This is a genomic window from Lysobacterales bacterium (assembly GCA_019634735.1).
GTDB lineage: Bacteria > Pseudomonadota > Gammaproteobacteria > Xanthomonadales > UBA2363 > Pseudofulvimonas.
The window spans coordinates 1-57,671 of record JAHCAT010000008.1 but is presented as its reverse complement, the minus strand read 5'-3'; the positions used below and the strand labels follow the sequence as shown (position 1 = coordinate 57,671).

At 65.8% G+C, this 57,671-nt stretch carries 45 protein-coding genes, 2 pseudogenes and 1 other annotated feature (1 of these 48 running past the window's edge); of the genes and pseudogenes, 29 read left to right on the top strand and 18 right to left on the bottom strand.

Annotated features, from left to right (window positions below; translation table 11 throughout):
• Positions 1 to 4,549, top strand: the 3' portion of a protein-coding gene (locus KF823_09050; GenBank protein ID MBX3726052.1) for a hypothetical protein. The gene continues 584 nt to the left of window position 1, outside the view; only the last 4,549 of its 5,133 coding nucleotides appear in the window; its start codon lies off the left edge, out of view; the stop codon is at positions 4,547 to 4,549.
• Between the two features lie 110 nt (positions 4,550 to 4,659).
• On the opposite strand, the gene KF823_09045 is transcribed toward KF823_09050, so the two are convergent.
• A complete protein-coding gene (locus KF823_09045) occupies positions 4,660 to 5,118 on the bottom strand; it encodes a hypothetical protein (GenBank protein ID MBX3726051.1) in 459 nt (152 codons plus the stop codon).
• Between the two features lie 209 nt (positions 5,119 to 5,327).
• Entirely contained in the window at positions 5,328 to 6,257 is a 930-nt protein-coding gene (locus tag KF823_09040) for a hypothetical protein (protein ID MBX3726050.1), read from the bottom strand.
• Positions 6,258 to 6,560: 303 nt separating this feature from the next.
• On the opposite strand from KF823_09040, the gene KF823_09035 reads away from it, so the two are divergent.
• Together KF823_09035 and KF823_09030 are read left to right on the top strand one after the other, a co-directional pair.
• Positions 6,561 to 6,764, top strand: a complete 204-nt coding sequence (locus KF823_09035) for a hypothetical protein (GenBank protein ID MBX3726049.1) — start codon at positions 6,561 to 6,563, stop codon at positions 6,762 to 6,764.
• Between the two features lie 283 nt (positions 6,765 to 7,047).
• The gene (locus tag KF823_09030; GenBank protein ID MBX3726048.1) at positions 7,048 to 7,395 is read left to right on the top strand and encodes a hypothetical protein; all 348 of its coding nucleotides are present in this window, start codon (positions 7,048 to 7,050) and stop codon (positions 7,393 to 7,395) included.
• Positions 7,396 to 8,465: 1,070 nt separating this feature from the next.
• Here the strand turns inward: KF823_09030 and merR are convergent.
• The gene (merR, locus tag KF823_09025; protein MBX3726047.1) at positions 8,466 to 8,873 is read right to left on the bottom strand and encodes an Hg(II)-responsive transcriptional regulator; all 408 of its coding nucleotides are present in this window, start codon (positions 8,871 to 8,873) and stop codon (positions 8,466 to 8,468) included.
• 74 nt (positions 8,874 to 8,947) lie between these two features.
• On the opposite strand from merR, the gene merT reads away from it, so the two are divergent.
• Genes merT through merA form a run of 3 tightly spaced genes read left to right on the top strand, consistent with a single transcriptional unit; the run spans position 8,948 to position 11,294 of the window.
• Positions 8,948 to 9,298 (top strand): mercuric ion transporter MerT, encoded by a 351-nt coding sequence (gene merT / locus KF823_09020; GenBank protein ID MBX3726046.1) that lies wholly within the window; start codon positions 8,948 to 8,950, stop codon positions 9,296 to 9,298.
• Between the two features lie 12 nt (positions 9,299 to 9,310).
• Positions 9,311 to 9,589: a mercury resistance system periplasmic binding protein MerP gene (gene merP / locus KF823_09015; protein MBX3726045.1), complete on the top strand. Its 279-nt coding sequence runs from the start codon at positions 9,311 to 9,313 to the stop codon at positions 9,587 to 9,589.
• Between the two features lie 10 nt (positions 9,590 to 9,599).
• Positions 9,600 to 11,294 (top strand): mercury(II) reductase, encoded by a 1,695-nt coding sequence (gene merA, locus KF823_09010; GenBank protein MBX3726044.1) that lies wholly within the window; start codon positions 9,600 to 9,602, stop codon positions 11,292 to 11,294.
• An 82-nt stretch (positions 11,295 to 11,376) separates the two neighbouring features.
• Here merA and KF823_09005 read toward each other — a convergent pair.
• Positions 11,377 to 12,372 (bottom strand): annotated as a pseudogene (locus KF823_09005) (ISL3-like element ISStma11 family transposase).
• 52 nt (positions 12,373 to 12,424) lie between these two features.
• Between KF823_09005 and KF823_09000 the strand changes: the two are divergent.
• The 4 genes and pseudogenes from KF823_09000 (at position 12,425) to KF823_08985 (ending at position 16,401) form a co-directional block, all read left to right on the top strand.
• Positions 12,425 to 13,644 (top strand): annotated as a pseudogene (locus KF823_09000) (IS3 family transposase).
• Positions 12,703 to 12,819 (top strand) — a sequence feature (AL1L pseudoknot). (Overlaps the previous pseudogene by 117 nt.)
• A 344-nt stretch (positions 13,645 to 13,988) precedes the next feature.
• Positions 13,989 to 15,014, top strand: a complete 1,026-nt coding sequence (gene adhP, locus KF823_08995) for an alcohol dehydrogenase AdhP (protein MBX3726043.1) — start codon at positions 13,989 to 13,991, stop codon at positions 15,012 to 15,014.
• 128 nt (positions 15,015 to 15,142) lie between these two features.
• Positions 15,143 to 15,646, top strand: a complete 504-nt coding sequence (locus tag KF823_08990) for a hypothetical protein (GenBank protein ID MBX3726042.1) — start codon at positions 15,143 to 15,145, stop codon at positions 15,644 to 15,646.
• 23 nt (positions 15,647 to 15,669) lie between these two features.
• Positions 15,670 to 16,401, top strand: a complete 732-nt coding sequence (locus KF823_08985; GenBank protein MBX3726041.1) for a hypothetical protein — start codon at positions 15,670 to 15,672, stop codon at positions 16,399 to 16,401.
• A gap of 157 nt (positions 16,402 to 16,558) precedes the next feature.
• On the opposite strand, the gene KF823_08980 is transcribed toward KF823_08985, so the two are convergent.
• Entirely contained in the window at positions 16,559 to 17,971 is a 1,413-nt protein-coding gene (locus KF823_08980) for a Cu(+)/Ag(+) sensor histidine kinase (protein ID MBX3726040.1), read from the bottom strand.
• Positions 17,964 to 18,644: a heavy metal response regulator transcription factor gene (locus tag KF823_08975; protein MBX3726039.1), complete on the bottom strand. Its 681-nt coding sequence runs from the start codon at positions 18,642 to 18,644 to the stop codon at positions 17,964 to 17,966. Before KF823_08975 ends, KF823_08980 begins: the two co-directional genes overlap by 8 nt.
• Positions 18,645 to 18,819: 175 nt before the next feature.
• Here KF823_08975 and KF823_08970 point away from each other — a divergent pair, with 175 nt between their 5' ends.
• From KF823_08970 to KF823_08935, 8 genes are all read left to right on the top strand, one after another.
• On the top strand, positions 18,820 to 19,110 hold the full coding sequence (locus KF823_08970; protein MBX3726038.1) for a DUF2933 domain-containing protein: 291 nt from the start codon (positions 18,820 to 18,822) through the stop codon (positions 19,108 to 19,110).
• Positions 19,100 to 19,765 carry an isoprenylcysteine carboxylmethyltransferase family protein gene (locus tag KF823_08965; GenBank protein MBX3726037.1) on the top strand — a complete coding sequence of 222 codons (666 nt, stop codon included), beginning with the start codon at positions 19,100 to 19,102 and terminating at the stop codon, positions 19,763 to 19,765. The genes KF823_08970 and KF823_08965 overlap by 11 nt, the downstream gene beginning before the upstream one ends.
• On the top strand, positions 19,762 to 21,861 hold the full coding sequence (locus KF823_08960) for a heavy metal translocating P-type ATPase (GenBank protein MBX3726036.1): 2,100 nt from the start codon (positions 19,762 to 19,764) through the stop codon (positions 21,859 to 21,861). Before KF823_08965 ends, KF823_08960 begins: the two co-directional genes overlap by 4 nt.
• Positions 21,858 to 22,877, top strand: coding sequence for a ribose-phosphate pyrophosphokinase (locus KF823_08955; protein ID MBX3726035.1), 1,020 nt, complete (start codon positions 21,858 to 21,860; stop codon positions 22,875 to 22,877). Before KF823_08960 ends, KF823_08955 begins: the two co-directional genes overlap by 4 nt.
• A 50-nt stretch (positions 22,878 to 22,927) precedes the next feature.
• Positions 22,928 to 25,297, top strand: a complete 2,370-nt coding sequence (locus KF823_08950) for a xylulose 5-phosphate 3-epimerase (protein ID MBX3726034.1) — start codon at positions 22,928 to 22,930, stop codon at positions 25,295 to 25,297.
• An 8-nt stretch (positions 25,298 to 25,305) separates the two neighbouring features.
• Positions 25,306 to 26,664 (top strand): MBL fold metallo-hydrolase, encoded by a 1,359-nt coding sequence (locus tag KF823_08945; GenBank protein MBX3726033.1) that lies wholly within the window; start codon positions 25,306 to 25,308, stop codon positions 26,662 to 26,664.
• Positions 26,661 to 28,187 (top strand): thymidine phosphorylase family protein, encoded by a 1,527-nt coding sequence (locus tag KF823_08940; GenBank protein MBX3726032.1) that lies wholly within the window; start codon positions 26,661 to 26,663, stop codon positions 28,185 to 28,187. Before KF823_08945 ends, KF823_08940 begins: the two co-directional genes overlap by 4 nt.
• A gap of 219 nt (positions 28,188 to 28,406) precedes the next feature.
• Positions 28,407 to 30,032, top strand: a complete 1,626-nt coding sequence (locus KF823_08935; protein ID MBX3726031.1) for a DUF3141 domain-containing protein — start codon at positions 28,407 to 28,409, stop codon at positions 30,030 to 30,032.
• A 63-nt stretch (positions 30,033 to 30,095) separates the two neighbouring features.
• Here KF823_08935 and KF823_08930 read toward each other — a convergent pair whose 3' ends face one another.
• The 5 genes from KF823_08930 to KF823_08910 all read right to left on the bottom strand — a co-directional run bounded on the left by KF823_08930 (position 30,096) and on the right by KF823_08910 (position 37,888).
• Entirely contained in the window at positions 30,096 to 31,676 is a 1,581-nt protein-coding gene (locus KF823_08930) for an AarF/ABC1/UbiB kinase family protein (GenBank protein MBX3726030.1), read from the bottom strand.
• 127 nt (positions 31,677 to 31,803) lie between these two features.
• Positions 31,804 to 32,880 carry a copper resistance protein B gene (locus KF823_08925; protein ID MBX3726029.1) on the bottom strand — a complete coding sequence of 359 codons (1,077 nt, stop codon included), beginning with the start codon at positions 32,878 to 32,880 and terminating at the stop codon, positions 31,804 to 31,806.
• Complete coding sequence (locus KF823_08920; GenBank protein ID MBX3726028.1) at positions 32,877 to 34,673, bottom strand: copper resistance system multicopper oxidase; 1,797 nt, start codon at positions 34,671 to 34,673, stop codon at positions 32,877 to 32,879. The genes KF823_08925 and KF823_08920 overlap by 4 nt, the downstream gene beginning before the upstream one ends.
• A 325-nt stretch (positions 34,674 to 34,998) precedes the next feature.
• Complete coding sequence (gene cueR, locus KF823_08915; GenBank protein ID MBX3726027.1) at positions 34,999 to 35,514, bottom strand: Cu(I)-responsive transcriptional regulator; 516 nt, start codon at positions 35,512 to 35,514, stop codon at positions 34,999 to 35,001.
• A 1-nt stretch (position 35,515) separates the two neighbouring features.
• Positions 35,516 to 37,888: a copper-translocating P-type ATPase gene (locus KF823_08910; GenBank protein MBX3726026.1), complete on the bottom strand. Its 2,373-nt coding sequence runs from the start codon at positions 37,886 to 37,888 to the stop codon at positions 35,516 to 35,518.
• A gap of 151 nt (positions 37,889 to 38,039) precedes the next feature.
• On the opposite strand from KF823_08910, the gene KF823_08905 reads away from it, so the two are divergent.
• A complete protein-coding gene (locus KF823_08905; protein ID MBX3726025.1) occupies positions 38,040 to 38,243 on the top strand; it encodes a heavy-metal-associated domain-containing protein in 204 nt (67 codons plus the stop codon).
• A 114-nt stretch (positions 38,244 to 38,357) separates the two neighbouring features.
• On the opposite strand, the gene KF823_08900 is transcribed toward KF823_08905, so the two are convergent.
• From KF823_08900 to KF823_08880, 5 genes are read right to left on the bottom strand one after another with little or no spacing between them, the layout of a single operon-like run.
• The gene (locus tag KF823_08900) at positions 38,358 to 38,741 is read right to left on the bottom strand and encodes a DUF1622 domain-containing protein (GenBank protein ID MBX3726024.1); all 384 of its coding nucleotides are present in this window, start codon (positions 38,739 to 38,741) and stop codon (positions 38,358 to 38,360) included.
• A 12-nt stretch (positions 38,742 to 38,753) separates the two neighbouring features.
• Positions 38,754 to 39,557 (bottom strand): cytochrome C, encoded by an 804-nt coding sequence (locus tag KF823_08895; protein ID MBX3726023.1) that lies wholly within the window; start codon positions 39,555 to 39,557, stop codon positions 38,754 to 38,756.
• Positions 39,554 to 40,243 carry a hypothetical protein gene (locus KF823_08890; protein ID MBX3726022.1) on the bottom strand — a complete coding sequence of 230 codons (690 nt, stop codon included), beginning with the start codon at positions 40,241 to 40,243 and terminating at the stop codon, positions 39,554 to 39,556. The genes KF823_08895 and KF823_08890 overlap by 4 nt, the downstream gene beginning before the upstream one ends.
• Complete coding sequence (locus tag KF823_08885; GenBank protein ID MBX3726021.1) at positions 40,244 to 42,406, bottom strand: 2Fe-2S iron-sulfur cluster binding domain-containing protein; 2,163 nt, start codon at positions 42,404 to 42,406, stop codon at positions 40,244 to 40,246.
• A 12-nt stretch (positions 42,407 to 42,418) separates the two neighbouring features.
• Entirely contained in the window at positions 42,419 to 42,946 is a 528-nt protein-coding gene (locus KF823_08880) for a hypothetical protein (protein MBX3726020.1), read from the bottom strand.
• A gap of 455 nt (positions 42,947 to 43,401) precedes the next feature.
• On the opposite strand from KF823_08880, the gene KF823_08875 reads away from it, so the two are divergent.
• The 6 genes from KF823_08875 (at position 43,402) to KF823_08850 (ending at position 51,664) form a co-directional block, all read left to right on the top strand.
• A complete protein-coding gene (locus KF823_08875; protein ID MBX3726019.1) occupies positions 43,402 to 43,677 on the top strand; it encodes a hypothetical protein in 276 nt (91 codons plus the stop codon).
• A 167-nt stretch (positions 43,678 to 43,844) separates the two neighbouring features.
• On the top strand, positions 43,845 to 44,918 hold the full coding sequence (locus KF823_08870; GenBank protein ID MBX3726018.1) for an NAD(P)-dependent alcohol dehydrogenase: 1,074 nt from the start codon (positions 43,845 to 43,847) through the stop codon (positions 44,916 to 44,918).
• 206 nt (positions 44,919 to 45,124) lie between these two features.
• Complete coding sequence (locus tag KF823_08865; GenBank protein ID MBX3726017.1) at positions 45,125 to 45,526, top strand: hypothetical protein; 402 nt, start codon at positions 45,125 to 45,127, stop codon at positions 45,524 to 45,526.
• Between the two features lie 264 nt (positions 45,527 to 45,790).
• Complete coding sequence (locus KF823_08860; GenBank protein MBX3726016.1) at positions 45,791 to 47,020, top strand: TolC family protein; 1,230 nt, start codon at positions 45,791 to 45,793, stop codon at positions 47,018 to 47,020.
• Entirely contained in the window at positions 47,017 to 48,510 is a 1,494-nt protein-coding gene (locus KF823_08855) for an efflux RND transporter periplasmic adaptor subunit (GenBank protein ID MBX3726015.1), read from the top strand. Before KF823_08860 ends, KF823_08855 begins: the two co-directional genes overlap by 4 nt.
• Before the next feature lies 1 nt (position 48,511).
• A complete protein-coding gene (locus tag KF823_08850; protein MBX3726014.1) occupies positions 48,512 to 51,664 on the top strand; it encodes an efflux RND transporter permease subunit in 3,153 nt (1,050 codons plus the stop codon).
• A gap of 658 nt (positions 51,665 to 52,322) precedes the next feature.
• Here the strand turns inward: KF823_08850 and KF823_08845 are convergent.
• Together KF823_08845 and KF823_08840 are read right to left on the bottom strand one after the other, a co-directional pair.
• Positions 52,323 to 54,137 carry a 2Fe-2S iron-sulfur cluster binding domain-containing protein gene (locus KF823_08845; GenBank protein ID MBX3726013.1) on the bottom strand — a complete coding sequence of 605 codons (1,815 nt, stop codon included), beginning with the start codon at positions 54,135 to 54,137 and terminating at the stop codon, positions 52,323 to 52,325.
• An 8-nt stretch (positions 54,138 to 54,145) separates the two neighbouring features.
• Entirely contained in the window at positions 54,146 to 54,835 is a 690-nt protein-coding gene (locus KF823_08840) for a PepSY domain-containing protein (protein ID MBX3726012.1), read from the bottom strand.
• A 403-nt stretch (positions 54,836 to 55,238) separates the two neighbouring features.
• Between KF823_08840 and KF823_08835 the strand changes: the two genes are divergently transcribed.
• The 4 genes from KF823_08835 to copD all read left to right on the top strand — a co-directional run bounded on the left by KF823_08835 (position 55,239) and on the right by copD (position 57,569).
• Positions 55,239 to 55,715: a DUF411 domain-containing protein gene (locus KF823_08835; GenBank protein ID MBX3726011.1), complete on the top strand. Its 477-nt coding sequence runs from the start codon at positions 55,239 to 55,241 to the stop codon at positions 55,713 to 55,715.
• Between the two features lie 69 nt (positions 55,716 to 55,784).
• The gene (locus KF823_08830) at positions 55,785 to 56,048 is read left to right on the top strand and encodes a heavy-metal-associated domain-containing protein (protein ID MBX3726010.1); all 264 of its coding nucleotides are present in this window, start codon (positions 55,785 to 55,787) and stop codon (positions 56,046 to 56,048) included.
• Between the two features lie 180 nt (positions 56,049 to 56,228).
• A complete protein-coding gene (gene copC / locus KF823_08825) occupies positions 56,229 to 56,612 on the top strand; it encodes a copper homeostasis periplasmic binding protein CopC (protein MBX3726009.1) in 384 nt (127 codons plus the stop codon).
• A 12-nt stretch (positions 56,613 to 56,624) separates the two neighbouring features.
• Entirely contained in the window at positions 56,625 to 57,569 is a 945-nt protein-coding gene (copD, locus tag KF823_08820) for a copper homeostasis membrane protein CopD (GenBank protein MBX3726008.1), read from the top strand.
• Positions 57,570 to 57,671: the final 102 nt, after the last annotated feature.

Sequence of the window (57,671 nt, the reverse complement as noted above, 5' to 3'; positions counted from 1 at the left end):
CGAGCCGGAAGACCAGGTGCTGACCCCGTTGGTCCTCACCGATCCCGAGCCGGCTGGCAGGGAATCGCCGCTGCGGGTCGGCACGGCCAAGGCCTGGGCAAGAGGTCTCATGCGCACCAGCCAGGGCGACCTCAGCGTGCCCCCAGACCATTTGGCGCCCCCCGGACTGGTCCAGGCCCTGGTGACGACGGCGCGATCCCACGCCCAAGAAGCCCTGTCGCGGTCGTCGCCAACGGAGGCGGAACCAGCCATCGCGCTGATGCTGGCCATTGCTACGGGCATCAGAGAGTCGGACCTGGCCCTGATCGAGTGGGGCGGGGCAGCAGAGGGCCGCCTCGCCGCGATCGACCCTGATCGGCCGGTGATGCATCGCGCGGTCGTCCGCCCGCCCAACGCAGTGGCTCCGGGCGCCGAGCTCGCCGAGCTGCTGGTGCCCAGCGTGGCCGAGTTCAGCTGGCCGTTGCCGCCTGGCCTCCACGACCTGCTCAAGGCGCTGCATGCGGGCCAAGGCCCACGGCCGGGCACCGGCGTGCTGCCGCTACTGACTGGTGCGTTCCGTCAGCGCTACCGCCTTTGGGACGTCTCTCGCGCGCTGGCGCCGGCGTTGGGCCTGGCGGCCAGTCAGATCCGTCTGGCCCTGGCCAGCACCCTGGCGGGCCGCTTCGGTCCCGAGGTGGCGCAGGTGCTCCTGGCCGATACCTTCTCGCTGTCCGCAGGTCCTGCCTACTACACCGCCACCGCCGAGTCGGCCGTAGCCGGGGCGGTGGCCCAGCTCCAGTCGGAGTGGTTCGGTGAAGCAGTGCCTGTGGCGGTATCGGACCGGATGTTCGGCTCGCAACTGATCCTCACGCCCGCCGCGGCACGGGACTGGCCTGCACGCCTGCGGCATCGGCGCAGGTCGCTGGCACACAGCCTGTCGGACTCGCTCGGACTGGACCAGTGGCTGGCCCATCGCGATCATCTGGCGGCAGCCCTGCTGGCCGTGACCGGCGCGCGGCCGGGCGACTGGCTGGGGGCATTCGACCTGGACCAGGTCGTTCCCGAGTGCGGGCTGGTCCTGATCTCCGACAAGGTCGCCGACCCCCTGCGCGAAGTGCGCGTGGCGGCAACCGGTCGGCGCTGGCTGGCCGACCTTCGCGACTTCCTGGATCGTCTGGCAGCCATTGCAGAGGGTGAGCTGGGCGCCACCGCCGCCGTACTGGCCAGCGACATCCTGGCTGCGCGGGCACCCCTGTTTGCGGTGGTCACGGCCGCCGGCCGGATCGCGCGCCTGGATGCTGCAACGGTGCGTGCCGGCATGCCGCCTGCGCTGCAGGCCGTTCCCAACCACGCCCGGCACCGACTCAACCAGATCCTCCAGGCCCGCGGTGTGAGCCCCGAGCTGCGCCATGCGCAACTGGGCTGGGTGGTCACCCCCGCGCACACCCTGGCCGACCTCTCGCACTGGAGTGCCCGGACCTTTGGCGATGCCCTGTCCGACACCCTCGACGACATCCTCGTCGACGAGGGCTGGTATCCGCAGTCCCAACGCACCGCCCCATGGAGCTGGCGCGGCGTGCCTGATCGGCCGCTGTCCGACTGGGCTGCCCTGTCCAGGGCGGCCGCGGCCCGGCATGAAGCGAATGTTCGACGGTTGCGGGAGGAACTGCGGTCGCGATGGTCGGAATTGATGCCTGAGGTCATGAGTCGCCTGGCCGAGGCCTTCGCCGAATACTTCCCCACCTTGCGCCTGGACCTCGAGGCGCGGCAGCTCGGGTTCGTGCCCGGCCTGGCCCGGGCCGAGCCACTGCCGGTCAGTGCCGATCACCACGCCTTGCTGTGTGACCGTGCCCGGCAGGGCGACCCGAACCCGGGCGACGCCACTGGTGCGATCGCAACGCGCATCCTGTTGTACCGGTTGATTCGCACCGCGCGGCGTCACGGCGTGGTGAGTGGTCCGTTGCCCACCCGGCCGTTCCTCAGCGTCACCGCCGACCCATCGCCGCTTCTGCCGGGGCTGGGGCTGGCCGTTCGCCACGCGCAGGCCCTCCGGCAGGCGCTGCTCAAGCGCAGTGCGGAGAACCGAGCCCATGACCAGGCGCCCCTTACCGCGTGGCTGGTGCTGGCCAATTCGGCCACCCGGCAGCTCGACCCTGCACTGGCTGCCGTCGATGCCGCTGCCCGTGCCCAGGCACCCTCGGGACGGCCGGACCTGATTCGCGTACCGGCAGTCGTCGCGGGGCGTGCCTGCCCGATGGTGTTCGGCGGCCTGCCGGCCCTCGCCCTGGCCCGGCGGGGCATGATCGCGCCCACGGGCCGGGCACCGGACGAGCCGGCAATGGGTGCATGGGCCGGCCGTGCGCTGTCTTTGCCGTTCGATCTACCCGAACAGCCGTCCGAGCGGGTCGAGAAACTGGTTGCGCTACTCCAGGCCGCCGGGCGCCTGGAGCTGTCCGGGCCGGAGCGACTGGTCATGCACGGCGATGCCCCGCTCGCGGCTGTTCCGGTCGAGCGCAGCCTGGCCCGGGACGACGACTGGCCGGTCTGTAACGCCGCCGCACGGGATGTTTCCGATCCCTTGCCCGAGGTGTGGTACGAGCCGGAAGTGGCAGGAGAAGAAGCTCGGCCCCGTGGGGCCGCACCGCTGACCGCCACGCAAGGCTACGCCGTGCTCACTGCGGCGCTGGACCCGGAGCGTTTCGCACGGATGCGCAAGGGCCCTGGCGACGGGACCCGGGGATGGCGGAGCGCTCTGGCCCGCCATCTCGCGCTGCTGGCCGAAAAGGTCGGTCCCGATACGAACGTGGGCCTGCTTGTGGCATACGTACGGCACCGGCTGCGCTTCGGCGGGCGCGTCAGGAGCCGACTGGCCCACGCCACGCTGGGCAGCGACGTGATGCGCTTCGGCTCGGACCTGCTGGCTGTCGCAGGGGATGCATCGATGCTGGCTTGGGACGCCGGGGAGTTCCATGCGAGCTACCTGGCGACCTTGCTGTGCAAGCCGGTCACGGCCCGGCGCCAGGCATTCGATGCCCTGATGAACTTCCACGAGTACCTGCGGCTGGTTCATCAGGCGCCGGAGATTCCGCGCGCCGAGCTGTCCGCCCTGGTCGGCGGGCGGATCACCCAGGTCGACCCGGGAATGATCAGCCCTCGCGAGGTCGACCAGGTATTCGATGCGCTGCAGTCCGACCTGGACGCCGAACGTGCGCTACCCGATGCCGCGCCCGAAGCACTGCGTCTGCTGGCCCTGCGCACGCTGATCTATGCCCTGCTCGAGGCGTCCGGGATTCGCCCCTCGTCGGCTTACGGGCTGACCCTCGGCGACCTCTTCCTGCAGGCACCTGGCCAGGATTTCGTTCGTGTCCGCTCGGGCGGCGAGTTCGGCCGCACGAAGTCCGAGGCAGCCTCCGGGTTCTTCCGGTTGGAGGGTGCACTGTGGGAGCGAGTCCGAGCGGGTGCAGTGCAGTGGATGGCGCAGGAGCGGATGAGGTTGGCGGGCAAGGACGAATGGAGCCTCCCCGTGTTCGCCCGGGCAGCGGGCGAGCGCCGGCGGTTCAGTCGCGCCCATCTGACCCGCCGGATCGACGAGCTGCTCAAGTGGTCGACCGGCGACCGCCGCGCACACACCTACTGGCTGCGCAAGAACCGGGTCACTGCCCACCATGAGGCCGTGCTTGGAACGGTAGATTCGGCGCGATCGGCCAGCCCCCCAAGCGCCGCCGCCGTCTACGCCGCACTTCGGGCCAGCGGTCACGCCACGATGCTGACCCCGATGACCCACTACCTGTCCGATCCGCGAATTGTCTGCGAGCGTGACGTGCGCGACGGCATGGGCGCGTCCCGGGCCGCCATCCTCGAACTGACTGGGCTATCTCCGGCGCCCCTGGACATGGCCTGGCAGCGCGCTGGTGGCGCAGATAAGCAGGGCCGCCTTCGAGTGGTCCTTGCGCGGCTGAAGGTGAAGGCGCCCAGTCCACCTGCGGGTCGAATCACCGCGCCGCCACCCCTGCGACGCGGATCGATGCTGGTACCCCGGCATCTTGCGGACTATGCCCGGGCCCGGGCACGGGGTGACGGTCGCCATCAGGCCCAGTTGCGCGCGGGACTGACCGACGCCCAGGTCGACCGGCTCGTGCAGGCCGCCGCCGATCTGGTCCCGCAAAAGGGCGTCACCCCCTGGCCGCTTCCTGGTCTGCGTCAGCGCAGCTGCGTGATGTCGATTCCACGGGCATTGAAGGGGACCCACAGACTCTACGCCCTGCTGGACAAGGCGCCGCCCGACCCGCTGGTGAGGCTGGCGAACTCGTGGTTTACGCAGGGTCACACCTGGACGTTTTTCGAGCACAGCGTGATCATCGCGTTGCCCACAGCCCAGGAGCAGGCCGATGCGCGGTGGCTGCTCGATATCACCGGAGTCGAGCTTGAGTTGGGGCGCGCCAGGGGGGTGGAGGTGTTGCGCGGGCCCAAGAGCCAGCCACCGTCGCGCAGTCATGCGGCAGGTGTGCGGTGGGTGCTTGCGCTCGTGTGGATATTTCGCAAAAACAGCGTGAGTGAGCGACTGTCGTAGAGGAGGCCGAGTAGCCTTACCTCAAGTGCGGCGAGGGTGGCAGACGTGGCGCGCACTGCGCGCCACGTTGCCATATGTGCACGGGAATTTGGTGTCAGACCACGGGCTCGCTAGCTAGCTGACGGCAAGCGGACGCCTCGCCCCTCGAGACGCATTGCCGCCAGAATAAGATTGGCTTGCTTATGTGCGCTCAGTATGCGATCGAGTGTGATCATCAGAACTCCCCATGTGATCCCCGTAAGTGCGATACCGAGTGCCCATCCAAGAATGATTGGATCGATGGTAATGCTGGAGCTGTAGCGCATGGGGGTTGGGGACGTACCAACGGTTGCAAGCAATGCAAGGGCCCCAAGGATTGCCACCACAATGGTCAAGACCCCAACATAGGTCGCCACTCCCGCAGGCGCTTTCCCTTGCTCAGAAAGTGTGCAAGCCCCGTGAAGGGCCATGAGTTGCTCCCCCTCTGACTCAGCTTTGGCCAGGGCGAACCGGTACGCCATATATGCATCGGATGGCTTGCCTTGCTGTTCTGCGTTGCGCGCAAGACTCATGCTGTCACTGAACGACATCCTGTTGACCTCCCGTATAGATGTGTGCCGCGGTCGCGGGACACCCCCCCGGGACAAAACATGTCAGACGGTCGACTGCACGTTAACTGGTGTGCAATTCAAATGCCCCCCAGGGTTCGTCAATGAGGTGAGCATTTTTTGGCGCGCAGGAATCCTTAAGCGCAATGTCTGAGTCCCCTTTTGCCTAAGACAATGCCGAGAAATGGCGATCAGGAGCTCGCAACGGCAAGCTGAGGTTGCCGCTCCAGCCGGGACGGTTCCCCCGGCATCCAGGGCGACGACCTGCTTTCGCGCACCAGCGTTCCCACAAGGAACGTGGGCTGCTCGAGGACGTCGTGGATCTGCTCCCATGCCCATCGCGGATCGTTGGCAGGAAGGACCACCGGTAAGGCGTTCTCGCCGACCCACAAGCCATGGGGCTCGCAGCGCCAACCGCGGCGCAGGCCGACCACCTGGAAGGTGTCCGTCCGCTGCACCTGTTCGTCCTGCCTGGCTTCGAGGAAGTGCTCGGGAGCGAGGGTTGGAACCACGAATTCCGAATCCTCCGTCCGGAGGAACAACTGGGTACCGGCCTTGCGGGTGGCGGTCGACACGGCATCCAGCACCTTGGCCGCAGCGGCATCGCTCAGCACCTTGCCGAGCGGCAGTGGTTGCTCCCGGTTGGCATTGCGCTCAAGTTCCTGGGCCGTGCAGATGAAGGATGCGTGGATCGCCTCCGCCGAGCGAGGAGCCAGGTCGGCGCTCGGGCAGAGTCCCAGTCGGATCTCACCGCCCACGAGCAGAGGCGGGCCCAACTGGTCTCCATGCGCTTTGCGCAGGGCGCGATAGATCTGCACCACGCCCGGGAAGCCGGCGATGTCGTCGACGCTCAGTGGCACGGCCTCGCCGTGCGGCGCCACGGTGCTGGAGAGTGGGATTGCGAAGTACTCGGTTGCATGGAGGGAATCGGAGATCACGGTGTTCTCCTTGGCGGAAGTAGGGAGGGGGGTACGAGGAGTCAGCTCTGCCGCCCGGCCCAGCGGCAACAGATATGCGGCTTGGACCGCGAGGAGGCATTGCCGGGCCAGGGCGCAAGCTGTGACCTTGCGGCGCCGAGCGACGCGGGGCATGGGCACAGTCGCCTTGATGCGGGTGAGCATCAGGCAAGCGCCGCCATAGTTCTTGGCACCGACCCGGTCCGCTCTCCGGGCCGTTGCCTGGATGAGCAACGCAGGTCTGGCCTGCGTGTATCGACATCCGGGACGGATGACGGGGGATGAAGGCGGTTGAAAGCCCGCAGTAGATGCCCCTGGGGAACACCTCGTTCCAAAGCCTAGCTGTCGGGTCGGACGGCATGGCGTCCAACTGATCCCGATCCCGGCCCCATCGCTTGCAGACCAACCAGCCCCTGCTAGCCTGATATCAGCGCACCATCCACCGCTCCAAGTCTTCAGGAGGGCAGCATGAACAAGCTACTTGGCCGCGCCTGGCGTCGGTTCATCCGGCTGATAGCCGTGCCCAACTCGCACCGCGTCTACGGCCCCAATGTCATGTACCCCATCCCCAAAGAGTGCAGCTGGGTACCCCAACGGGTCACGCTGCCGCCGCGGTTGTGGGCACCCACGCGCCCCGCACGTCGCGGCCGAACCAAGGACCTTTTGGACTGAGGGCAGCCCGCAGTGCGCCCGGCAAACCATCCGCTTTCGAGCCGGCGGATCAATCGGGTAGCTGGTGCGGGCAGGCCCCACATCCCGGCCCTGGCCTTGCTGGCGGGGCAGGTTAGGTCGAGTTTAGGCACCTTAGCGTCGGAGACTAAACTGGCTAAGGTCGATATAACTCCGATACCTGCTGCCAATGCGGCCCAGCTCGTGGCCCGCCCCATCGCTGGATTTAAGGCGAGAGGACATGGAGAGACAAATGCCCTCTGTGGACCAGGAATGGAGAGCCTTCGTGGCGTCCCTGAAGGACGAGCAGTACGGCACAGGGCTCTCGCCAGCGCGCTTGGCGGAGGCGCTTGACCTTCCACTCGACAGGCTTGCCGCCGTGGCGCGAGTCCACCGCGCCACGATCAGGCACGCCCCCGATACGCCCCGCGTGCAGGACGCGATGGGAGACATCCTGCGGGTACTGGCGGCCGCCCAGTCGCTCAGCGGCAGTCTCGACGCGACCCTGTTCTGGTTCCGGAACCAGCCCATTGCCGACCTCCGGCACCTCACTCCGATGCGGCTGGTGGAGCAGGGCAAGACGGATGCACTGGTCTCCTACGTCGCCTCGGTCAGCGGCGGCGCCGCCGGTTGATCAACTTTGGCCTCGCACTCGTTCGCAGGGCCATGCCTGCCAATAGAGATAGACTCGGACAAGCCCTCACCTCGGCCTAATTCGACTCGGTGCGGCTGGTAATTCCTGGAGAGACCGGCCCTGCTGGCACAGGTCAGTGACGGCGCGGTCTGCTCGCTCGCGCTCTCGATAGCGTCCCGAGTCGGCGCGGACCTGAGCCGCCACTCGCCGGGCACCTTCACAGGCGTGATTCTGATTGATTACGATCCCGTGATCGTTACCAGTGACTCGCCGCTCCCGCATTACGGAGCGCTGCCGCCACTCCACATCTCCGGGGTTCCATCTGACTCCTCGTTCGTCAACAAAGCTCATGGGGGAACCGAGCCCGACCTTCAAGGTACGGCCGGTTCCACGTTCGATTGCGTCCCAGACCCTGCTATCCGCCTCGTATCCATCCTGGATCGTGCTTCGCCCACATCGGTCGCGGGCAAAATACACCCGTCCCCGTGCGTCAGTGCACTGCAAGGCGACGATGCGCCCGCGCTCATACGCACTATCGAAAGGGGTGGCGTCCGGATTGCCGTAGTGCTCGCTACCCTCAACTCGGGAGCCTGACTCATCTGCCACCACTCCAGGTTGCGCTTCCCCGAAGATCCTGGCTCGCTCCTGCGGCGTCAACGTCGGTCCGCGCTGGATTCTTGGCGCGGCCTGCTCACTCTGGTGGTTCCCACACGGCTCCTGTTGATAGCTGCTGGTGCCATCCGCATTTCGGCATTTATGCACGGTCTGGGCCGAAACGGCGAGGGGGAGAATCAAGATGAGCAATACAGTGTGCTGACGCATGGCAAAGTACCCTAATTAATTAGGGTATCCGGATTTTAGTGTGGGAAGACCGCACTAGCCCTTCTTGTCTGACAGCTCTCGTTCGGTAGGTTTCTGGTATCGCAAGGCTTACGCGCTTTTAGCCTTCAGTGTGGGCTTTGTCTGGCGCATGTCGGTGCAAGGAAACAATCAGTGGCAGGTCACCTTGCCCCCGGCTCGAACTGGGGTTTGAGGCGCAGTGGAACGGAAAACCGGGTTAAGCCACGCGCCTAGCTCCCGTGCAGAGAATCGATCAGCGGGCACGACACAGTGCCTCGCTGCGCATGGCACTCGTTGACCAACCGTGACAGCACCGCTTCGATTCGCGTCAGGTCCGCCATCTTGGTGCGCACGTCGGTGAGCTGGAGCGCAGCCAGCTCGGCGGCTTCGCTGCAGTGAGTGCCGTCCTCAAGCTGTAGGAGTTGGCCGACTTCGTCCAGGTTGAACCCCAGCCGCTGGGCGGATTTCACGAAACGCACCCGCGCCACGTCCGCCGATCCGTAGCGGCGAATACTGCCGACGGGCCGACCTGGTTCTGGCAATAACCCCTTGCGCTGATAGAACCGGATGGTCTCCACGTTGACCCCAGCGGCCTTGGCGAAAGCCCCGATGGTCAGTGTTTGCGGATCGTTCACCATCGCGCTTGACTCCGTACTTGACTACGGAAGTAACCTTAGCGCATCACGCAACGTCTCGGAAGGAGATCCCTCACATGGCAGACCCCAGCAACGGCCGCGGTGCACTGGCCGCCGGTGGCCTCGCCGCCATCCTCGCCTCGACCTGCTGCCTCGGTCCGCTGGTGCTGATCACGCTGGGTTTCTCCGGCGCCTGGATCGGCAACTTGACCGCGCTGGAACCGTACCGGCCGATCTTCATTGGCGTGGCGCTCGTGGCGCTGTTCTTCGCGTGGCGTCGCATCTTCCGGCCGGCTCGCGCCTGCGCGCCGGACGACGCATGCGCCGTGCCCCAGGTGCGGACGGCCTACAAGGTGATCTTCTGGATCGTCACCGCCCTGGTGCTGATCGCGCTCGTGTTCCCCTACCTCATGCCCCTGTTCTACTGACCGGAGATCGTCATGAAGAAGCTCGCCGCACTGCTCGCTCTGGCCGTTGCCCTGAGCGCTCCCGCCTCGGCCGCCACCAAAACCGTCACGCTGTCGGTACCGAGCATGACCTGCGCCACCTGTCCGATCACGGTCAAGATGGCGCTGTCCAGGGTCGAAGGCGTCATCGAGGCCAAGGTGACCTGGGAGCCCAGGGAGGCGGTGGTGACCTACGACGATGCCAAGACTACGCCGGCCGCCTTGACCCAGGCCACCGAGAACGCCGGCTACCCATCCACCCTCAAGGAGTGAGCGCGCGCTCATGACCGAGGCGATCACACTGCACATCGACGGCATGACCTGCGGGTCGTGCGCCGCGCACGTCAAGCAGGCGTTGGAAAAGGTGCCCGGTGTGCGTTCGGCCTCCGTGTCCTACCCACAGCGCAAGGCCGAGATCGAGGCCAATGCGGGTACCGCCGCGGACCTGACCTCGCTGGTCGCGGCGGTATCCGGACTTGGCTACCGAGCGCAGTTTGCCGACGCGCCGGGGCAGCCCAGCGACCTGCTGAACAATGCACAAGAGCGGCTGGGCGGCGAACCAAAGCGCGAGGACGATGAGGCTGCACTGCACGTGGCCGTGATCGGCAGCGGCGGCGCGGCGATGGCGGCGGCGTTGAAGGCCGTCGAGCAAGGGGCGCGTGTGACGCTGATCGAGCGCAGCACTCTCGGCGGCACCTGCGTCAACGTCGGATGTGTGCCGTCCAAGATCATGATCCGCGCTGCCCACATTGCGCATCTGCGTCGCGAGAGTCCGTTCGATGACGGCATTGCCGCCGCCTCGCCGAAGATTCTGCGTAAGCGCTTGCTGGCTCAGCAGCAGGGGCGCGTCGATGAACTGCGCCACGCCAAGTACGAAGGCATCCTGACGAGCACCCCGACCATCACCGTGCTGCGCGGCGATGCCCGATTCAAGGATGCGCACACGCTGACCGTGGCAACCGCTGACGACGGGATGCGCGAGGTGAGTTTCGACCGCTGCCTCATCGCCACCGGGGCCAGTCCGGCGATTCCACCGATCCCGGGCTTGAAAGACACGCCCTTCTGGACGTCGACCGAAGCGCTGGCCAGCGACACGATCCCCGATCGGCTGGCCGTGATCGGCTCGTCGGTGGTGGCCGTCGAACTCGCGCAGGCCTTTGCCCGGCTGGGCAGCAAGGTGACCATGCTGGCGCGCAGCACACTGTTCTTTCGCGAAGACCCCGCCATTGGCGAGGCCATCACGGCCGTGTTCCGCGCCGAAGGCATCGAAGTGCTGGACCACACCCAGGCCAGCCAGGTCGCCTATGAGGATGGGGAATTCGTGCTCACCACCGAACGCGGCGAACTGCATGCCGACCGGCTGTTGTTCGCCACCGGCCGCACCCCAAACACCCGCACGCTCAACCTCGACGCGGCCGGTGTGGTGGTCAATGCGCAAGGCGCCATCACCGTCGACCACGCGATGCGCACTACCGTGCCGCACATCTATGCCGCCGGCGACTGCACTGACCAGCCGCAGTTCGTCTACGTCGCGGCGGCGGCCGGCACCCGCGCTGCAATCAACATGACGGGTGGCAACGCGACGCTGGATCTGACGGCGATGCCGGCGGTGGTGTTCACCGACCCGCAGGTCGCCACCGTGGGCTACAGCGAAGCCGAAGCGCACCACGACGGTATCGAGACCGACAGCCGCACGCTGACGCTCGACAACGTGCCCCGGGCGCTGGTCAACTTCGACACGCGCGGTTTCATCAAGCTGGTTTCGGAGGCCGGTTCGGGACGACTGATCGGCGTGCAAGCGGTAGCCCCGGAAGCAGGCGAGCTGATCCAAACCGCAGTACTGGCGATTCGCAACCGCATGACGGTGCGAGAGTTGGCCGACCAGTTATTCCCCTACCTGACGATGGTCGAGGGGCTGAAACTCGCGGCACAAACCTTCACCAAGGACGTAAAGCAACTGTCCTGTTGCGCGGGGTAGTGGCTGGGCCTCTTACCTATGCTTCATCGGCTGAATCACAAATTCAGGCTGAAGCGCCGCCTCTTGCACAATGGGCTGAGGACTATTCGAAATACCCCTCTTCGAGTAGCCGCGCCAGCGTCGGGAGATAGGGGCCGTACTCGACCACGCGCGTGATCTTCTTCTTGCGCGTTGCCGCCGTGGTCATCCGCTGGAACACGAAGTCCGTGGTCATTGGGTCGTCGTCATCGACCAACACGGTTTCGATAACCGAGCCATCCTTGCGCGCCTTCTTGTCGTAGAGCATGCGCGCCCGAAGCACCTCGAAGCTGTAACCCCTGCCCATGCGGTTCATGTCTTTGGCCACTCGGTTGACTGACTCAGTATAGGCATTGGTAATCGGCTGCTCGAAGTAGGCGAAGATTTCGTCGTGCCAGTTGTGCACGGCGGTGGTCAGGTCCTTGAACGTGGCCGCCAATTCGGTCGGAATATTGGCCTGCCACTTCGCGCAGGCGGCTTCTGCTGCTGGGCGGGTCTTCTGATCCCAGATCGACAGAAATCCTTCCTTGAGCGCGTGGGCTTCGCTTAGGAGCGGGAACTGTTGGAACCATTCCCGCATCCGGTCCATATCTCTCCCTGTCAGGTCGTGCTGCCGCTTGAGCAGCAGGAACCGCTCGTCCTTGAGTTTGAGGCGCTGCCGGGTGGACAAATCCTTGCGAATGCGCTTGCGCAGCTTCTCCAGCGCGTCGTTCGCCATGCGCTGGATATGGAATCGATCGACCACGATCCGGGCCTGTGGCAGCGTGGCGCGCACCACCTGCCGATAAACGTGGTACATGTCCATCGCCACCCACTCGACCGAGTCCTTGTCCCGCAGGTCGCGGAAATAGGGCATCAACTCGGCTTTGGCCCGGCTGGGGCGGATATCGAACACGGTCTTGCGCTCGACGTTGGTGATCATGGCCCGGTACTGGCCGATGATCTTGAGCTCGTCGATACCCAGCACCCGCGGCGTCCGGAACTGGGTCTTGGCCTCGACCTCCTCGATGAAATCGTCGAAGACGTGGCGGACCGTCTTTTCGTCCACGGCTACTTCCCGGGTGAACCGCCCCGGCTTTCCCGGAGGCTCCGACTCTTGAGAGGATGGAGCCATGAAGAAGTCACTGAAGTATGCCCCCGAGGTACGCGAGCGGGCGGTCCGGCTGGTACGGGAGCATCAGCACGAACACACCTCGCAATGGGCCGCGATCGAGTCGATCGCCGGCAAGATCGGCTGCACGGCGCAAACGCTGTGCAACTGGGTCCGCCAGGCGGAGCGTGATGCTGGCGAGCGGGCCGGTCTGAGTACGGCCGAACGCGATCGAATGAAGGCGCTGGAGCGGGAGAACCGCGAGCTGCGCCAGGCCAACGAGATCCTGCGCAAGGCCAGCGCGTATTTTGCCCAGGCGGAGCTCGACCGCCGGCCCAAGTCATGACGCAGTTCGTCGCCGAGCATCGCGACGCCTACGGAGTCGAGCCGATCTGCCGGGTGCTTGAGATCGCTCCGTCGACGTTCTATGCCCACACGGCCCGTCGGGCCGATCCGGAACTTCGCTCGAACCGCTGGTGGCGGGACGAGACGCTGTGTGGGGAGATTCGTCGGGTCTGGGAGGAGAACCGGCAGGTCTACGGTGTCCGCAAGGTGTGGAAGCAACTGCTGCGGGAGGGCTGGAAGGTGGCGCGCTGTACCGTAGAACGCCTGATGCGGCGGCTGGGACTGGCCGGGATAGTCCGAGGCAGGGCAATCAAGACCACGCACAGCGACAAGGCGCAGGCGTGTCCGCGCGACCAGGTCAACCGGCAGTTCCGCGCCGAGCGCCCGAACGCGCTGTGGGTCTCGGATTTCACGTACGTGCGGACGTGGCAGGGCTTCGTGTACGTGGCCTTCGTCATTGACGTGTATGCCCGGCGGATCGTCGGCTGGAAGGTGTCCGCCAACGCCCGCACGGACTTCGTGCTGGACGCCCTGGAGTAGGCGGTGCATGCGCGCCGCCCGGCCCAGGGCGGATTGATCCATCACAGCGACCGCGGCGTCCAATACCTGTCGATCCGCTACACCGAGCGACTGGCCGAAGCCGGCATCGAGCCGTCCGTGGGCAGCGTAGGCGACAGCTACGACAATGCGCTGGCCGAATCCATCCACGGGCTATACAAGACCGAAGTAATCGAACGTCGATCCTGGCCCACTCTGCAGGCGGTGGAACTGGCCACCCTGGACTGGGTCGACTGGTACAACCAAAAGCGACTGCTGGGGCCGATCGGGCATGTCCCGCCAGCGGAGGCCGAAGCAGCCTACTATCGGCAACAGGCGGGTCTGGCCCAAGCGGCCTGACTCAAACGAAAAGGCCTCCGGGATTCCCGGGGCGGTTCAATATCAACGCTGCCTACATGACTTGGTGATTTCCATACCGTAATACTCGGGTCATGTCTCCGACAGATTTGCCCTCTTAACGTGAAACCACTACCCCGCGCGGCCTTCACGCACTGCCCAAGACCGATGAATCACTCAGACTTCGCCCGCTTTGCGCGGAGATTGCTGAGGGGCGCTCGTGTGCGAATGCGGCTTGGACCTCACGAACCGCCATCCATATCGAACGAAGCTTGAGCACCCGGCGATTGAGAATCGCTTGATCGCCATTCTCTAGCCATGAATCCAACAACTTAGGCGAGGACGTCATGCAAAAAACCATGAAAGCTGCAGTGGTCCGCGCATTTGGGGAGCCCCTCGTCATCGAGGAAACCCCAGTGCCATCCGTCGGCCGCGGACAGATTCTCGTGAAGATCGCGGCGTCTGGTGTATGCCATACCGATCTCCATGCCGTCGAGGGTGACTGGCCCATCAAGCCGACACCGCCGTTCATTCCGGGACATGAGGGCGTGGGGGACGTGGTGGCGGTCGGCCCCGGAGTCGGCCACCTTCGGGAAGGCGATCGAGTGGGAGTGCCCTGGCTCTACAGTGCCTGTGGACACTGCGTGCACTGCCTCGGAGGCTGGGAAACGCTCTGCGAACAACAGATCAATACCGGCTATTCCATCAACGGCAGCTTCGCAGAGTATGTCCTTGCGGACGCCAACTATGTGGGCCTCTTGCCGGCGAACGTCGGCTTCGTCGAGATCGCCCCCGTGCTATGCGCCGGAGTGACGGTGTACAAGGCCCTCAAGGTGACCAAGACCAAGCCAGGCGACTGGGTCGCCATCTCCGGCATCGGTGGCTTGGGCCACATGGCGGTGCAGTACGCTAAGGCGATGGGGCTGAATGTCGTCGCGGTCGATATCGACGACCACAAGCTTGCGCTGGCCTCAAGACTGGGTGCGACGTTCACGGTCAATGCTCGCAACGAAGATCCCGGCGCTCGCATCCGCAAGGAGATCGGCGGCGCCCAAGGAGTTCTCGTCACGGCGGTCTCGACCAAGGCATTCCAACAGGCCCTGGGCATGGTCCGTCGTGGAGGCGTGGTGACGCTCAACGGACTCCCCCCTGGAGATTTCCCGATATCGATCTTCGATACCGTACTCAACGGGATCACCATCCGGGGATCAATCGTTGGAACCCGTCTCGATCTCCAAGAGGCTCTCGCCTTCGCTGGGGAAGGGAAGGTTCATGCCACCGTGCATACAGAGAAGCTTGAGAAGATCAACGACATTTTCGCACGCATGCACGAGGGCGATATCGAAGGAAGGATCGTGCTCGATCTCGGCTGATAACCGGGGAGCGGGCGGCCGTCCCGAACCATTTTCAGTCGCCTCGGCGCCTCTCAGGTCGTCGTCGGCGAGGGTGCGGCGACGTTGGACGCCTCGAACCCTTCTCGATCATCAAGCATCGTTTATGCATGGACACGAGTCATCGATACGCCTACGCACGACAAGGAGAGCGCTCAGGCAAGTCGCTGACCCGTTCGCGCCAAGGGGAATCGGGACCAAGCGATTTCGCGCTACTCCTCATCGCCGTGGCCGCCGCCGGGGCCAGTCAGACGGGCGTCCTTGCCTTTCTTCCTGATCTCGTCCGGGAGGGACTCGGTGAATCAACTGTCGATTCACAAGGCTTCCACACTGCCGGACTGGCAGCCGCTCATCCCGTGGGTGCCTTGCTGCTGGCGCCATTGTGGGGCTGGCTTGCTGACCGCTACGACTATCGCATCCTGCTGCGCACCACGCTCGTCATCCTCGCGCTGGCGACAACCGCGACCGGAGCACACCACTGGCATGGTTGTATGTGCTGCGCGCGCTGGCTGGCGCCTGCTCCGCTGCCGCTGCCATCATCCCTTTGGCGCTACTTGCAGCCAGTCTCGGTGCCGGCGATAGGGGCACTCAAGCGAGAAGATTCACCTGGCTGACAGCCTTCGTCTTTCTAGGCGACATGTTGGGTCCACTGTTCGGTGAGCTTTCGACGCGCTTCCTGCCAACCCTGCCTCTGGCGATGGTCGCTTTGATCATCGGACTCACCGCAGGGTTAATGCTTTTTGCTTGCCTGCCACCACGCTCGACGGGCTATCGCGCCGAGGCCTGCGGGAACCGGCCGACACCAGCCGGAGCGCTTGGACTGCTAACCCTCACGCTGCTGGGCACGAGCGGCCTCGCCGTTCTTCATATGGTATTGCTCGTGCCTGGCAGTCAACTCATTCTCTCGCGAGAGCACGTGGCAGGGATGCTTGCTCTTTGTGGTTTTGCGATGCTCGCCGCCCAACTCTTCCACGTCTACTTTCCCTGGTTGATTGCGAGCCCTAGAGCGCTGGCCTTCCTGATGCTGACGCTGTTCAGCACCTCCCTGCTCTTGTTTCCGATGGCAAGGAGCCCGGTCGCAATTGCGGTTCTTGTTGCAATGGCCGGCTGGGCCGGCGCCAGCCTGCGGCTGTTAACCAGCCTCTGGATCGGTGGCGAAGGAACACCTTCCGGAGCGAGGCTCGGTCTGCAGCAATCGGCTACCAGCCTGGGACCGGCACTGGCACCGCTCGCCGTCGCCGTCATCAGCGCGGACAGGCAGTTTGTCATCGTCTGGGCACTGGCCCTGTCTTCGCTCATGATGACACTCGGCCTTTCACGACTCTGGCCAGAACGAGGTGCCCGATTCTGCAGTTGTCCTCGCCATTGATCCTTGGCGAGTCAGTTGGGAACGCGCGGCATGGATTGGCTTCGGCAGGGCGCAGCGGCAGCCCTCGATATGGCGAAGTCTGAAGGAGGCGATGCGGCATCAAGCCTTCCCAATAATCAAGCAGGCCGCTTATACGTGCCGATGAAGGGCGTGCGTCTCAACCATCGGCCAGCGGCAAAAGGATGATGAACTTGGTCATCCTCTCGTCGGACAATACGCTGACCGACCCGCCATGCGCCTCGACGATGGACTTGACGATGGCCAACCCCAGGCCGGCGCCTTCACCCTTCCTGTGCGCGGCATGATCCACCCGATAGAAGCGATTGAATATTCGCGAGAGCTCCTCGGTCGGGATCTTCACACCGGGGTTCTCCACGCTGATCACGACGTCCCGATCGTTCTGCATGAATCTCACCGTGATCGTTCGGCCGTTGGGTGTATATCGGATCGCATTGGAGATCAGGTTGCTGAGGGCCCGACGCAGCATCTCCCGGTCGCCACGAACCGGAACGCTCTGACCGCGAACCTCGAGTTTCACGCCCCGTTCCTCGACCAGGGCCTCGAAGTACTCGAACAACCCCTGGATGGCGTCCTTCAAGTTCACGCTCTCCAGATTCAGGTTTCCCGGATCGTTCTCGGTCTGCGCAAGGAAGAGCATGTCGTTGATCGTGCGGTTCAGCCGCCCGAACTCTTCCAGGTTGGAGTAGAGAATCTCCCGATACTCATCGGCCGATCGGGCCTGGCCGAGCACCACCTCCGTTTGCGTCATCAAGTTGGTGACGGGCGTGCGCAACTCGTGGGCGATGTCGGCGGAGAAATTCGCCAACTGTTCGAAACCGTCTTCGATGCGCCCCAACATGTCGTTGAACGAGGCGATGGTTTCCTCCAGCTCGATCGGGACGGACTTGGGATCCAACCGCAGATACAGTTTCGAGGAGGTGATGGCGCGAATCTTTTCATTGGCCCTGCGGATCGGAATGTGCCCCCATCGGACAGCGAACCAGGCCGCCAGGATCGCGATGCACATGACCACGCAAATGGTCCACCATTGGATGCGCTGGAAGCTCTTGATGAAGTCGAGATGGCCGCCGATATCCATGGCCACCGCAATCGTGTAGACCTCGCCCAGGTCGGCGTCGCCGCCAGCAACAACAACGCCACCACGATAGGATTTGCCGTCCTCCTCCCAGATCGTCATGCTGTGCTTTCCCCTGAGAGGGACGGGAGGCACGCGCTGGGCGAAGCTCGCCATGTCCGGGCCATCCTTCGGGGCATAGAGCGTCTTTCCGGCGGCGTCGGCGACAAAGTAGTAAACGCTGTGATGCCCTCGAACGGCACGGCGCAGGGCCTGTTCATCGCTTCCGTCGCGCACCTCTCCCAATGCCCGGATGACCGAACTGGAGATCACGCCCAGTTCCTCCTCGTCCATCTCGGCGAAATGCCGCTCCAGCGATCGCACGCTGATCCAGTTGAAGATCAGGAACACCACCATCATCGCGATGCCGACCAGCCCGGTCACCCGCGACGAGAGCGACGCCGGGCGGCGAAGAAATGCGAGCCTGTCAGGCATCCGGGATGTCCAGCGTGTACCCCATGCCGCGCACGGTCTGGATGAGCTTGGGCTCGTAGCTGTCGTCTATCTTGGCGCGCAACCGCCGGATTGCGACGTCGATGACATTGGTGTCGCTGTCGAAATTCATGTCCCAGACTTGCGAGGCGATCAGCGAACGCGGCAGCACTTCACCTTGGCGTCGTGCCAGTAGTTCGAGCAAGGCGAATTCCTTGCTGGTCAGGGTGATACGGTGCCCGGCCCGGATGGCGCGCCGGCGCGCAAGGTCCAGCTCCAGATCGGCGATCTGAATGCGGTCGTGAGGCGCGGGCGAGCCTCCCCTGCGCAACAGGGTCCGCACGCGTGCAAGCAGCTCCGAGAACGCGAATGGTTTGATCAGGTAGTCATCGGCCCCCAGTTCCAGTCCTTGGACGCGATCGTCGACACTGCTGCGGGCGGTCAGGAAAAGCACCGGAACCTGGTTGCCGGTGGCGCGAATGGACTGCAGGACCTTCCGCCCATCAATGCCCGGGAGCATGACGTCGAGCACGATCAGGTCGTAGTGCTCGGTCGTGGCCAAGTGCAGGCCATCGGGCCCATCGCGCGCCAAGTCGACAACGAACCCGGCCTCGGTAAGCCCTTGGCGTACGTAGTCCGCAGTCTTGTGCTCGTCTTCGACAACCAGAAGTTTCATCGTAAGTCCACGCATGCGCCGGTTCGGCGCCTCTGGCCCGTCAGGACGCGGTTCCTGAGATTGCCCTTCACTGTAGCGAGGCAAAGCTGCCACGAAGGTGACTGAAACATTACATGATTGTAATCGACGCGTAACTGGCCCGACAGCGCGCCATTCCTACGATCGGCATGTCGTCATGGCCGTCCCATCGACCGTCAAACACACCCTCTGGAGCGTCGAGATGAGCGGAATCCCTGGTCGGAAGCGAGGAGCGTGGCGCAGCCCGGCTGTCCTCACCCTGTGCGTCTTTCTCTTCATTGCGGGGCTCTTCCTGTGGCTGGAGCATCGGGCGCACCTGCTCGGGGCGCTCCCCCTTTTGCTGCCTCTGCTGATCTGCGTCGGCATGCATTTCTTCATGCACCGCGGTCATGGCGGTCATGGCGCGCACGATGACCATCGCAAGGAGGGCGATCGCGATGGTCGGTGACCCGCCTGCCTATGGGCTCTGGTTCCTGGCCCTGGTGAACGCCGGCATCTTCATCCTGTTTGCCCTGAGCTTCTTCAAGCCGGCGACGGCCCGCGACTGGCGCTCGCTTGGTGCCTTCTCGGCCTTCATCGTCGCGCTGTTCGTGGAGATGTACGGTTTCCCGCTGACGCTCTACCTGCTGGCGGGCTGGCTGGGCAATCGCTTTCCCGGGCTGGACCCCCTGTCCCACGACGCGGGCCATATCTGGCCCGCACTTTTCGGCTGGTCCGGAGATCCCCACCTCAATCCATTCCACCTGTTGAGCTATGTCCTGATCGGTGCCGGATTCTGGCTGATCGCCTCCGGCTGGCGAGTGCTGCACGAGGCTCAGCGCGCCGGCGCCCTTGCCACGACCGGGCCCTACGCCCACGTGCGACATCCGCAGTACGTGGGCTTCGTCCTTGTGCTGATCGGATTTTTCCTGCAGTGGCCCACCCTGGTGACGGGCGTGATGCTGCCGATCCTGCTCGTCATGTACTGGCGGCTCGCCAAGCAGGAGGAACGCGAGATCGAGACGGCGTTCGGGGATCAGTATCGACGCTACGCGAGCGATGTGCCGGCCTTCCTGCCGCGGCTCGGTCGCCTGTTCAAAACCAAAGAAGGCCAGATCGAATGAATCCCCATGATCCGCACGCGCAGCATCATCACGATCACGGCAATCACGACCATTCTCCGTCGCCGCCGGCCAAAGCCGTGGTGAGCGCTGCCGGCTCCACTCACGCCGGACATTCCGGACACGCCGGCCACGACCACGGGGCCATGGTCGCCGACTTCCGCAGGCGCTTCTGGGTCACGCTGCTGCTGACCCCGTTCGTCCTCGCGCTGTCGCCCATGATCCAGCACGCGCTGGGCCTGGGCGAGGCGCTGGCCTTCCGCGGCGACCGCTACGTCCTGTTCGCCTTGTCGACCGTGGCCTATGTCTACGGCGGCTGGCCCTTCCTGGTCGGGGTCGTCTCCGAACTGCGCAAGCGCCAGCCCGGCATGATGACGCTGATCGCGCTGGCCATTTCGGCCGCCTACGTCTTCTCGGTGGCGGTGACCTTCGGCTTCCCCGGACAGGAGTTCTACTGGGAGCTGGTGACGCTGATCGCGATCATGCTGCTGGGCCACTGGGTCGAGATGCGCTCGGTCATGGGCGCGTCGCGCGCCCTGGAGGAGTTGGTCAAGCTGCTGCCCGACAGCGCCACCCGCATCGACGCCGATGGCAGCCTGCGCGACGTGCCGATCAGTGCGCTGCAGCCGGGCGACCGCGTGATCGTCCGTCCCGGCGCCAAGGTGCCGGTGGACGGCGAGATCACCGAGGGTTCCTCGGGCTTCAACGAAGCCATGCTCACCGGCGAATCCCGCCCGGTCACCAAAGGCGCCGGTGCCACCGCGATCGGCGGGGCCATCAACGGCGCGAACGCCGTCACCATCCGCGTCACGGCCACGGGCGATGCGACGTATCTGTCGCAGGTGATCGAGCTGGTCAAGAAGGCGCAGCAGACCCGATCGCGCACGCAGGACATCGCCAACCGCGCCGCGGCCTGGCTGACCTACATCGCCCTGGCCGTGGGCGTCGGTACGCTGCTGGTCTGGTGGCTGGTGCTCGACGCGCCGCTCAATTTCGCCATCGAGCGCATGGTCACCGTCATGGTCGTCGCCTGCCCGCACGCGCTGGGACTGGCGGTGCCCCTGGTGGTCGCGGTCAGCACGTCGCTGAGCGCGAGCAACGGCCTGCTGATCCGTGACCGGGCGGCGTTCGAGCGCGCGCGCCGACTGGATGCCGTCGTGTTCGACAAGACGGGCACGCTGACCGAGGGGCGATTCGGGGTCAGCGACATCGTGTTGCTGCAGGAGGGCGACGAGCGCCAGGAGCTGGCCTTCGCCGCGGCGGCGGAGAGCCAGTCGGAGCACCCCATCGCCCATGGCATCGTGGCCGAGGCCAAGCGCCGCGACATCGCCATCCCCAAGGCCAGCGACGTGCGCAACATCACCGGCGAAGGCATCGTGGCCACCGTGGGCGATGTGCACGTGCGCATCGTCAGCCCCGGCCATCTGGCCCGCCAGGGCAACGCCATCACCCACGAGCGGCTCGGACAGCTCGAATCGGCAGGCAAGACCGTCGTCGTGCTCGAACGCGATGGTCGGGCGCGCGCGCTGTTCGCGCTCGCCGATATCGTACGGCCGGAGTCCCGCGAGGCCATCGCCGAATTGACCCGCCTCGGCATTCGCTCGGTGATGCTGACCGGCGATGCGCGGGGCGTGGCCGAATCGGTGTCCAAGGAGCTCGGGATTTCCGAGTACTTCGCCGAGGTGCTGCCCGACCAGAAGTCCGAGAAGATCCAGGAACTGCAGGCGCGCGGCCTGTCGGTCGCCATGGTGGGCGACGGCGTGAACGACGCCCCGGCACTGGTCCAGGCCGACCTGGGCGTGGCCATCGGCGCGGGCACGGACGTGGCCGTGGAGTCGGCCGACGTCGTGCTCGTGCGCAGCGATCCGCGCGACGTGGGCGCGATCCTCGGCCTGTCGCGCGCCACCTACCGCAAGATGGTGCAGAACCTGATCTGGGCGACCGGCTACAACACCATCGCGGTGCCGATGGCCGCCGGCATCACCTTCGGGACGGGCTTCCTGATGACGCCCGCCATCGCCGCCGTCTTCATGTCGGCCAGCACGGTGATCGTCGCCATCAATGCCCAGCTGCTTCGCTTCTACAGGCGGCACGCATGAGCGCCGCGCGGCCTTCCCCGCGGCTGGTCCTGCCGCTTCCGGGCAACGAAGCATTCGCTCGCCAGTTGGCAGCCGCCGGCCGTTGGGAACTGGGCGCGCTGCAGACCCGCCGGTTCCCCGACGGCGAAAGCTACGTGCGCATCGCCGCGCAGGTGGCGGACAAGTCCGCTGTCCTCGTGCAGACCCTGGCGCAGCCCGATCCCGGCTTCCTGTCGCTCGTCTTCGCCGCCGACGCCGCCCGCGACCTGGGCGCCCGCGAAGTGATCCTGGTCGCACCCTACCTGGCCTACATGCGGCAGGATCGCCGCTTCCGCTCCGGAGAGGCGATCACCTCCCGGAGCTTTGCCCGTCTCGTATCGTCGAGCTTCGACCGCCTGGTCACGGTCGATCCCCATCTGCACCGCTACCCGGCGCTGTCGGCGCTCTACACCGTGCCCGCCGACACCCTCCATGCCGCGCCGCTGCTGGCCGACTGGATCGCCGCCGAGGTGGACAGGCCGTTGGTGATCGGTCCGGACGAGGAAAGCGAGCAGTGGGTGGCGGCCATCGCCCGGCGCATCGGCGCCCCCCATGCGGTCCTGCGCAAGATCCGCCACGGCGATCGCAACGTCGAGGTCGCATTGTCCGACCTGTCCGCCTGGCGCGATCGCCAGGCCGTGCTGGTCGATGACATCGCCTCCTCCGGACGCACGCTGATCGAGGCCGCCCGGCAGCTGCCCCGGCAGGGCTTCGCGCCGCCCGTGGTCGCCGTGGTGCATGCCATCTTCGCCGAGGATGCCTACCAGCAGCTCGCGCCGCTGTGCAGCCGCATCGTCTCCACCGATGCGGTGCGGCATGAGAGCAATGCGATTGCGCTGGCTCCCCTGATCGCGCAGGCACTGGCCGCCGACGAGGAGGGCGTGACGAACCTGGGGCGTCATCGCCGTCCACCCGAGCCACCCGACGAGGTGGACCGGGCAAGCATCGATTCCTTTCCAGCCAGCGACCCTCCCGCCTGGACGAGCGGCCATGCTTGATGCGTCGCGTCGATGGCCCGCCGGAACGATCACCGCAAGGCGCCGAGAACATGACTGAAGCAGCAACTCCGGCGTTCGAGACCTGGCGCAAGGGCCATGGCCTCATCGTCCACCAGGACGCCACCGTCGGGCGCGTGACGGCCCTGGCCGCATCCGGCCGCGTCGATCCCGAGGCGCTCTACCGTGTGCTGGCCGCCGCGGATCGGCTGACCAGCGCCGCCATGTGGACCGTCGTGCACATGACCTATGCCCATCGGGTCGATCTCACGGGCGCCCCCCTCCCGGCCGATGCCTTCAAGCCCACGCCCGAAGGGCACACCGGCGGCTCACTGAACATGGTGCCGGCCTTCGTCGGATACCTGGCCGCGAATGCGATCAGCGCGAAGACCCGGTCGTGGCTGATGGGCCAAGGCCACTGCGTGGCGGCGATCGAGGCGGTCAATGCGCTCACCGGCGACGTCTCGGCCAGCCAGCAGGGGCGCTACGACCGCAGCGAAGCCGGCCTGTCGCGGCTTGCGCGGGACTTCTACTCCTACGCCATCGACGCCGAGGGGAAAGCTGCTGTCCCCCTTGGCAGTCACGCGGGACCCCACACCGCCGGCGCGATCTCCGAGGGCGGCTATCTCGGTTTTGCCGAGGTGCAGTACGTCCATGCACCGCTGCCGGGCGAGAGCCTGGTCGCCTTCCTCAGCGATGGCGCCTTCGAGGAGCAGCGCGGTTCGGACTGGTCGCCGCGCTGGTGGCGGGCCGAGGACTCCGGCCCGGTGGTCCCGGTCATGATCCTCAATGGTCGCCGCATCGAGGAGCGCGTGCAGATTGCCCAGTCCGGCGGCGCGGACTGGCTGGCCGGGCACCTGCGGCTCAACGGCTTCGAACCGGTGGTGATCGACGGGCGCGATCCGGCCGCGATCGCCTGCGCCATCATCGAAGCCGAGCGCCGGCTCGAACGGCTGGCGGCCGATCCCGGTCGCGTCTACCCCGTCGCCCTCCCCTACGTGATTGCCGAGACCGTCAAGGGCTTCGGCTTCCCGGGCGCGGGCACCAACGCGGCGCACAATCTTCCGCTGGGCGGCAACCCCGCGCACGATGCCGCGGCGCGACAGGCCTTCCACCAGGCAGTCCAGGCCCTGTTCGTTCCGCCTGCACAGATCGAGCGCGCGGTCGCCGAGCTGGCGATCCACGCTCGCCAGCATCGCGAGCTCGAAAGCCGGCATCCGCTGGCCGTGCGCAATCCGCCGGATCCCGCCCTTCCCGAGCCCGCGTGGACGCTCGCCGGCGATGCGCCGGATTGCGCCATGCATGCGCTGGATCGTTGGTTCGTCCAGGTCGTGGATGCCAACCCCGGCCTGCGCCCCCGGGTCGGCAATCCCGACGAGCTGCGCTCCAACCACATGGGCGCTACGCTCGACCGCCTGCGCCACCGTGTGAACCATCCGGAGACGGGCGTGCCGGAGGCGGTCGATGGCGCCGTCGTCACCGCGCTCAACGAGGAGGCGGTGGCCGCCGCCGCGCTTGCCAACAAGGGCGGCATCAACCTGATCGTCAGCTACGAAGCCTTCGCCATGAAGATGCTCGGCGGCCTGCGCCAGGAGATCGTGTTCTCGCGGCGACAGCGGGAGATCGGACAGGCGCCGCGCTGGATCTCGGTGCCGCTGCTCGTGACCTCCCACACCTGGGAGAACTCGAAGAACGAGCAGTCCCATCAGGACCCGACCATCGGCGAGGCGCTGCTGGGCGAGATGTCGGAGACCTCGCGCGTGCTGTTCCCGGTGGATGCCAACAGCGCCCTGGCCGGCCTGCGCGCGATCTACCGGGGGCGCGGCCAGCTGGCATGCCTGGTCGTGTCCAAGCGCGAGATGCCGCACAGGTTCGATGCCGAAGCGGCCGCGCACCTGGTCGAAACGGGGGCCGCCCACGTCCGGGGGGAGGCCGCGAATGCGGAACTCCAGATCGTAACCATCGGCGCCTATCAGCTCGAGGAGGCCTTGAAGGCCGCGGACCGGCTGCACGCGCGCGGCCGCCAGGTGCTTGTCACGGCGCTGATCGAGCCCGGTCGTTTCCGCATGCCCCGCGATCCCATCGAGGCCGCCTTCACCGCGGCCGATGACGCCGTGGCGGCGCTGTTCCCGGCCGACCTGCCGCGCCTGATCGTCACCCATACCCGCCCGGAACCCATGCTCGGCGTGCTGCGGCGGCTGGATTCCGGCACCCGCACCACCGCCGCGCGCGGCTACATCAGCCGGGGCGGCACGCTGGACGTGGCCGGCATGCTGTTCGCCAATCGCTGCTCGTGGGCGCATCTGCTCGATGCCGCGGCGCCGCTGGCAGGCTGGCATCGGGACGACCTGCTCACCCCTGCGGAGCGAAACGCCGTGGATGGCCGGGGCCATCCGGCCGACATCGCTGCATTCACACCCTGAGGATTCCGATCTTGAAGCTCACCTCGTTCGGCGGTGTCGGCACCGTCACCGGCTCCAAGCATCTGCTGAGCCACAACGGAAAGCACATCCTGGTCGACTGCGGCCTGTTCCAGGGCCTGAAGAACCTGCGCGAGCTGAACTGGGAGCCGTTGCCGATCGCGCCGAAGGACCTCGACGCGGTGGTGTTGACGCATGCGCACCTGGACCATTCCGGCTACCTGCCCAAGCTCGTGCGCGATGGCTTTCGCGGACGCATCTACGCCACCGCGGCAACCCGCGACGTGGCCGAGCTGATCCTCAAGGACAGCGGCCACCTGCAGGAAAAGGACGCCGAGTACGCCAATCGCAAGGGCTTCAGCAAGCACAAGCCCGCGCTGCCGCTGTATACCGTGCAGGATGCCGAGCATGCGCTCAAGCAGTTCTCCCCTGTGCCGTTCGGCAAGCCGGCCTCGCTTCCCGACGGTGCGACCCTGACCTTCCGCTACGCCGGGCACATCCTGGGGGCCGCCACGGCGCAGATCGACTGGGGCGGCAAGCGCATCGTGTTCTCCGGCGACCTGGGGCGCTACGACGACCCGATGCTGTTCGATCCGCAGTCCGTGACCGAAGCCGACTATGTGGTGATCGAGTCCACGTACGGCAACCGGACCCATGCGCCGAACGATGCGGCCGAAGCCCTCGGCGCCGTCATCGAGAAGACGGTCGGCCGCGGCGGCACGGTGGTCATTCCCGCCTTCGCGGTGGGCCGCGCCCAACTCCTGCTCTACTACCTGTGGAAGCTGCGCCAGACCGGACGCCTGGGTTCGGTGCCCATCTATCTGGACAGTCCGATGGCGATCAACGCCAGCGAACTGCTGTGCAGCCACCTGGACGACCACCGGCTGCCCGCAGAGATCTGCCATGCCGCCTGCGGGATCGCCACCTACACCCGCGAGGTGGAGGAATCCAAGCAGATCACCGCCAGCCGGTTCCCCAAGGTCGTCATCTCGGCCAGCGGGATGGCGACCGGCGGTCGGGTGCTTCACCACCTCGCCGCGTTCGCGCCGAAACGCGAGAACACCATCCTGTTCGCCGGCTATCAGGCCGCAGGGACCCGCGGCCAGGCCATGCTGCAGGGCGCACGCGAAGTCAAGATCCACGGACAATGGGTTCCGGTGAATGCGCAGGTCGCCAACCTGCCGGAGCTGTCGGCGCACGCGGATTCCAATGAACTGATGCGCTGGCTCTCCGGCTTCCGGCATGCCCCCTCGCGCGTATTCATCGTGCACGGGGAAGCGGATGCCGCCGAGGCCCTGCGCGTGCGCATCGACAAGGAAACCGGCTGGCCTGTCTCGGTCCCCCGGCTGGGCCAGGTGTTCGAACTGTGACCGAGACTGCCGACCGGATTGCCAATGCGCCCCCGACCCTGCGCGCCCGGCGCCTGGGCCTTCATGCCCAGCACCAGGCGATCGCGGTCATGCGCACCGATTGCCACGTCTGCCGCGCCGAAGGTTTGAGCTCCCGTTCCCAGGTCCTGCTCTCGGCGGGCGGGCGCCAGGTCCTGGCGATGCTTTACCAGGCCGATGGCGATCTGGTGGCGTCCGGCGAGGCGGCGCTGTCCGAGTCCGCGTGGGAACGCCTGGGTGTCGCGGAGGGCTCGCCCATCGAGGTCTCCCATGCGCCCACCCTGGACTCCCTGGCCAGCGTGCGGCGACGCATCTACGGCCACCGGCTCGATGCGGCCGCATTGCAGGCCGTCGTCGAGGACGTCACCGCGGGACGCTACACCGACGTGCACCTAGCCGCGTTCCTCACCGCCAGTGCGGCCCTGCCGCTGGACGAGCAGGAAACCGTCGACCTGACCGCGGCGATGATCGACGTCGGCGAACGCCTGACGTGGAACGCTCCGGTGGTCGTGGACAAGCACTGCATCGGCGGACTGCCAGGCAACCGGACCACGCCGATCGTGGTCGCGATCGTCGCTGCCAACGGCCTGGTGATGCCCAAGACGTCCTCGCGCGCCATCACCTCGCCGGCCGGCACCGCGGACACCATGGAAACCCTGGCGCCCGTCGATCTCGACCTGGCCACGATCCGGCGCGTGGTGGACCAGGAAGGCGGCTGCGTTGCCTGGGGCGGCGCCGTGCACCTGAGCCCTGCCGACGACGTCTTCGTGCGGGTCGAGCGGGAGCTGGACGTAGACACCGAGGGGCAGCTGATCGCCTCCGTGCTGTCCAAGAAGATCGCGGCGGGCTCCAACCACGTCGTGCTCGACATCCCGGTCGGGCCGACCGCCAAGGTCCGTACCGAGGAGGCCGCACGCCGGCTGGGGGATCGCCTGGTCGCGGTCGCCGCGCGCCTTGGCCTGGCCGCGACGTGCATCCGCACCGATGGCAGCCAGCCGGTGGGCCGGGGCATCGGTCCCGCGCTCGAAGCGCACGACATCCTCGCCGTCCTGCAGAACCGGCCCGATGCGCCCGCCGACTTGCGGCAGCGGGCCGCCGTGCTCGCCGGTGCCGCGCTCGAGATCGGCGGCGCGGCAGAGGCTGGAGCGGGCCATGCGCTGGCCCTGGCCACCTTGGCCGACGGGCGGGCGTGGACGAAGTTCCAGCGGATCTGCCAGGCCCAGGGCGGCATGCGCGAGCCGCCCAGGGCCTTGCACGTCCGGCCCCTGACCGCTTCCCGTGCGGGGCGGATCGTCCAGGTCAACAACCGCAAGATCGCCCAGCTCGCCAAGCTGGCCGGTGCGCCCGAAGCCAAGGCCGCCGGCGTGACGATGGAGGTCGTACTCGGGACCAATGTCGTCCGCGGCCAGCCGCTGCTTCAGCTGCACGCCGACACGGCCGGTGAACTGGCGTATGCCATGGAATATGCGTCCCGGAACCCGGACATCATCGAAATCTCGACTTGAGACGTTGCTTCAGTATCTCCACGGGAGGCCAAGATGCACCCACGTGAAACCCGGACCCGTTCAGCGAAGCGCGCTGCGGGCAGATCCAGAGGCGAAAAGGCTGTTCGCGCATCACCCGTGGCAACCGTGCCGTCGGTGTCGACAGATCGTTCCGCCGGACAAGCGCCTGCAGGTTCTGCCGTGTACGACTTCGCTCAGGCGGTGGACTACTCGCGTGACGTGTTCGAGCGCACGGTGCTGTTCTGGGACACGCTGCGCCAGCGCGCCGACGACATGATCGCCCACGAGCGCGCGGGCAAGCCCCCGCTGCTGGACTTCGACTACGAAACGCTGCTCGATGCCCGGCGCTTCGAGCGTCCGGCCAACTACGCGCTCCTTCGCATCACCCGGGCCGGGGACCACTGCATCGAAGACTGCCTGGATGCCTCCAGGCCGCCCGTGGTGGTGGTCGATCCGCGTGCCGGACATGGACCTGGCATCGGGGGCTTCAAGACCGACTCCGAGATCGGTATCGCGCTGCATCGCGGCCATGCCGTCTACTTCGTCTCGTTCTATCCTGAACCATGTCCCGGCCAGACGCTCGCGGACGTGTTGCATGCGCTGCGGCGCTTCGTGGAGGAAGTGGCGAGGCGCCATCCCGGCCAGCCTCCTGTGCTGTACGGCAACTGCCAGGCGGGTTGGGCGCTCACGCTGCTCGCGGCGGACTGCCAGGGCCTGAGCGGGCCGGTCGTGCTCAACGGATCGCCGCTGTCCTACTGGGCGGGCGCCGCGGGCATGAACCCGATGCGGCTCGCCGGAGGATTCGTGGGCGGCGTGTGGATGACCCATCTGCTCGCGGATCTGGGCAATGGCCGTTTCGACGGCGCCTGGCTCATCCAGAACTTCGAGAATCTCAAGCCGGAAAGCGTGTGGGAGAAGTACGCCGACCTGTTCGCGCATGTGGATACCGAGCGTGATCGCTTCCTCCAGTTCGAGCGCTGGTGGAATGCCTGGTACTTCATGAGCCGCGAAGAGATCGTCGCCATCGTCGAGAACCTGTTCATCGGCAACCGTCTCGAGGAAGGCAAACTGCGGATCGACGAGCACTGCGCCGTCGACCTGAAGCGCATCCGCAACCCGCTGGTGGTCTTCGCGTCCTACGGCGACAACATCACGCCGCCCCACCAGGCACTGGGCTGGATTCCCGTGGTCTATCCCGACACGGACGCGCTCAAGCAGGCGGATCAGCGCATCGTCTACCTGACCAACCCGCATGTCGGTCACCTGGGGATCTTCGTCTCCGCCAAGGTCGCCCGCTTCGAGCATCGGGCCATCCTGGAGAGCTTGGCGGACGTCGAGGCACTGGCCCCAGGCCTCTACGAGATGAAGATCGACAACCCGACCGGCGACCCGGATTGCGCGCGCTCGCAGTACACCGTCCGTTTCGAGGAGCGACAGGTCGAGGACCTGCGGTTCGATGTCCCCAACGCGGCGTTCGAGAAAGTGCGAGGGATCTCGGAGGCGAACGAGTTGCTCTACAAGACGTTCGTGAGCCCTGTCGTGAGCGCCATGAGCAATCCCTGGAGCGCCTCGGCGCTGGAATGGCTGCATCCGATGCGCACCAGCCGCTACCTGCTTTCGGAAGCCTTCAGCCCCTGGATGCACGCCGTCGCGGCCCTGGCGCCCCTGATCAGGAAAGGTCGGACGCCATTGCCCGCTGGCAACCCCTTCGTGGCGCAGGAGCAGGCCGCGATCGCGCAGGTTTCCCAGGCCATCGAAGATGGGCGCAAGCGTCGCGACGAGGCGATGGAATGGTGGTTCGCGCTTGTGTTCGGCGGCATGCCAGGAGGGATCGGCGCGGCCTGACGATTCGCGTTCGCGGCCCTGGTTGCGTAGTGGATCGGCGGACGAAGGCTTAGGCGCCAGTCGTCACAAGTGGCCGGAGCGCGAGATCGCCAGGACCAGGCGTAGCGACAGCACCAGGGCGAGCACGTACGCGACGACCGCGAACAACGGCATGTCGCCCCAGATGCGGGGCCCAATGCTGTGTTGCATCACGAGCGATCCAGCAAGGTAAAGCCCCAGCGTGATCAACGCGACCGACACTCTGTTGCCGGTCCGGCTGATGTTGGCCTGCAACGCCTCAAGCCCCCGGTGGTACATGGTCAGGCTCGGCCTGCCCTCATCCATCATCGCCGACCTGAGCAGTTCCGATGCGATCGTCGACAAGCTGTCGGCCGTGCGCGCGGCACGTTCGGCCGCCGGCCGCCGGCTGCGGCTCGCCTCCTTGCCCAACGAAGCGGCAAGGGTGTCGCGGTGGAACTCAAAGCTTCCCAGCAGGTTGAACGCCGGATCGAGCTGGCGAATCGTGTTCTCGACCAGGAACAGTGTCCGGATCAGGACCAGCAGGTGCCGGGGCAGCCGGAAACGCGCTCCTCCGCCCAGGCGTGAGATCCGCCACACCATCTCGGCCAGCGACCACTCGGTGACCGGCAGGTTCTCCAGCTCGTCGAGAATCTCGCCGATCGCGCGCGTGTACTCGCGACGGTCCACGGGCGCGACGATGAAGCCCAGCAGAAGCGCCGAGTCCAGCACCTCGTCCGCGTCCGCATAGGGCACCGCGGCGATCATGCGTGCAAGCGCACGCCGCGCCGCCGGATCCAGATATCCGATCGAGCCGAAGTCATGAAAGCACAGGCGCCCGTCCGCCATCGCGAACAGGTTTCCCGGATGAGGGTCGGCGTGGTAGACGCCGCGGACGAACAACAGATGGAGATAGGCATTGAACAACTGGTCGGCGATGGCACGCCCCCGGTCGCTGCCGGAGAAGTCCGTGACGATGCTGCCGCTGCTGTATGCCTGCACCAGCACGTCGGGCGAGACGTAGGGCTCGATGACGTGGGGCATCATGACGCCGGGCAGCCCGGCGATCGCGGACTGCAGGCGCCGCATGTTCCGCGCTTCGTGCTCCAGGTCGATCTCGGCAAGCAACTGCGTGCCGAGTTCGTCGATCAGCGCCAACGGCTGTTGCCGCCTGAGCTGCGGCCACACGGGGAGCAGGATCCGCACCAGCAAGCGCAGCAGCAGAAGGTCGGTCTTGACCTGGGAGACGACGCCGGGGCGGCGAACCTTGACCACTGCTTCCTGCCCGTCATGCGTCCGCGCCCGATGTACCTGAGCCACGGAGGCGGCCGCAAAAGGAACCGCATCGAACCGGGCGAACAGCGTTGCGGCCGGCTGGCCGAACGCATCCTCGATGGCCGCTTCGGCAAGCCGCGACGAGAATGGTGGCACCCGGTTATGCAAGTCCTCCAGCACCACCCGGTACGCGTCGGGCAGCATGTCGCGGCGCAAGCTCAAGCCTTGGCCGAGCTTCACGAACGTCGTGCCCAGCCCCTCCAGCGTCCCGCGCAGACGCTCCGCCAGCACCGATGGGCTGTTCTTCCGCAGGCGCCACCACGCCAAACCGAATCCAAGGGCAGCGACCACGATCTGGAGGCCGCGACGCAACGATGAGGTTCTCGGTGGATGCGTATGACCTTCGGTTTCGTGTTCGATGGCCTGATGCAGGTTGCATTCCAGGCCCTCCTGAGATGGCTCCACCCCGCCATCTCCCCAACCCCAAAGGCAATCTACATCAGAACCAGAAGCGCAGGCCGACCACCCAGCGGTTGTCGGTTCGGGAGTGGCTGCTGAGCCCGCGCAGGTCCGACGTCTCGCCGAAACTCCATTCGCGTTCGAACCCGATATAGGGCGCAAATTGCCGCGTGATCTCGTACCGCAAACGAACACCCGCCTCCACGGTACTCAAACCCGACCCGATGACCTCTTCCGGATCGGACTGCCCGAACCAGTTGGCTTCGACGCCCCAACTAGCGATCAGCCGGTTGGTGAACAGCATTTCGTACTCGGCCTCGACGATCGCCGCCGTCTTGCCGCCTTCTCCGACGTAACCCGTTGCCGACACCTCGAACTTGTAGGGCGCCAGTCCCTGGACGCCGAACGCGGCCCAGTTGCGCGGCGTTCCGCCCCCGCCGAAGTCACCGAAATCCCGGCGCACGCCCACCACGACATCCCACCAGGGATGGATCGCGCGTCCGTACATCACCTCGACCCGCGCACGCTGCAGGCTCTCATCCAGGGCGTGCCCCTTGGTCCTCAGCCAGAGGCGGTTGATGTCGCTCCCGACCCAGCCGATTCCCTCCCAGGCGATCTCCCTGCCTTCATCCGTGTTCGCCCCTTCCAACTGATCCATGAGCCAGAACGAGTTCAGGCTGGTTCCGTGCTTGTGGTAGTCCTTCAGCGGCGGGAATGCCGCCAGGCGATCGGCATCCGTGACGGAGGGGATGGGTTCGCGTGGCGAGTCGAGCGTCTCCATCCGGGAATGATCCATCTGCGAGTGGTCGACCTGCGGACGATCATGCTGCGAATGATCCATCTGGGAATGGTCGACCTGCGGGCGATCATGCTGCGAATGATCCATCTGGGAATGGTCGACCTGCGGGCGATCATGCTGTCCATGATCCATCTGCGAGTGGTCCGTTCCGGCATCGGGAGGCTGGGGCGCCGTCGCGGGCTCTTCCTGCGGGTCCGCCGTCGAACTCGACGTGACCGGCTGGCCATGCCCGGCATGCTGCGCGGAGGCCGCAACGGGAGGGAGCGACAACGCTGCGGCCAGCGCAATCCACTGCATCGATTTCCTTGCGCGCATCATTCTTCGATCCTCACTTCCCGGAACATTCCAGACTCCATGTGGAAGAAGAGATGGCAGTGGTAGGCCCAGCGACCGAGCGCGTCGGCGCGCACCCGGTAGCTGCGCTTCGTGCCCGGCGGCATGTCCACGGTGTGCTTGCGCAAATGGAAGTTGCCCTGTTCGTCCTCCAGGTCGCTCCACACGCCATGCAGATGGATCGGATGCGACATCATGGTGTCGTTCACCAGCACGATGCGCATGCGCTCGCCGTAGTTGAGGCGCAGCGGCGCGGCGTCGGCGAACTTGATCCCGTCGAACGACCAGGCGAAACGCTCCATGTGGCCGGTCAGGTGCAGCTCCACCGTGCGCCCCGGCTCGCGGCCGTCGGGGTCCTCGAACAGGCTCTTCAGGTCGGCGTACGTCGCCACGGTGCGACCGTTGCCGCGCAGGCCGATGCCCGGATCGGACAGTCGCGGCTCTGGCGTCATGGTCTGCATGTCCACCAGGGGATTGCCCGTTTCACTAGCCGGATGCGTCTGCATGCTGCCGCTTCCATGCCCGGCGTGCGCGCCTTGTGCGGCTGGAGCCCCGTGGCCGGCGTGCGGGTCCGGCGCCGGCACGGCGCCATGCCCGGCATGTGGATCAGCCGAGGGAACTGCCAGCCCAGAATGGGCGCCGTGGCCGCCATGCCCCATGTCGGCCATGGTCAGCAGCGGCCGCGGGTCCACCGCCGGCACCGGGGCACGCAAGCCCTCGCGGACCGCGAGCGTGCCGCTGACGTGGCCGGTGCGCGCGGAGTCCTGGGCGAAGATCGTAAAGGCGTCCTGCCCGGCAGGCTCGACGATCACGTCGAAGGTCTCGGCCGTGGCGATGCGGATCTCGTCCACCGTCAGCGGATGGACGTACTGGCCATCGACCTCGACCACCGTCATCTTCAGGCCCGGGATGCGGACGTCGAAGTAGGTCATCGCCGAGCCGTTGATGAAGCGCAGGCGGATCTTTTCCCCGCTGCGGAACAATCCCGTCCAGTTTCCCAGCGACGTGGTGCCGTTCATCAGGTAGGTGTAGGTGTGCGCGTTGACGTCGGACAGGTCGGTCGGCGTCATGCGCATGCGCCCCCATGCCGTACGGTCGCTCAGCGTCGCGCTCAAGCCGTCCCGGCGCACGTCACGGAAGAAGTCTCCCACCGTGCGCTGGTAATAGTTGTCGTACTCCGACAGCTTCTTCAGCCGGGCGAACAGGCGGGCCGGATCCATGTCGGTCCAATCGGACAGGAAGACCACGTAGTCGCGGTCGTAGGAGAACGGAGGCGGCTCGATGGGGTCGATGATCAGCGGCCCGTACATGCCGCCCTGTTCCTGGAATCCCGAATGGCTGTGGTACCAATAGGTTCCGGCCTGGCGGACGTCGAACTCGTACAGGTAGCTCTCGCCACGATTGATGCCGTCGAAGCTCAGGCCCGGCACGCCGTCCATGTTGGCCGGCAGCAGGATGCCGTGCCAGTGGATCGACGTGGAGTCGCCGTGGATCGAGCCTGGGGGCAGGTCGTTGCGGACCCGCAGCTGCACCCGAGTGCCTTCCTTCCAGCGCAGGATCGGTGCAGGCACCGAGCCGTTGACGGTGATGGCAGGCCGCGTCTTGCCCGTGTAGTTGACCAGCGTCTCGCCTACGCTCAGGTCGAACTGCGTGCCCGACAGCACTTCGAGCTGGCCCGGAGAGCGCAGCGCCCAGCTCTGCTTCGGCCAAAGCCCCAGGCCCAGCACGGCGCCGCCCGCTGCCAATCCCTGAACGAACTGCCGTCGAGACAGCAACATCTGCTCGGCGGCGCTCGTGCCTGAAGGTCTGGATCGCATGCATGATCTCCTATGATCGGTAGGGGCTGACATCGCGCCCGTCCGGCCCATCGCCACGATCCGGGTGCCGGACACGCGCACCTGAGAAGGCGCCAGCGCGGTGGGGAACGCGGTTCAGCATGCGCGTCGCGACGGTGGACGGAATTCCTGCCGGATGCGGAGCACAGGACCCATGCAACGGTCGGGATTGAACGCAAGGGCGTGGTACTCGCGTCATGGTGACCAGCCTAGTAGGGGGTCACTTTCGGCGGGATGACCCGTCCATTACATTCCCGTCATCTCATCGTCATTCCCACGCGCCGGAGGGCCTCGATGCCTGCGTGGCGGCGCCTTGCCCTCGCCGGGTCTTGCGCTTGCGGACCCCAAGGTCGTCGACCGCGCCGCGTCGGCGTTTGGGTGCTTCCGTCGTCGCGGACGGCAGTTCGAGATCGGCCAGGATCGGGCAATCGGGGCGATCATCCCCCGAGCAGCACGTCGCCAGGTGCTGGAGCGTCGCGGCCATCTCCTGCATGTCGGCGATCCGCCGCTGCAGATCCTCGATGTGGTCCAGGGCGATGCGCTTGACGTCGGCGCTGCGCCGGCGGTGATTGCGCCAGAGCTGCAGCAGGCCATCGATCTCGGCGACGGAAAATCCCAGATCCCGCGCGCGCCGGACGAAGCGCAGCACGTGGACGTCCTTGTCGGTGTAATCCCGGTAGCCGGCGTGTGTGCGGCCAGCCGGTGGGATCAAGCCGATCTGCTCGTAGTAGCGGATCATCTTGGCCGATACACCCGAGGCCTTCGCCGCGTCGCCGATGTTCACGTCATTCTCCTCTCGGCCCCAACCGTGCCGTACCGAAGCCCGCCGAAGCGGCAGCATCTCGCGAAGCCGGCGGCCGGCCAGCCGCCGCGAACGCCACGGGCGGGCGAAACCGCCGCAGCCTGAGGGCGTTGCCGAGGACGAAGACGCTCGACAGCGCCATGGCGCCTGCCGCGAAGACCGGCGAGAGCAGGACGCCGTAGGCCGGATACAGCACGCCGGCGGCGACCGGGATCAGGGCCGCGTTGTAGGCGAACGCCCAGAACAGATTCTGCCGGATGTTGCGGATCGTCCCCTTCGACAGGGCGATGGCGCTCGGCACGCCCATGAGGCTGCCCGACATCAGCACCACGTCGGCCGCCTCGATCGCGATGTCGGTGCCCGTGCCGATGGCGATGCCCACCTCGGCCTCGGCCAGGGCCGGCGCGTCGTTGATGCCGTCGCCCACGAACACCAGATGGCCATGCACGGCCCTGAGCCGGCGCACCGACTCCACCTTGCCCTCCGGCAGCACCTCGGCGACCACCTCGTCGATGCCGAGCCGGCGGGCGATGGCCTCGGCCGTGCGCCGGTTGTCGCCGCTGATCATGGCCACCTTGAGGCCCAGCGCGTGGAGCGCGGCGATGGCCTCGGGGGTGGTGTCCTTGATCGGATCGGCCACCGCGATCACGGCCGCGAGCTTGCCGTCGATCGCGGCGTAGAGCGGCGATTTGCCCTCGTCGCCCAGTCGCTGCGCGATGCCGGCGAAGGCGGCCACATCCAGGCCCAGCCGCTGCAGGTAACGATCGGCGCCGATCCGGACACTCACGCCGTCCACCACGGCCTCGACGCCGAACCCGGTCTCTGACCTGAAGCCGGCGACCGCCGGCAAGACCAGGCCTTCGGCGTGGGCGGCCTCCACGATGGCGCGGCCGAGCGGGTGTTCCGACTTCGCCTCGACGGCCGCGATCCGCGCCAGCACCTGCGCGCGATCGAAGCCCTCGGCGGGTTCCAGATCGGTGAGCACCGGCCGGCCTTCGGTCAGCGTGCCGGTCTTGTCCAGCGCGACGACCTGCGCGTCCCTGAGCAACTGCAAGGCTTCGCCCTTGCGGAACAACACGCCCATTTCCGCGCCGCGCCCGGTGCCGACCATGATCGAGGTGGGCGTGGCCAGCCCCATCGCGCAGGGACAGGCGATGATCAGCACGGCGACGGCGTTGACCAGCGCGAACGTCAGCGCCGGCGACGGGCCGAAGGCGAGCCAGACGAGGAACGTCAGCAGCGCCAAGCCGATCACGACCGGGACGAACCACGACGTCACCTGGTCGACCAGGGCCTGGATGGGCAGCTTGGAGCCCTGCGCGTCCTCGACCATGCGGATGATCCGCGAGAGCACCGTGGACTCGCCCACCGCGGTCGCGCGGAACGCCAGCGCGCCGTTCTGGTTGACCGTGCCGCCGACCACCCCGCTGCCGGCGGTCTTCGCCACCGGCACCGGCTCGCCCGTGATCATGGACTCATCGACGTAGCTGTCGCCCTCGATCACCTCGCCGTCGACCGGCACACGTTCGCCGGGCCGCACTTCGACGATATCCCCCGGCCCCACCTCGACGAGGGCGATCTCGGCCGTCCCCTCGCCACGGCGCACGCGCGCGGTCCGCGCCTGCAACCCGACCAGCCGCTGGATCGCCTGGGAGGCGCGTCCTCTGGCCCGCGCTTCCAGGAACCGGCCGATGAGAATCAGGGTGACGATGACGGCCGCCGCCTCGTAATAGACGTTGACCGCCTGCGCGGGCAACAGCGCGGGCGTGAAGGTCGCGACCAGCGAGTAGGCGTAAGCGGCCAAGGTGCCGACCGCCACCAGCGAGTTCATGTCCGGCGCCAGGCGCAACAGCGCGGGGAACCCCTGCTGATAGAAGCGCCGGCCTGGCCCGAGGATCACCAGCGTCGTCAGCGCGAACTGGATGATCCAGTTCCACTGCATGCCGATGGTGTGCACGATCAGGTGATGCAGGCCGGGCACCAGGTGCGCCCCCATCTCCAGCGCGACGACCGGCAAGGTCAGCGCAGTGGACACGACCACCGCGCGTTTCAGTGCCGCCTGCTCGGCCTCCTTGCGGGCTGCATCGTCGGCCTCGCGCAAGGCCGCCCGGTCGATCGGCCGTGCCGCATACCCTGCGTCGTCGATGGCCTGGATCAGCAGACGGGAGTCCGCGCCGCCTTCCACGACTGCGCGCTCCGTCGCCAGATTGACGCGCGCCGCCATCACGCCGGGGACGGCGCGCAAGGCGCGCTCCACCCGTCCGACACAGGACGCGCAGGTCATGCCCTCGATGGCCAGTTCGGTCTTCCGCACAGGGTCCGTTCGCAGGGAGGCGCTTGGGGCAACGGAATCCATGGTGTTCATCTCGCCGGTGCAATGGGTCAGGAAACAAGTCTGCGGCTTCCCACGGTGGGAAGGTCAACACCTGCATGGCCCGCGAAAGCCCTTGACCTTCCAACGATGGCAAGGCCCATGCTAACCGCATACAAACCATAGGAGGTGCCCCATGCACACGTTCCACATCCAGAACATGACGTGCGGCGGCTGCGTCCGAGGCGTGACGCGCGCCATCCAGTCCGTCGACCCGCAGGCGCGGGTCCAGGCCGATGTTCCCGCTCGACGGGTGCAGGTCGTCTCCGAGCAACCGCGTGAGATCGTCGAGGCCGCCCTGACCAAGTCGGGCTACCAGGCGGTCGGCGTCGATCTGTGATGAATCGCTTGGCGGCGTCGTTCAAGTCTCGTTGAGCGGCTGGAAGCGGCAAGCGGGCGCTCGCCAGCGCGGTCGTCGCACGAGGCTGTACCTTGAGCGCGTGGCCCCGTTCGCTCAGCCGGACGCGTTCGGGTGGTCGGGCGGTGCCGGTTGACTGCGCCGCCACGGCCACCCTCGTTCGATCTCGATTTGCAGGGCAACGCTCAGGAAGGTGCGGATCAGCACGATCAGCGCAAGGATCGCCACGCCCTGCAGCGAGGGATCGATGGTGACGGTGCGGATGATGTCCGCGGCCACGAGGAACTCCAGGCCCAGCACGATCGCGCCGCCGAGTTCCTGCCGCAGGGCGTGATATCGCGCCGTCAGACCGCCTGCCGTGTGAACGAAGGCGAATCGGCCACACGCCAACAGGCTTCCCAGCGTGATGACGCCGACGCCGAACAACTCGAATCCGGCCACCACGACCCCGATCGCAGCATGTGGCAGGTCGGCGCTCACCGGCGTGTCCGGTCAATGATGGTCGTAGATGCCCACTCCCCGGATGTCGTTCCAGGACGTGGTCTGGTGGCAGAGATAGCACTGCTCGGGCTCCGCGTTCCTGACGCCTGCGATCGGCTTGGACATCATCGCGAAGTGCTCCTTGTAGTGGCTCAGGGGCGCGAGATGGCACTGACCGCACTCGGTGGAACTGGGCAATGGATGCCTGAACTCGGCGATCGACCACGTGCCGGTGCCGTGGCATGTCGCGCAATCGTTCCCGAACACCTGGACGTGAGGGTCCGTGGTCTTGTGGCAGCTCGCGCAGTCCAGCAGCGTCTCCTTGTAGGTCATGCCGTTGGCGAGCGAGAGGTTGCCCGCCAGTGCCTCCGGTCGGTGCGCCTTCAGGTGCGCGAGCAGCAGCGCGCCCTCGTGGCCCTCTGGAGCACGATCGAGCCATCGCACGATGATGTCGGTCAACGCCGCATGGTCCATGCCCCGCAGGCTGTGGCCGGCGTCATGCTCCTTGTGGCAGGCCACGCAATTGCTCGTCTCGGCGATGTTGGCATGGAACGCAGTGGGTTGCCGCTGCAGGAGGAGGGTTTCGTTGGCATGGCAGGCAACGCAGGTCGCATCCTGCACGCCCTTGACCGGCGTGTGGCACGCCGCGCAATCCTCCTGCAGGAACGCATGCGCGCTGGACAGCGGGCCAGGCGAGGCCATGCTCTGCCACGTCGCGGCGTGCTGCGTCTGCGGCACAGCCTTCCACAGCGCGAGCGCTGCCACCGGTGCCAGCACCGCGAGCAGCGCGGCGATGATCGTTCCCTTTCGACTCATCTGAACCAGCGCAGCCCGAAGTAGATGCCGGCCCAGATGTGCAGCGCCAGCAGGAGATAGAAGACGATCGAGAACGCGATGTGCGCCGACAGCCAGCCGGTGAACAGCTTGCGCACCCGCTCCTGGAACTGGATCGAGTACTGCAGGTCGCCGGCGGCGGACGCCAGCGGCAGCAGTTCGGCGCCGGCCTCGGCCGTGCCGGCGCCGCCGCCTGCCGGCGCCTGCGCGTAGGCCCAGTACGCCCCATCCAGGAGGCGCCACAGGCCGTCGAGCTGCGTCTTCTTCTCGCGGATGTTCTCGGCGACGTAGCGCAGGTAATGCTGGCCGATGAACCCGGTGAGCACGCTCAGGAGCATCGACGCCGTCAGCGCGATCCCGAGCACGCTCTGGAACTTGTGCCCGCTATGGATGATGGCCAGCAGAGCGCCGATCAGGCCGAAATACACGTGCGCCTGCAGCAATGTGGCGAAGCTGTGCTTGCGGGTGAATGCGCGGCGCAGCGTGGCGCTGCGCTTGACCACGGTATAGACGAGCGGCACCAGCATGAACGCGGCGCCCACGACGCCGAACACGCCACCCCACAGGCTGCCGGCGAAGAACGGAGCGCGGTGCACCAGGAAGCCCAGCCACAGCACCGCCAGCATCGACACGATGATCGTCGCGGCGATGCGATCGTGCCTGCCCATCTAGGCATCCACCGAGATGTCGGCCGACGCTTTCGCCTGGCAGGCCAGGATCATCCCCGACGAGCGGTCGAGCGGGGTCAGGCTGTCGTCCACCGCCATGGTGACCTCGCCCGAGAGCAGTTTCACCTTGCAGATGCCGCAGTAGCCCTGCCGGCACGCGTACTCGATCGGGACGCCGACTTCTTCGGCGGCCTCGAGGACGGTCTGGCCGGCGATCAGCGGCGCCCTTTTCCCGGATCGCTCGAAGCTGCATGTCACGGCCGCAGCGGTGTCGCCGGCTTGGCCCGGTTCGGGCGTCGCCGGCTTGGGCGGGCTCAGGAACAGCTCGGAGTGTATCGACGCCGGATCGATGCCCAGCTTGCCCAACTCGCCGCGCACCGCGTCCATCATCACCGGCGGACCGCACAGGTGGATGCGACGCGAGCGGATCTCCGGGATCTGCCCCAGTAATTCGGCGGTGATGAACCCACGCGGGCCGGTCCACGCCTCCGAAGACTCGTCGCTCAATACGATGGACACGTGGAGGTTCGGATGCCGACGGGCAAGCTGGTTCAGCTCGTCGCGGAAGATCACGTTCTCCAGGTCCTTGCAGGCGTAGACCAGGTCGATCCGGCCGTTCCAGCTCTGGTCGGTCAGGTAGCGGATCGAGCTCATCAACGGCGTGATGCCGACGCCGCCCCCCAGGAGCACGACGCTGTCGGACTCGACGCCGCGGAAGGTGAAGCGGCCGTACGGGCCGGACGCATCGAGCAGATCGCCTTCCTGGACGTGTTCGTGGAGGTATCCGGACACGATGCCGCCGCTTTCGTGCTTGACGGTCAGGTCGCACCAGCCGTGGCAGCACGGTGACGAGGCGATCGAATACGAACGCTTGACCTGTTTCCCGCCCGCGGGCACGGAGAGCGTCAGGAACTGGCCCGGCTCGAACTCGAAAGGCAGGGCACCTGTCCCGTCAACGGGCGCCAGGCGGAATGTCTTGACCTGGGCAGTCTCCTGGAAGATGCGGGCGACCCGCAGCTTGCCGACCCAATTGCCCGTGGTGGACGGAGGCGTGCGCGCCTGCGGAACGCTTTCGGGCGAGGCCACCGGAGGCGCCGGTACCGCGGCGGCGGGCGTCGCACCGGCACGAGCCGCCGTGGATGCCGCCGGAGACGCCGGCGTACCCGTGCGCAGCGTGGCCAGCACCGCGTTCGTACGTCGGTTGCGTGCCACGTACATCCATGCCCCCAGCAGCGCAAAAGCCACCAGCAGCGCCATCGTGAAATAGTGAAAGCCCGACAGGCCGAAGACCCCGTGCGCCGGGACCGTGGTCAGGGGATCGGTCAGATTCATTTCGCGGCGGAACCAGTCCAGCGCGATGCCGCGCGGCGCCTGTCCCTCGGCCAGCGCGCGGTAGGCCGACAGACCACTGTCGAACTCGCCCCAGGCCACGCGCATCCGGTCGGACGCCTCCTGCAGGCCGGCGTAGTCGTTGCGCTGAACCGCATGCGACGCCTCCGACGACAGGGTCGCCAACTGCTGGATGCCTTCGTGCATCCGATGGTGGGCGAGTTGTTCGACGCCGGCGCGTCGCTCCGGAGGAAGATCCGGCAGCGCCATCAGTTGGGGATACAGCAGCTTGTTGAGACGCCGGTCGCGACCGCACTCGTCTCCGCGGCAGCCGCGCATCATGTCGTCCATCATGCCGCCCATGGAACCGCCCATCGACGCACCGGGCGAAGCCGGCATGCCGCCGGCCGCGTCAGGATGATGCGCGGCATGGTCGTCGTCGCCCATCGCTGCGCCCGCCGGCGCTGCGGGACCCATCGACATGCCTTGCGTCGAGCCGCTGCCTGGCATGGGGGTGTCGCCGGCGGCCGGCTGCGGTGCCGCCATGTTTGCGGGCGGGTCAGGATGATGCTCTGCGTGATCGTCATCGCCCATCGGCGCGTCCGCCGGCGGTGTGGCCCCCATCGGCATCCCGCCCATCGAACTGCTGCCTTGCGCGGCTGTCGTTCCCATCGCGGCCGGCTGCGACGCGGCCGTGTTGCCGGTCTTGCCCGGTGGATGACCTGCGTGCGGATCGGCGGCTGTCTGAGCGCCGGCCGTTCCATATGCCAGCGACATCGCCAGCGTGGCCGGGGCAACGATGCGCTTCCACCCCATGAAGCTTTTCGTCGACACGGCGGCCGCCCCCTACATATGGCCCATCTTCTTCTTGGCCATGCCACCGCCCATGCTCGAATCCATCTTCTGCATGGTCGAATCGACTTGCTGCATCTGCTGCTCGCAGTTCTCCATGTCCGTCTTCATCTGTTCCATGTGTTGCATCGCGGCGGTCATGTCCATGTCATTGTGCGCGGACGCGTCTCCTGCCTTCATCGACATGGCCTGCTGATGCATCTGCATGCTGCCTTCCTGCATCTGTCGGCCCATGGCCTCCATGGCCCTTCCCCGTTCACGCATCATCGTTGCCATCTCCTCCATGTGCGCCGCCATGGCCTCGGGCGAGGCAGGCGGATTCTGTGCAGCGGGGGACTGGGGAGTCGGGGCGTGTGCCGCCGGAGCGTGGGGCGATGCGGGGGCGCTTGTGCTGGCGGGCGACTGCCCCATGGCGCCGGACTGACCATGCCGGTGCTTGTCGTCATCGGCCAGTGCCGAGCCAGCGAGCATCGCACCAAGCAAACAAGCCATCACCAGCGATGGTCGACGATAGTGCCTCATGACAACCTCCGATTAAGTTGGCGGCGATTCCCGTCGGGAACCGGTGAGTGCGACGCACCCACAACAAAAACCGATCCGCGTGTGCGGCCGGCTTGTTTGCTTTCACCCTACGTACGGCAAGCTGTCGACGGCATGACCCCGCCATTACGATGCTGCAATCATCTCGTCATGCAGCGAAGGTCATTAGGCAAATGATATGCATCTGCATTTAGGTCGTCTTCTTCAGGGGACACCAGCCCTTGCAAAGTGACCAATTCATTTCATGAATGTAATGAACGAGTCATTCAGATGAAAGCCGGACTTTCCTAGGCTGGCATCGGGCATACCTCTCCCCAGCCCATCAGGAGATTCCAATGAAGTCCGTCAAAGCGTCGTGGGTCATCATGTAATGTGCAATCTTCGCCATCGCCATCGCCGTTCCGGTTCATGCGCAGCAGCCTGCGGAAGAACCGATCGTGAAGCTGCTGAACGATATCGCGGACAAGCCGGAGAACCATCTGGCCATTGCCGCGTACTACCGCACGCTGGCCGGCGAAGCCTTGGCAGAAGCCGAGAAGCACAAGGCGATGCGCAACACTTACCGGCACAACCACCAGAAGTTCAAGACAGGAGTTGGCACCGGGCAGTCAATGGCGCGGCACTGCGACCGGCTGATCAAGCTCCAGGAAGAGACTGCCACGGAGTACGAGGAGCTTGCGAAGCTCCATGAAGCTGAGGCAGCAGCACAGTGACAACCAGGCGATAGACGTCGAATACCCCGCTCGATCCATCATTGAATCGATGGGGGCGGGGTATTCATGTTCCATGAACAACACAAGTGGAACCCGGTGGCTTTGCTTCTGGAGCCAATCAGCCGGCTGCCAGCACACATGTTCCAACTCAAGATAGGGAGCGCGTCATGACGAAGATGAGAGCCGCTGTCTTTGTAGAGCCTGGCAGAATCATTCTGGACGAGAAATCGATACCAGACATCGGCCCGCTGGATGCGCTGATCAGAATCACCACGACGACTATCTGCGGAACGGATGTGCACATCCTTAAAGGCGAGTACCTGGTCGAAAAAGGTTTGACCATAGGACACGAGCCAGTCGGCGTTATCGAGAAGCTTGGTTCCTCGGTATCTGGATTTCATGAAGGCCAACGTGTTATCGCAGGCGCGATCACTCCAAGTGGCTACAGCAACGCATGCTTATGCGGCTTCCATTCCCAGGATGGCGCAGGCACAAAACACGGCTGGAAAGCAATCGGCGGGTGGAAGTTCGGCAACACGATTGACGGCAGTCAGGCCGAGTTTCTTCGGGTCCCTGACGCGATGACCAATCTATGCCCGATCCCCGACGACCTGACCGATGAACAGGTCTTGATGTGCCCCGACATCATGTCGACCGGATTCGGCGGAGCGGAAAGTGCGAACATTCGGATAGGCGATGTCGTTGCCGTTTTCGCACAGGGGCCGATAGGGCTTTGCGCTACGGCCGGAGCACGCCTCAAAGGCGCCACGACCATTATCGCAGTCGACGGAATTGGTGAGCGTCTGCGCATCTCGAGCAAGCTCGGTGCGGATGTCACAATAAATTTCCACGACACAGATCCGGTAGACGAGATACTCAAACTCACTGGCGGGCGTGGCGTGGACGCTTCAATTGAGGCGTTGGGAACCCAAGCGACATTCGAGGCGGCGCTACGGGTACTTCGCCCCGGCGGCACCCTCTCCAGCTTGGGCGTCTACTCCGAGGACCTCAGAATTCCCGTCCGGGCGTTTGCGTCTGGTTTGGGCGATCACAAGTTGGTAACGACCCTTTGCCCTGGAGGAAAGGAACGGATGAGGAGGTTGATAGACGTAATTGCGTCGGGCAGGGTCGACCTTACCCCCATGGTCACTCATCGCTACGGCCTCGACGACATTGAGACTGCCTATGATGTCTTTTCGCATCAGCGAGATGGTGTCCTCAAGGTCGCTATCACTCCTTAACCGGCTGGGATCACCTGACCTCCATAAAGCAGAGAGATTTCGAACGAATTCTAGTGGCACCTGGATGGATACCCACGGAGACCTTGATCCAGATCAGTGCGTTTCACAGGCACCTTTGCATAAACTCGCACCATGGCTTGCTTTGCACCCTTACCACGAGCGCTGATCAAACCCGAGAGTTGCCTTCCTTCCGGGACGGGAAAATCATGATCAGCTTGATCACCCGGTTGCGTCGCCGGCACCCTCGGACGAGGCTGGCCTGGCTGGCGCTGTGGGCGCTCTTGTTGCAGCAATTGGTGCTGGTGGCATACGCGTGCCCCATTGAAGCGCAAACGCCACCCGACCCCGTCCCGATGATCATGGTGGGATGCGACGGCATGACCGCACTCGATCCCGACTACCCGTCCCTCTGCCAGCAACATTGCGAGCGCGACAGGGTCACCACGCCGGATCTGAAATCTCCGCAGGTGCCGCCGTCGACCGTACCGGTGTTGTTCACTTCGCTGGAAACCCTGTCATCCTCTGTGCAAGCACGGCGGTACCGTGACGTACCAGCCTGCGTATCGGACCCCCCACCTGCACAGCGCTTCTGTAGCCTGCAGATCTAGACCTCGATCGCACCACCTTGCTCGCGCGTCCACGCCGGCCGCGCGTCCACCGCGCACGCGCAAGCGGTTGCCAACATGCGCAGTGCTGTGCGTTCGTGCCGTGTTGAATCACGGCATGTGCTTCCGCCGTTGTCCGAGCGACCTGCGTCGCGTCGGCCCAAGGACACTGACATGGCATCCCCGTTCAAGCGTTTGCAGGCCAGGCGCCTGTACCCTCGTCCCCCGCTCGACCCCAGGCACGCGCTTCGGCACCTGGTGCCCTGCCTGCTCGCAGGTGCCTTCTGGACCCTGGCGCTGCCGGCGACCGCCACCGAACCCGCTCCAGGACACAGCCTCGAGTCGATCCGCTCCTGGGTCCTCGAACACAACGCCGAACTGCGGGCACTGGACCTCGAAGCCCAGGCCGCCGAGGCGCGAATCCTGCCTGCAGGTGCTCTGCCCGATCCGTCTGCGTCGGTGAGCTTCCGTGGCTTGGATCCGGACAAGCCTTGGCGTACTCCGGGTGCTGGCCGCGAGGTCGACTACGCCGTGCGCCAGCGCTTCCCACTCTGGGGCAAGCGCGGCCTGGCGCGGACCGCGGCCAGTCAGGACGCAGTAGCGGTCGGGCTCGACCGGATCACCGCGGCGCGCGACCTGCTGGCTGACGCCGAGGCGGCCTACGTGCGCTACTGGCACGCAGACCAGGCCGTCGCCGTGCTCGACCGCCGTGTTGTACTACTCCGCCAGATCGAAGAAATCGCCGGCGTTCGCTACGCCCTGGGTCGTGCGGCACAACAGGACGCGATCCGCGCCCAAGTCGAGCAGACCAGCCTCCAGCGCGAGCGGATCGAGCGCATCGCCGTCAAGCAGGAGGCCGCCGCCACGTTGAACGCGGTGCTGGGCCGCCGCGCCGACGCGCCGCTGGCGACCCCTGATGAGGCGCCGCGACTGTTCGTTCGCAGCGCCTCGCTCGCCGAGGCGCTGGACGGCGCTGATGCGCATCCGGCAGTGCGTTCGCAACAGGCCCGCGCCGAGGCCGCCCGCACGAACGTGGCGTTGGAGCGTCGCAACCGGTTTCCCGACGTCACCGTGGGTGTGGGCGCGATGCAGCTCGGCAACGGCATCGAAAGCACCGAGCTGATGCTGGAGGTCGAGATCCCGTTCCAACAGCGCGCACGCCGCGAACGCGAGCGCGAATCGCGCCTGCTCGAAGACGCGGCGCTGGCCCGCCGGGACGCCACGCTGCGGGCCGTCGAGGAACGCGGCGCCGCCGCCTGGTCGCAGTGGACCAGCGCACGCGAGCGCCGCGCGCTGGTCGAGAACACGCTGATGCCGCAGGCCGACGCCACCTGGCAGTCCGCACTGGCCAGCTACCAGGTCGGCGAAGTCGACTTCGGGACGCTGCTGGAAGCACTCAATGAATGGCAGGGCGCCGACCTCGCACGGGTCGATGCACTGCGTGACGAACTGTTGGGCGCCGCCGCCGTGCGCGCCATCGAAGGAGAGATCCGATGACCCGTGTCCAGACCCTGTCGCTCGCCATCGGCGTCGCACTCGCCGCACTCGCCGTCGGCTGGATGGCGGGCCGCGCCACGAACGATTCGCCCACCGCAGCCACGTCCGCCGAGGCAGCGGCCGCGGAACGCAAGGTGCTCTATTACCGCAATCCGATGGGCCTGGCGGACACGTCGCCGGTGCCGAAGAAGGATTCGATGGGCATGGACTACGTCCCGGTCTATGCCGACGACGCCCCGCCGGCGGCGCCGGGTACGGTGGTGCTGCCCCCGGACAAGGTGCAGGCGCTGGGCGTGCGCACCGAGGCGGTCAAGCGAGGAGCCATGTCCGCCACCGTGCGCACCAGCGGCACGGTCGAGGTCGACGAGACCCGGCAGTACGCGATCGCCCCGCGCTTCGAAGGCTGGGTGGAACTGCTGTACGCGAACCAGACTGGCATGCGGGTCCGCGCCGGGCAGCCGCTGCTGTCCGTCTACAGCCCACAGCTGGCCGCGGCGCAGCAGGAATACCGGCTGGCCGACGAAACCGCCCGCAGACTGGCGGCGTCCGATCCCGCGAGCGCGGCGTCGATGATCCGCCTGCGCGATGCCGCCCGCACCCGCCTGCGCAACTGGGAAATCAGCGACGCGCAACTCGGCAAGACGGGGCTGGTGCTCACCGCGCCCGCGGACGGGGTCGTGATCGAGAAGCCGGTGGTCCAGGGCGCACGCTTCGAGCCCGGCGAAACCATCCTGCGCCTGGCGGACCTGTCGACGGTGTGGGTGATCGCGAAGGTCCCGGCGGCGCAGGCCGCGGGCATCCAGCCCGGCCAGCCCGCACGCTTTGAAACCGTGGCCCTGCCGGGCCAGGTGGCCGAGGGCGAGGTCACCTTCGTGCAGCCCGTCATCGATGCGATGACGCGCACCGTGGATGTGCGCATCGCCCTGCCCAACCCCGACGGCGACCTCCGGCCGGGGCTCTACGGGACGGTGGTGCTGGAGGAGCCGGGTGCTGGACCGGTCCTGACCGTTCCGCGCTCGGCCGTGCTCGACAGCGGCACGCGCCAGGTGGTGCTGGTCGAGACCGGCCCCGGCCGGTTCGCACCGCGCGACGTCACCCTGGGTCGCCGTGGCGGCGATCGCATCGAAGTGCTCGACGGGATCGCCGAAGGCGAACAGGTCGTGGTCTCCGCCAACTTCCTGATCGACGCCGAAAGCAACCTGCAGTCGGCACTCCAGGGGCTTGAGGGTCATGCAGGACACGGCGCGCCTTCGGGCACCACTGAGGATCCACACGCCGGGCACGGTGAGGACGCCGTCGATCCGCACGCAGGTCATGTTGACGAGGTCGCTGATCCCCACGCAGGCCATGCCATACCGGCGACATCGGGAGATCCACCGGCTGCCGCCAGCGATCCTGGCGCGTCCGACGGCCATGACAGCCATGGCGACCTGGAGACGATGAACGACCACGACGCACAGGTTCCCGCTACCAGCCACGAGGGGCACTGACATGCTTGGCCGCCTCATCGAATGGTCGGTCCGCAACGTCTTCCTGGTGCTGGTAATGACGCTGGCGATCGTCGCCGGCGGCATCTATGCGCTGATGAACACGCCGCTGGATGCACAGCCGGATCTGTCGGACGTGCAGGTGATCGTGTTCACCGAGTACCCGGGGCAGGCGCCCCAGGTGGTCGAGGACCAGGTGACCTACCCGCTGACCAGCGCGCTGCTCTCGGTTCCGAGATCGAAGGACGTCCGCGGGTTCTCGTTCTTCGGCGCCTCCTTCATCTACGTCATCTTCGAGGAGGGGACGGATCTCTATTGGGCACGCTCACGCGTGCTTGAGAACTTGAACGTCGCGTCGAAGAACCTGCCCCCCGGCGTGGCCCCCGCACTGGGTCCCGACGCCACCGGCGTTGGCTGGGTCTACCAGTACGTCCTCAAGAGCGACCGCCACTCGCTGGACGAGCTGCGCGCGATGCAGGACTGGTACCTGCGTTACCAGCTCACCACCGCGCCCGGCGTGGCCGAGGTCGCCAGCGTCGGCGGCTTCGTGCGCCAGTACTCGATCACCGTCGATCCGGTCCGGCTGCGCGAGTTCAACATCCCGATTTCACGCGTGTCCGAGGTGATCGCCGAGAGCAACCGCGACGTCGGCGGCCGCGTGATCGAGATGGCCGAGACCGAGTACATGGTGCGGGGCCGCGGCTACCTGCGCGGTATCGAGGATATCGAGAGCCTGGTTCTGCGCGCCGAAGGGGGCGCACCGGTGCTGATCGGCGACGTCGCCCGGGTCGAACTGGTACCCGATGAGCGCCGTGGCATCGCCGACCTGGACGGCGAAGGCGACGTTGTGGGCGGGATCGTCATTGCGCGCTTCGGCGAGAACGCTTTGGCCGTGATCGGGGGGGTGAAGGACAAGATCGCCCAGCTTGCGAGTGGACTCCCCGAGGGCGTCAGCGTCCAGGCGGTCTACGACCGCTCCGATCTCATCGTGCGCGCGATCAAGACGCTACGCACGACGCTGCTCGAGGAGAGCCTGATCGTCGCACTGGTTTGCCTGGTATTCCTGTTCCATGCCCGCAGCGCGCTGGTCGCGATCGTCATGCTGCCGGTCGGCGTTCTGATCGCGGTGATCGCCATGCGTGCGCTGGGCATGAACTCCAACATCATGAGCCTGGGCGGCATCGCGATCTCGATCGGCGTGATGGTCGATGCGGCGATCGTGATGATCGAAAACGCGCACAAGCACATCGAACGCTCCGACGGCTCCCGCAGCCGGGCCCAGCTGATCATCGACGCCTGCCGGGAGGTCGGGCCCGCGCTGTTCTTCAGCCTGATGATCATCACCGTCTCGTTCCTTCCGGTGTTCGCCCTGGAGGCGCAGGAAGGACGTCTATTCAAGCCACTGGCGTTCACCAAGACGTTCGCGATGGCCGGTGGCGCGCTGCTATCTGTGACACTAGTCCCGGTGCTGATGCTCCTGTTCGTTCGAGGCAAGATCGTTCCCGAGCACAAGAACCCGGTGAACCGGTTCCTGATCGCAGCCTACCGGCCCGCGATCGACATCGTGCTGCGGCACCGCGTGGCGACGATCCTCCTCGCGCTCGTCGCGCTGTTTGCCAGCCTGTGGCCGGCATCGCGCGTGGGAAGTGAGTTCATGCCGACCCTCAACGAGGGCACGCTCCTATACATGCCTGCTTCGTTGCCTGGCATGTCGGTGACCAAGGCCTCTGAGCTGTTGCAGCAGCAGGACCGGATCATCAAGAGCTTCCCGGAGGTGGAGTCGGTCTTCGGCAAGGCCGGTCGTGCCCTGACCGCCACCGACCCGGCGCCGCTGGAGATGTTCGAGACCGTCATCAACCTCAAGCCCGAGGACGAATGGCGGGACGGCATGACCACCGACAAGCTCATCGCCGAGATGGACGCGGCGCTGAAGTTCCCGGGCGTCGCCAACTCCTGGACGATGCCGATCAAGGCGCGCACCGACATGCTGGCCACCGGCATCCGAACGCCGGTGGGGATCAAGCTCTTCGGCACCGACCTCGAGCAGCTCGACGCCCTGGCCACCGAGATCGAAGCGGTGGTGCGCGAGGTGCCGGGAACGACCAGCGCGTTCGCCGAACGCCTGACCGGCGCCTACTACCTCGACATCACCCCGGACCTGGGCCGCCTGGCCCAGTACGGCGTGACACTGGGCGAGGTGCAGGACGTGGTGGCAGCCGCGCTGGGCGGCGAGATGGTCTCCACCATCCTCCAGGGACGCGAGCGCTTCAGCGCGATCGTGCGCTATCCGCGCGAACTGCGCGACGATCCGCACCGGATCGGCACCCAGGTGCTGGTCCCGGTGCCCGGCGGCGCCCAGGTGCCATTGGGTGAGCTGGCGCAGATCGAAGTTAAGAAGGGGGCGCCGAGCATCCGCACTGAGAACGCGATGCTGGCCGCCTACATCTACGTCGATACGCGCGAAAGCGACTTGGGCCGCTACGTGAAGGCGGCGCAGGATGCGGTCGCCGAGCGGGTGCAGTTCCCGCCGGGCTACTACGTCTCCTGGAGCGGGCAGTACGAGTACATGCAGCGTGCCGCCGAGAAGATGCGCGTCGTCATCCCGGTGACCCTGGCGCTGATTTTCCTGCTGCTGTACCTCAACTTCCGCCGCGTCACCGAGTCGCTGATCGTGATGCTGTCGGTGCCTTTCGCGCTCGTCGGCGGCATCTGGCTGATGTGGATGCTCGACTACAACGTCAGCGTCGCGGTGATCGTGGGCTTCATCGCGCTGGCTGGCGTCGCCGCGGAAACCGGCGTGATTATGTTGATCTACCTCGACCACGCGCTCGAGGCGCGTGCCGCGCAGCGGCAGGCCGAAGGCCGCTCGCTGGATGCGCGCGACCTGCGAGACGCGATCATCGAGGGCGCGGTCGACCGCGTGCGCCCAAAGATGATGACCGTCGTCGCGATCATGGCCGGCCTATTACCGATCATGTGGAGCACCGGCACCGGCTCGGAGGTCATGCGTCGCATTGCCGCACCGATGGTGGGCGGCATGGTGTCGTCAACCGTCCTCACCCTGGTGGTGATTCCGGCACTTTACTCGCTGATCAAAGAGAGGCAGCTGGCCAGGAAGGCTTCGACATCCACCGCACTTCCGGCAGGACTACCGTGATGTGGCGCTCGCCCAACGAACTTGAGCACAAGTGGTCCGCACGCGTGGGCCGCGATCCCCTAGCCGGCCGCGGCAGAGCCGGGCGACGCCATCCCACTCCGCGCCCACCCGGGTCCGTTTGTATCGAGCACGTAGATCCTAGATCGAAAATCCGCTGAATCCATATCACCTCACACTACCAAAAAATCTTCGTTATCGTCGTGGGCACACCAACCGCCTTGCTATCGATAGCATCGGCGTCAGTGGAGCTAGACGCGGATATCTGATACACAGCCGCGGCTTGCGTTCAACGCGGGATGAAACGCCAAGTCGCAGCCCAGACGCTTAGCCGTCTGGAAGGGACACCCATAAAATGATGCCAGCCATGGAAGAAGCATGGCCGGCCTCAAAAGGGAGAGTGCCGCTTATGCATGCGTAAGCCTCCTGACGAAGATCAGGAATCTCGCTGTCCTCATGCCCATGTCGGCGCAGGAAGGCGTGGATCAGGCCCTCCAGCGGCAAGACATGCGATATGAACCACTCATCCAGCGCGGTAGTCACCAAGGTTCTCACTGGTTCATCAGGCAGGCTCAAGCACGTCCACTCACTGGGACGAGCGCACTAGAAGAATCCGGTACACCGCGGCTCCGTCGGCCGGCCGAGCCGGCGGAGTGTGCGGTCAGATATTGAAGTCGTCGTAGGCCACCTGGCTCTCCGGCACGCCCAACCGTGACAGCAACTCGCGTGTGGCCTTGAGCATGGCCGGCGGTCCGCACAGGTAGAACTCGCAGTCGGCCAAGGCCTGATGGGCTTTGAGCAGACGGTCGTGAGCGACTTCGTGAACGAGCCCACGCAGGAGGGCATCGTCGTTCTGCGCCTCGTCCGAGAGCACCAGATGCCAGCTGAAGTCGGGGTGCTGGTGGGCCAGTTGCTCCATCTCCTCGATGTACGGCGCCTCTTTGAGGCTGCGGGCGCCATACCAGAAGTGGATCCTCTCACCGCCTTGCGCGGCCAGCAGCGTGCGAATCATCGCGCGCAGGGGTGCCATGCCGGCGCCGCCGCCGATGAAGACCTTCTCTCGCCCGAGCGGCTTGAGCGCGAAGTCGCCAAACGGGCCGCTGAAACAGACCCGATCCCCCGGCGAGAGCGTGTACAGGTAGGTCGAGCCCCTGCCCGGCGGATGCCGCTTCTTGTCCGATCGTCCGGGACTAAAGCGCGCCAGAAGGGTCAGTCGGCCTTGCGCCTGATCGATCGGCAAAGCCAACGAGTAGGCTCGGCGTACCGGCTTGCGGTTGACCAGCTTCTCCGGGAGATCCACGCCAGCCCAGTCCTGATGGTGGTGCTCCGGACGCACCAGCTTGTGCACGGGCACCTCGTAATCCGGTACATGTATCTGCAGGTAGGCGCCGGGTTGATACTTCGGTCCTGGCGCTTCGTCGGGTTTAAGCACGATCTCGCGCAGGAACGGCGTCACCGCCGTGACCTGCTCCACCGTGGCCGCGTACTCGGTCCACAGACTCGCCCCCCCGGCCACTTCGACATCGGTATCCTCGACCACGGCCAGGTTACAGGCCAATCGATACCCCATCTTGATCTTGCTGGCGCCCAGATGTGCTTGATCGGCTGCGGTGGCCTTGGGCGCGATCCCGCGGAAGCGCACCACGCACAGGCCGCAGCTTTGCCCTCCCCCGCAGTTGGATGGCAGTTGCACCCCCTCCCGCGCCAGCGAAACGTAAACATTGTCTCCCGCCGCGGCGCGAACCGTGCGCAGCCGCGTTCCATCCGGACCAAACACCGAGAGCTCACGAGCCAGCCGCCAGCGGCGCGGAACAAACTCGTTCCAGTGGAAGCTGGCGAACAGCAGCCAGATGCCGGTCAGCGCCAACCACAAGCCGCCGATGGCCGCGGTCACCACTAGGGGATTGTTGAAGTTCTTGCGCCCCGTGTAATCCATGATGTGGAGCATCCAGAACACATCGAACAGGCGCCACGTCTTGTTGCGGTGGTAGAGCACCTCGCCTGTTTGGGCCGACAGATACACCGTGGTGTCCTGAGTGTCATCGGTATCCACCCGCCACAGTTGACCTTCGTGGTCGCGCACTTCCCCACTCCAGTCCAGCAAGCGCGGGGCCTGCAACGCACCCGTGCCGGTGTAGGAGGCCTGGGCCAATCGTGCAGCCCAGGCGCCGTCCAGCGCGATCGGCGCGCCGGTAACGGCGTCGACCAGGGCGATCCCTTGGGCGTCGGCCAGTTGGTAGACCGGCGTGTCCAATAGCCAGCCCGAACTTACGCGGCTGATTTGCTTGTTGCCGCCCAGAAAGCTGGCGGGCGAGCGGGCGTTGGCAGGCCAGTCGTGCCTGTCATGCGCATGAGCCTGGAACTGATGGCCTTGTACCTTGTCATGATCCAGCCAACTCATCATCACGCCACTGGCCATCCACAACAGCAGTTGCAGCCCGATGATCAAACCGACCCATTTGTGCAGCGTTCTCATCCAGGGCGTCATGCCGCGTTCCTCCTGCGGAAGCTGTAGAACAGCAACCAGGCGCCGCTGAGCACGAACAGCAGTCCAACCGCCGATGCCACGCGCAACAGGGTGTTGTTGACGTCCGAGCGCGCCTCGTAATCCATGATGTGGAACATCCAAAGGAAATCGAACCAGCGCCACAGGCTGTGCCGGCGCGCCAGCAACTCGCCGCTGTAGGGTGAGAAATACAAGGTAGTTTCACCTGCGTCGGCGTAGTGCACAGCCCACATCGGCACCGGCCGCGTAGCAACCTCTTGTGGTGCTTGGGTCACCCATTCGACCCGGGCGACAGGCGCCTGACCTTGGTACATCGCCTTGGCCAAGGCGATCGCCATCTGCTCATCACCCGGCGAGAGAACCTCTCCGGTCATGGCATCGAGCAAATAGATTTGGTCGCGGGCGTGGATCTCATAGACATCCCGCTCAAGCAGGCGCTTGAGCTTGACCTGCGTCATCCCCGGGTAGCGGCGCTGCAGTTCCTGACCCGACAAGTGTGTGGGTGCCACCAGCGGTTGCTGATGGGCATGGGCCAGGTGATCGCCATGGATGATGTCCAGGGAAATGACCGTCATGTACACGCCGCTGATCATCCACAGCAGCGCTTGCACGCCGATGATCAGGCCAATCCATTTGTGGGCCTTACGCGCCCAGAAAGCCGATTTCATAGTGATCTCGTTCGACAGGAAGACGACACCTGTCCCCCGCCACAAGGACGGGGGCAGGTGAAGCGGGCCTTACCAGTGGTAACCCACGCGTGCATACTAACGACGACCCAGCAGGTCATACGTCATCGTGTCGGTATTGGCGTCGGTGTAGCTCTGGATGAACGGGGCTTTCTTGTCGTGCAGATTGTCGATGCTGAAGGACACATCGAAGGCCTTGCTCGGTGCGTACTTCGTTCAGCCTAGAAGTTCCTTCAGGAACGCAGCCATGCTGCACATGACGGGAATGTAATGATCGGGTCACCCGCCGGACAGCCGATGCCTTCTATGCTCCGCCTCGATCTGCTTGTAGCCCTGCAACCGTCGAATCCTGCATTCAGCCAACGGAACGAAGTCGAGCGTCAACATGAAAACACTGAGCACTAAACGTCCCGTCTTTACGACTTTGTTGATCCTTTTGTCGATGGCTTTCGCCGGGAACGCAACAGCTTCCGGGTTCGTCGCAGAAGTCTGGAAAGATCCAAACTGCGGATGCTGCAAGCTGTGGATGGAACGCCTGAAGGAAGCGGGCATCAACGTGCGCGCCTTTGAGACGGGAAACACCGGCGTACGCGCGCGTCTCGGCATCCCGGCAGGGCTCGGCTCCTGCCATACGGCCAGAATCGATGGCTATGCGATCGAGGGCCATGTGCCGGTCGCCGACATCCAGCGCCTCCTCAGGGAGAAGCCGAAGGGGGTCGGCCTAGCCGTGCCCGGCATGCCCCTGGGGTCGCCGGGTATGGACGGACCGGCCTACGGTAATCGCAAGACGGCTTACGACGTGCTGCTGGTGCAAGCCGATGGAAGCACTAGCCGATACCAGTCGTACCAGGGATCGCTGTAAGCGCATCGCCGAGACATGGCCTGCGGATGCTCGAGATCACATCACAAGACCGGAAGAGATGGCTTCTCAATGAACACCATCGTTCTTGAGATCCGAGGCATGAACTGCAGTTCATGCGTCCGGAAAGTGACCGATGCCATCAAGGCCCTGCCTGGCGTCAGTACCGTGGAGATCAATCTTGGTGCGCGTCGTATGCGTGTCCGCGGTGACTTCACACAAGGCGGTGCCCCCCTGTTGTCGGCGCTGAAGCAAGCCGGTTATCCCGCGCACGAAGTTCGCGCCGGAAAGTCGCTGCTTGCTGGCGATGGCCACGGACGATGCTGTAGTGGATAGGGCCGTTGGCGCGTCGTCTCCGTCGACGGTCCGTAACAGATCCGATGCTGCGAGCAGTTACATCGGGGACTCGGCGCCTAGGCTGTCGAGCGCCGCACTGGGCTGGTCTCCGCGAAACCCTAGTGGATGCTACGAGAAGCTTCCGCGCACTGATTCCATAACCCATAACGGAGCAACATCATGAAACGCACCAGCGCCATTCGCTCTTTCTCTCTCGGCATTGTCCTAGCGGCCGGCCTCCTGTCGGCCTCGTTCGCCTACGCGCACGCCACACTGGTCCAGTCCGCGCCGGCGGCCAATGCAGTTGTGACATCACCGCAGCAGATCGACCTCATTTTCAATGAGACGCTGTTGCCGCGCGCTTCGCGCCTGGAGCTGGCAATGGTCCACGGCAATTCGACCATGCCGATCGAGCATCTGGAGATCGAGGTCGTCAACGACGGCAAGACCCTACGCGCCAAGCTGCATCATCCGCTGGAAGCCGGCATTTATCGCGTGCAGTACCGCGCCGTCGGGCCTGACAACCACCCGATGACGGGGGATTTCAGCTTTACCGTCCGCTGAGGACCCGCCGAGTTGTCGAGCGTACCCGCCTATGCACTGCGGTTCGTCCAGTACCTGGACCTGATGCTGCTTTTCGGTCTTCCACTGTTCGCCTGGTATAGCCTGCGCCGATCAGTGCCTGGCGGAGACCCGTGGTTGCCCCTGTCCAGGTCGGCGCTTTCCTTGGCGCTTCTGGTCAGCGCCGTGTTGGGTGTGACGCTGACCGGTATAGACGTTGTCTTCAAGACGACGGAGATCATGGGGATGTCGATCATCGAGCTCGACCGCACATCGCTCGGCTGGTACCTGTTCGAGACCGCCGCTGGTCGAGCCGCATTGGCACGGACCATACTACTTGTCGTGCTGATCGCCTTTCTCGGCTGGCAGTCACGTCGTCAAGAGCGCTCCTTCTTCTCGCCATTGGTCACCGTGCTTTCCGGCGGCGCCTTGCTCACCCTGGCGTGGAACGGTCACGCCGCCGCAGGAGAAGGTGCATCTGGCACGCTGCGACTGACCGCGGGCATCGGCCACCTGCTTGCGGCAGGCGGCTGGATTGGCGCCATTGCGGCCTTTCTGATAATCATCTCTCGTCGCACCACATCCGCCGAGAGCGTCCCTCTGCAACTGCTCCACAATGCGCTGCAGGCCTTCTCAGGCCCCGGCACCTTCTTCGTCGGCGTACTTGTGGTCACTGGCCTCCTGCACTACGGCGACCTCACGGGCTGGTCCACGGCGCCTCTGTTCCACAGTGTTCACGGCAAGCTGTTGCTGATCAAGCTCGCGTTGTTCGCTGCGATGTTGGGACTGGCTGCGCTTCATCGCTGGCGTCTCGTGCCCGGATTGGAGGGTGAAATCCTCGCCGGCGATGGTTCACACTCATTGCAGACACTCCGCCTCACCGTAACCATCGAGGCATCGCTCGCTGCGTTGATCATTGCTACCGTGTCAATTCTCGGCACCCTTAGTCCACATGGTTGACCCGACGCCGACGCTAGCGGCTGGGCTTGCTCGATATGAACCGCCCCGGCTTTCCCGAAGGCTCCGACTCTTGAGAGGATGGAGCCATGAAGAAGTCACTGA

Coding starts and splice junctions, on each gene's coding strand:
- KF823_08960 (MBX3726036.1), top strand. CDS start 19,762: ATGAATCCCCATGATCCGCACGCGCAGCATCATCACGATCACGGCAAT.
- KF823_09040 (MBX3726050.1), bottom strand. CDS start 6,257: ATGCTCACCCGCATCAAGGCGACTGTGCCCATGCCCCGCGTCGCTCGG.
- KF823_08865 (MBX3726017.1), top strand. CDS start 45,125: ATGATCAGCTTGATCACCCGGTTGCGTCGCCGGCACCCTCGGACGAGG.
- KF823_08950 (MBX3726034.1), top strand. CDS start 22,928: ATGACTGAAGCAGCAACTCCGGCGTTCGAGACCTGGCGCAAGGGCCAT.
- KF823_08870 (MBX3726018.1), top strand. CDS start 43,845: ATGACGAAGATGAGAGCCGCTGTCTTTGTAGAGCCTGGCAGAATCATT.
- KF823_08905 (MBX3726025.1), top strand. CDS start 38,040: ATGCACACGTTCCACATCCAGAACATGACGTGCGGCGGCTGCGTCCGA.
- merA (MBX3726044.1), top strand. CDS start 9,600: ATGACCGAGGCGATCACACTGCACATCGACGGCATGACCTGCGGGTCG.
- merT (MBX3726046.1), top strand. CDS start 8,948: ATGGCAGACCCCAGCAACGGCCGCGGTGCACTGGCCGCCGGTGGCCTC.
- KF823_08975 (MBX3726039.1), bottom strand. CDS start 18,644: ATGAAACTTCTGGTTGTCGAAGACGAGCACAAGACTGCGGACTACGTA.
- copC (MBX3726009.1), top strand. CDS start 56,229: ATGAAACGCACCAGCGCCATTCGCTCTTTCTCTCTCGGCATTGTCCTA.
- KF823_08845 (MBX3726013.1), bottom strand. CDS start 54,137: ATGAGAACGCTGCACAAATGGGTCGGTTTGATCATCGGGCTGCAACTG.
- merR (MBX3726047.1), bottom strand. CDS start 8,873: ATGGTGAACGATCCGCAAACACTGACCATCGGGGCTTTCGCCAAGGCC.
- KF823_08835 (MBX3726011.1), top strand. CDS start 55,239: ATGAAAACACTGAGCACTAAACGTCCCGTCTTTACGACTTTGTTGATC.
- KF823_08890 (MBX3726022.1), bottom strand. CDS start 40,243: ATGGGCAGGCACGATCGCATCGCCGCGACGATCATCGTGTCGATGCTG.
- KF823_09035 (MBX3726049.1), top strand. CDS start 6,561: ATGAACAAGCTACTTGGCCGCGCCTGGCGTCGGTTCATCCGGCTGATA.
- KF823_08920 (MBX3726028.1), bottom strand. CDS start 34,673: ATGTTGCTGTCTCGACGGCAGTTCGTTCAGGGATTGGCAGCGGGCGGC.
- KF823_08880 (MBX3726020.1), bottom strand. CDS start 42,946: ATGAGGCACTATCGTCGACCATCGCTGGTGATGGCTTGTTTGCTTGGT.
- KF823_08965 (MBX3726037.1), top strand. CDS start 19,100: ATGGTCGGTGACCCGCCTGCCTATGGGCTCTGGTTCCTGGCCCTGGTG.
- merP (MBX3726045.1), top strand. CDS start 9,311: ATGAAGAAGCTCGCCGCACTGCTCGCTCTGGCCGTTGCCCTGAGCGCT.
- KF823_09045 (MBX3726051.1), bottom strand. CDS start 5,118: ATGTCGTTCAGTGACAGCATGAGTCTTGCGCGCAACGCAGAACAGCAA.
- KF823_08925 (MBX3726029.1), bottom strand. CDS start 32,880: ATGATGCGCGCAAGGAAATCGATGCAGTGGATTGCGCTGGCCGCAGCG.
- KF823_08855 (MBX3726015.1), top strand. CDS start 47,017: ATGACCCGTGTCCAGACCCTGTCGCTCGCCATCGGCGTCGCACTCGCC.
- KF823_08850 (MBX3726014.1), top strand. CDS start 48,512: ATGCTTGGCCGCCTCATCGAATGGTCGGTCCGCAACGTCTTCCTGGTG.
- KF823_08970 (MBX3726038.1), top strand. CDS start 18,820: ATGGCCGTCCCATCGACCGTCAAACACACCCTCTGGAGCGTCGAGATG.
- KF823_08985 (MBX3726041.1), top strand. CDS start 15,670: ATGTTGGGTCCACTGTTCGGTGAGCTTTCGACGCGCTTCCTGCCAACC.
- adhP (MBX3726043.1), top strand. CDS start 13,989: ATGCAAAAAACCATGAAAGCTGCAGTGGTCCGCGCATTTGGGGAGCCC.
- KF823_08840 (MBX3726012.1), bottom strand. CDS start 54,835: ATGAAATCGGCTTTCTGGGCGCGTAAGGCCCACAAATGGATTGGCCTG.
- KF823_08955 (MBX3726035.1), top strand. CDS start 21,858: ATGAGCGCCGCGCGGCCTTCCCCGCGGCTGGTCCTGCCGCTTCCGGGC.
- KF823_08910 (MBX3726026.1), bottom strand. CDS start 37,888: ATGGATTCCGTTGCCCCAAGCGCCTCCCTGCGAACGGACCCTGTGCGG.
- KF823_08830 (MBX3726010.1), top strand. CDS start 55,785: ATGAACACCATCGTTCTTGAGATCCGAGGCATGAACTGCAGTTCATGC.
- KF823_08990 (MBX3726042.1), top strand. CDS start 15,143: ATGGACACGAGTCATCGATACGCCTACGCACGACAAGGAGAGCGCTCA.
- KF823_08895 (MBX3726023.1), bottom strand. CDS start 39,557: ATGAGTCGAAAGGGAACGATCATCGCCGCGCTGCTCGCGGTGCTGGCA.
- KF823_08980 (MBX3726040.1), bottom strand. CDS start 17,971: ATGCCTGACAGGCTCGCATTTCTTCGCCGCCCGGCGTCGCTCTCGTCG.